A 57,671-nucleotide genomic window follows, 5' to 3' on the forward strand; every position below is an offset into this window, starting at 1 on the left:
ATGGAAGAGAAGCCGGCAGCCTGCCAGACTCCCGATGCTACAAAGATCGTTCGGAAATATTCCGGCTCGGACATAAAAGAAATCGGCCGGTCGAGAAAGAACGTTAATAAAGCATTTAGTGGTCCAGCTGGAGATAAGAACATAAAGATCATCCCGCCGATAACCACCACAGAGATAAAATGAGGAGCATAGATGATCAATTGTATATTCTTTTTCACCCGTGCTCTTCTCACCTGATTTAACATCAGAGCTAAAATAATCGGTACCGGAAACCCAATCAAAAGCTCATACGCACTTAATTTAACCGTGTTGGAAAATATCTGAAGAAAGTTCGGCGACTGCATAAATCTCGTAAAATGGGTAAATCCCACCCACTCGCTGCCCATAATGCCTTTAATAGGGCTGAAATCTTTAAAAGCGATAATGACGCCGTACATGGGCAGATAATTAAAGATAAATACCGTGAGAATGGCAGGCAGTAAAAATAAATACAAAACCCAATTTTTCTTAATATTGCGAAATTTTCTTTTACTCAATTTCGTCTTCGTTTTGCTCTCCTTCCTCGCTAATGACCCAACCGTGTTGTCCACGCTACCCCCTCCTTGCTTGTGTGATTTTCCTGCTTGTTTCATTCCTCCATTGCATCCACCCTAGTTATTGTAAAGTGTTAGCGCTTTCCTTTCTCTACATCAAAGTATATGTCAACCGGTTTCACATGTCAACCGGATGACATAAATTTTTATAAAAAATCACAACCACAAAAGGAATACCTGCACCTCCTTTTTTTACTGGGTTGTTTCGCTTTCCAGCAGCTTTACAGGAAGAATGGTTTCAGCTTCTATATCATCCGCTTCTTCATGAATCTGCTTCATTAGTACATCAATCACAGATGCTGCCATCTCTTTTATTGGCTGCTGTACCGTAGTAAGCTCCGGACATAAAATACGAGTCGTATCTGTCCCGTCATATCCAACAACCTTTACCTCTTGCGGAATACGAATTCCTCGATTCTTAGCTTCCTCCATCACCCTGGCCGCGATAAAATCGTCACTAGCAAATATGCCGTCCATATCTTCATTTTCATCAAAAATCCGAGGAATAATATCATCTTTTATTTCATACGTAACTGGCATTAATCGATTCTTTTTCATGACATCCTCATAGGCAAACCGTCGTAAATTTGCCGGTGTATCAAGCAGAATTGGACCGTTAATATGAATGACTCTTTTACAGCCTTTTTGAATCAAAAGCTCCGTTGCCTGCCTGCCGCCGTCGTAATTATCACTCGAGACGACAGGAATTTTTTTTGACAAGTTACGGTCCAGACCGACAAGCGGCAGCCCCGCGTGGTCATATTCCTTCACGCCTGTGTTATGCGCACCCGCGATAATACCATCCACCTGATGCCGTTTAAGCATTTCGAGGTAATCTCTTTCTTTATCTGCCCGTCCCTGACTATTACAAAGCAGCACTTTATATCCGAGCGATTCACACATATTTTCCAGATGAAAAATCAGCTGACCATAGAACGGATTGCTTGTCGTGGGGAAGATTAATCCTATCAAAAAAGTCTTGTTAATATATAGGGACCTTGCAATTTCATTTGGATAATAATTCAGTTGTTCCATCGCCTTTTTTACCTTCTGCCGGGTTTTCTTCCCAATATATCCGCGGTTGTTTAATACTCTGGATACGGTCGTAGGAGAAACGCCGGCTGCTTTTGCCACATCTCCCAGCTTCACTTTCATAATAGGGCTCCTTTACTTTTATTTTCATACTAACCGGATGACATAGTTCACTCATGTTTTTTAGGAAAGGAGCGCGACGCTACTTTTGTGACCATATAAGCCGCTGGACTCAAACCAAAAAGCATCATCAAGACGGGTAAATTGATATACAAAAAAATGAAAACAGCCAACCCAGCACCAATAAAAATGGTTTGAAAAGGTCGAGCCACTGCTAATACAACAGAATACTTTATGTACATCCAGAAGGACAGGCGGAAATGAGAAAAAATCGGAAAAATATACAGGAGTACGAGCACATAAATTACTCCAACGACAAAGGTAATGCTTGCAAGAGTAACCTGCAGAAAATTATTTTCAAGCAGTTGCAGGACGCGAAAGTCCAGGTATAATATAATACCTGCAGCCACTAAAACATATCCCATTACATTGGCCATGACAAATTCCGATTTAAATTTCTTTAAAAATAGCTTATAATTCGGTTCATCTTCATCTTCCATTATCATTTCCCGCATCACGGCAAATAACGCAGCCGTTGCCGGGAAAAATCCCAGTACGAACAAGCCGGCTAGTGTTAAGAAAAACCACAATAAGTGAAACACGATAAGTTGGAATCCAATATTTCCCCACCTTATGTACCAGCGTGTGGAATCAAACACGTCTCAGCCTCCCTTTCTGTGAAATAGATGACGTAACCAAGAATACACTAGTTCTCGCACATAGTAAATTAGCGAATTACGCGGAAAGGATAGCATTATGAACAAGAGCTGCATTAAAGACCTGTTCTATTATTATAAATATCACGCCCTTTTTATAGCATTCAGTGTATTTGTGTTTGGCTCGATTTTCTATTCTTTTATTAACCATCAAATCGAACAAACCAACTCTGCCAATGAACCAGCTCCTGACCTGGAGATATTATTTTTTGGAGAATATCACACAGAAGAAACTTCCAGCCTCGAAAAACAAATCGAACAACAGTTTCCGAACGTGGACACTGTCGAAATAAACGTGGAGTATTCCCCGGCAGAAACAGATTCGGAGATGGATATCGCCTCAGCTCAATTGCGCCCCGTGGTGCTGATGAAAAATGAGCCCGATATCTATATTACAGACAAGACACATTTTGACATCATGACTGAAATGGATGTATTTTACACAATAGATTCTGAAGAAGCATTTGTACAAGAATTAAGCAACGATTCTTTGATGTGGAACCCGGACGATGAGGAAGAAATATACGGAATCGATGTATCGGACAGCAGCTTATTTCATGACTCACCGGTAGGTGGCGCAGAAAAAATCGCATCCATACGTGGGGATTCTAATAATGTTGAGGATGCCTTAGCGTGGATAGAACATGCCGCGAAATGAATAAAGGGAACCATGGACGAAGACAATGATCCTCTTGCTAACGATAATCACCTTTTATTTCCCTACCTTCTCCCTCTCCTATACGATTTTGTAACCGCGTTAGAGTTACATCAAGAGCTCTCTTAAGTTATGTCAATTTTCTCTAGTTTGTATATGATACAATCAAATAATATCAATAATAATGAATTTCTGCCCCAAACTTTTAAAAAACACACACGAATAGAATTAATTGAAGACACTTTCCTTTCTCTATGGTTCTTAAGCTTATCTGGGTTAAACCGTTGACCAAATACCAATGAATAATAATAAATATGAAAACAAATAAAAAAGGAGTATAAAATGACCGATCCTCTTACTACAATAAAAGAAAATTTATCTAAATTAACGAACGCTCAAAGAATTATTGCTGACTATATATTGAAGAACTCTTCGGAAGTAGCTTTTCTTACTATTAACCAATTAGCTCAACGCGTTAACACAAGTACCACTACCATTATGCGTTTGACTTCAAACATAGGATATACAGGATACAGTGAATTTCAAAAAGGATTACAACAATTATTACGTGCTCAGACGGCTCCTCAAAATCGTTTAGAGGTGAATTTAGAGAACGTGAATAAAGATGATTTATGGGGAAATACAATTAATCATCATCTTTCCCACATACAAAAATTAATGGAACAATTGACTAAACCACAGTTGGATGAAGTTGTTCATAAAATAATTTCTTCAAGACAGGTTTTTTGTATAAGCGTTCGTAGTGGACTTCCAGTCGGCCAGTATTTGACACATAGTTTAAATCGGACGTTAGGAAACTGTAACCTGGTGATGGCGGATACAAGTGATTGGGTAGACGATATCATTAATATGGATTCTGAGGACTTAATAATAGCAACCAGTTTCCCCCGGTATGCTAAGCGGATCATCGACTTTGTAAAAGCTGCTAAGGAGCAAGGAGTACAGATCGTTGCTATTACTGACAGTTATTCCTCTCCCATTATTGAATATGCTGATACAGTTTTAATTTGTGATTCAATTAGTCTCGCTTTTCACAATTCTCCTATTGGAGCAATGGTGGTTGCGGACTATATTATTAACGCCACAGCCATAGGCCAATCAGAGAAAACGAAAAAACGTTTAGATAAGGTAAATAATGTGTTAACAAATATGAATTATCATTTTAAAGAAATAGAGACAGAATAATTTTTGATAAACTATTTTTGAAGATATTGTTCATAAAGCTTTTCAAAGGACTTATTAAAGTTCTTTGAAAAGCTTTTTTTATGGCAAAGAGTAAGGGTTTACATTTTAGGAATAAGTTGTTATAGTAAAAAATATTACTAAATAAAAATAATAAGTAATAAAAATTACCCTGAGGTGATTATATTGACAGACCCTCAATTTTCTATTGATTCACATTTATTAACTCGCATGAAAAAGATTGGATCTTCTGTATTTGCTGACGTGATGGAAATGAAAAATGTTATGGATTACCGTGTGAAACCCGTGAATTTTTCAGAGACTTTAGTAGGGCGCGTAAGAACAGTTTCATTATCTCAAGGTGATAATTTGTTTTTGCATCATGCAATTTATCAAGTAGAGCGTAACGATATTATTTTAGTAGATGGCCAAGGTTATAAAGAGGCTGCATATTTAGGGGAACTCATGGCAGGGGCTGCGGAGGCATTAGGAATCAAAGGGATCATAATTGATGGACTCGTTCGCGATAAACAAGATCTTCGTCAGTTAGATATCCAAATTTATGCTAAAGGCTTTATACCATACGGGCCAAGTAAAGAAGGGCCAGGTTCATTTGATAAAACCATAACATGTGCCGGAGCTATTGTTTCTCCTTATGATTACGTAGTTGCAGATACAGATGGAATAGTTGTGGTTCCTCGAGAGAGTGCTGAAGACATTGTAGGAAAAGCTGAAAAAAAATTAAAGTACGAACTAAATCGCTTAGAAAAAATTAATTCGTATAAAAAGCAAATAAGCAATAGTAACAAATCATCGATTGAGCCTGATTGGCTGGAAGATAAGTTGAAAAAGTATAACTTGTAGCAATAAGAAAAGGGGAACAAAGAATGAATATCGGTTTCATAGGATTTGGTGAAGTAGGGCAAGAAATGTCAAAAGGATTCTATGCTAATGACAGCAGTCATAAAGTATTTGTTTACGATACTTTATATGAAAAAACGGAGACAAAGAAACGAGCAAAGGAAGCACATGCAGTTCTGTTTGCCAACCCTCTAAAAGTGGTTCAAGAAGAGTTAGATATACTATTTGTGGCAGTTCCAGCTCAGTATTCGAAGGATGCTTGGAAATCTGTTTGGTCAGATTTGAATGACACCACCATATATGTAGATCTTTCAACAGCGTCTTCAGAAACTAAGCAACAAATTAGTAAAGAAATGAAGTGTGAAAATAGACTATTTGTTGACGGAGCTATTATGGGTCCATTAAAGGTTAATCAACAAAAGGTACCCATGATGGTTAGCGGTATTGGATCAAAAGAATTCATAGAATGGGGAAAAGCATTCGATATGAATCTCGTATACGTTAGCGAGCTTGCAGGAGATGCGACGAATATTAAATTTATTCGAAGTATTTTTACAAAGGGGCTTTCCACCCTTCTTCATGAAGTAATGGAAATAGCAGAAAAATTAGAATTAGATGAGACCATATTAAACTCAATTACTGATACTATCGATAAAGAGCCTTTTGAAAATGTGATCAATCGATTAATCACAGGTAATGTGTTCCATTCAGAGAGACGTGTGAAAGAAATGGAAAATGTTATTTCTTTTATGCTAGAAAATGATATAGAGCCTCAAATGACAAGAGCTACTCGCGATAAATTAATAACTATTACTAACACAAATATAAAAGAAAAATTTCACGGAAAAGCACCACTGCACTGGAAACATGTGATGCAAACAATCAATCAAACATAAAAAGTTTAAGTTAGGAGGGATTTAAATGGGGGTAATTGGACTCGTTGTTTTTGTAAGCGTTTTAATTATTTGGAGTATCAAGTTAAAAAGAAACCTTGGAGAAGCTGCATTAATAGGTTTCTTAGCGATTATACCTTTAGGTGGTGTAGAAGCTTACTCACTGTTTTTACAAGGAATTAGCTTCGCTTCCACATTTTCTGTACTTTATGCTGCCATTGCTTTTGTTTTTATGGCTTATGTTATTGATAGGTTTGGAATAGTAGAACGACTGCTGGCTATTTTGAACTCATTAGTAGGAAGACTGCCTGGAGCACCAGCAATCATGGACGCTGTTGGCTCTTCCGTTATGGGAACCTTGTCAGGAGGAGATTCAGGAAACACAGCTGCAACGGGGTCTATCACTGGTCCATGGATGCTTCGAAATAATTGGAATAAGGAAATAGCGGCTTCTGTTATGGTCGGCAACGGAGGTATGGCCTCTGCTCTGCCACCTACAACCTCTATGTTTATCATTCTTGGTTTTGCCCCAGTAGCAGCAGCTATTACCACTGGAGAATTTTTTATTGCTTTATTATTTGCCGGAGCTTATCAGTTTTTACACAGACTGATAATGATTGGATATTTTGTTAAGAAGCAGAATATAAAAGCCTTCCCAGCCGAATCAATAAACCCATTAAGTGTTTCTTTAAAAAATGGCTGGAGTTCTATTTTTATTTATATGGGAGCCATCATTCCCTTAACTTTAACAATCGGACCCTTGGCAGATTTTATAGGAGCAATACCCTCTTTAGGGGAAGAAGCACTAGACAGCATCGACATAGTAATTTGGATACCTACCTTGATGATAGCCATCGCCTTTCTCCTCGGTAGAAAATCAGTGCCTGACTCAGTAATTGGTTTATTTGAATTCATAAGACAATCTATACCTCGCTTCACTGTAATCGGAGCGTTAATATTTTTTGCGGTTGCTTCAAGTGAAGTATTAACTGCCTTAGGTTTATCTCAAAACATTGCCCAACTTATAAGTGCAGCGAATACTCCTGGATGGCTAACGGTCGTATTACTTGGACTCGGAATTACAGCTATTGCAGGACCTTTAACATCAACTGGGACACTTACAGCAGTAGGTTTAGTCTCCTTTGAAATATTAGTATCTTCTGGCTTTTCTCCATTAATTTCGGCAGTAGTGGTCATGACCTTTGCTTCTACATCTGCACAAATGCCTCCAGCTTCTGGTTCTATTTATATTGCTTCTGGAATCGTTGGCGCAAGACCGGAAAAGACGTTTGCCATTTTGATACTTTATTATGCATGTCCAGTAATTCTTATAGGTTGGTTAATAGCTATGGGAATTTTACCAATTTAAGGAGGTTTTAAACAATGCAGCTTCTATTAGAACGACTTTTTACGATATGCTTGTTATTATCATTGTTATTAGCATTATCTATGGTATTAAGCCAATTGACTGGAATAATCATTGGAAATGGTGAGGTGGTAGTTCAAAGTAGCGAAATATTAACACAGCCAACAATTATTTTAGCAGCTATTTTTTCAGGACTTGCATTTATATTAGGTTTTTTTCCAAAATACCAAGAAAAAAATAATTCTTAAGTGAGTCCATCTCATCTATCGTCTATTATAATGATCACCCGAATTCATAAAGCAAAATAGGCGTGGATAAACCTAATCATCCATGCCTTTTTTATTTATGACCTGCAAAGTGAGGAACAACTGGCAATGTTTAGAATCGAGTAGGATTGGATGATTAACATAGTGGGGAATAACAATCTAGTATTCTACTAGATAAGAGTTCTGATCACCACTCTATCCTGTCAAACGTACAAGCTTTCGTGTTTTGGGACTCAATGAACGAATTTCCCCAACGGCTTCTACTTTTGTTCATACAGTCACGAATCTCTATCAAACTTTCTAATTGAAGATAGTTGGTGCATTTTTCTCATTTTTCCATCAAAAATATGTAAAATTCATAAAATTTACTGCATTTTTCTTTCTATTTTTGTGCTAATTTATTATAATTATAAAGTAAGAATGAATATTCCCTCCAGTTTCTGGATTCGTACGATGGATGGCATGTTCATTTGCTGCTTACTCAAAATAGAAAGGGGACACGTTAGGATATGAAAGATAACGAGAATGTTGGAAAGTGCCCGGTAACACACCAGGGTATGCCCGGCCAATCTCTTAAAGGTACCACGAACAGAGAATGGTGGCCGAATCTATTAGACTTAAATGTTCTTCATCAGCATGATACAAAAACGAACCCGCTCGGGGAAGATTTTGATTATGCAGAAGAATTTGAAAAGTTGGATTATGATGCCATGAAGAAGGATCTTCATGACCTCATGACAGACAGTCAGGATTGGTGGCCTGCAGACTTTGGACATTATGGTCCATTTTTCATCCGGATGTCCTGGCACGCAGCAGGAACATATCGTATAGGAGACGGCCGCGGCGGCGGAGGAAGCGGATCTCAGCGTTTTGCTCCGTTAAACAGCTGGCCGGACAACGGGAACCTGGACAAGGCCCGCCGTCTGCTATGGCCGATTAAACAGAAGTACGGCAATAAGCTCTCATGGGCTGATCTGCTCGTGCTGGCAGGGAATGTGGCAATTGAATCCATGGGCGGAAAGACCATCGGTTTCGGCGCGGGACGCGAAGATATCTGGCATCCGGAAGAAGACGTGAACTGGGGTCCGGAAACCGAATGGCTCGGGGACAAGCGTTACTCCGGTGACCGTGAACTTGAAAACCCGCTTGCGGCTGTTCAGATGGGATTAATCTATGTTAATCCGGAAGGACCGAACGGCGAGCCGGATCCCGTCGGAAGCGGCCGCGATATCCGTGAAACCTTTAAACGAATGGGAATGAACGATGAAGAAACCGTGGCTCTTACTGCCGGCGGTCATACATTTGGGAAGGCCCACGGTGCCGGAGACCCATCACACGTCAGCGCGGAACCAGAAGGAGCTCCTGTTGAATCTCAAGGCTTAGGCTGGAAGAGCACCAACGAATCCGGCCACGGGTCTTACACGATTACGAGTGGAATTGAAGGCGCCTGGACGCCTACTCCGACAACGTGGGATATGAGCTACTTTGACCTCTTGTTCGGCTATGAGTGGGAACTGACAAAGAGTCCTGCCGGTGCCTATCAGTGGACTCCTGTCAATCCGGAGGAAAAAGACCTTGCCCCGGATGCAGAAGATTCCTCCAAACGCGTGAAGACAATGATGACAACGGCAGACATGGCGATGCGTATGGATCCTGAATACGAAAAGATCGCCCGCCGCTTTCACAAGAATCCGGACGAGTTCGCCGATGTGTTTGCTCATGCGTGGTTTAAGCTGCTTCACCGGGACATGGGGCCGCGCGACCGTTATCTCGGACCGGAAGTACCAAAAGAAGAGTTCATCTGGCAGGATCCGATTCCAGCCGTTGATTATGAGCTGACAGATTCGGAAATAGAAGATCTTAAATCAAAGATCCTCGACTCTGAACTTACGGTGAGTGAGCTCGTCAAAACAGCCTGGGCTTCTGCGAGCACCTTCCGCGGCTCGGACATGCGCGGCGGAGCAAATGGTGCGCGTATCCGGCTTTCTCCACAGAAAAACTGGGAAGCGAACGAGCCGGAGCAGCTCGAGAAAGTATTGTCTGTACTGGAAGGCATTCAAAAGAAGCTCGATAAGAACGTCAGCCTCGCTGATTTGATTGTGCTTGGCGGAAGTGCGGCTGTCGAAAAAGCAGCCAGAGATGCCGGCTACAATGTGACGGTTCCGTTTGAGCCCGGACGTGGCGATGCTACACAGGAGCAGACAGACGAAGAAAGCTTTGAAGTGCTCGAGCCGGTGGCGGATGGATTTAGAAACTATCAAAAGCAGGAGTTTGCGGTTAGTTCAGAAGAGCTTCTCGTAGACAAGGCACAGCTCTTAGGCCTGTCTGCTCATGAAATGACCGTGCTTGTCGGCGGAATGCGCGTTCTCGGCGCTAACTACGGCGGGACCCTGCACGGTGTCTTCACGGATCGTGTCGGCACTCTCACGAATGACTTCTTTGTGAACCTGCTTGATATGGGCATCGAGTGGAAGCCTGTAGACGGCGGTGTCTATGAAGGTCATGACCGCAGCACCGGGAAAGTCGTTCGTACGGCCACGAGAGTGGACCTCGTATTCGGGTCCCATTCCGTTCTCCGCGCCCTTACGGAAGTATATGCGCAGGAAGACAATAAAGAAAAATTCGTTCAAGACTTTGTCGCAGCATGGGTTAAAATCATGAATGCCGACCGTTTCGACATTAAAAAGCCGAAAAAATTGGCAAAAGCATAAAAAACCGGGCACTGCGCAGATCACCATGCACAGTACCCAGGAAGTAAAGCATCTTACCAGGCTGCTGCCGGACCTCAGCCCGCTTTCACGCGCGCTGTGGATCCGGAGCACCTGCAGGGTGCTTTTTTCTATCTATTATTCTTTTTTAACTACCATGTAATCCCTTGCCAATGAGAATGTGCTGCACATATTTTTCCACCCGGGACTCTCGCGTTTTGGATTGCTTGGCTTTCGAAAAATAAAGAATGTATGCCCTCTGCCGCCCCGGGGTCAATGCTTCAAATGCTGTTTTCACGGCAGGGTTTTCTTCGAATTTATGTTGAAGCTCTTCAGGTATAGTGTATTCTGTCTTCATTTCCACTTCCAGACCGGCTCTTTCCACTTCAATGGCCTCATATATATAGTTTTTCAAGATGGACTCCAATTCAACGATATCTCGAACATTGGTGAACCGAACCTGGCGGGCAGCCTGTACATTTTCTGTCTGCTGAATGAGAATTCCATGGGCATCCTTTAATAAGGCTCCTTTGTGAAACAGCAGCGCGCAATACTTCTTAAATCCATGTATTAATACGATGTTTTTGTTATCAAACGTGTAGCAGTGATGCATCCACTTAAAGTCTTCGGTCAGTTCACAGTCAAGCACGATTTCTCTCAGTTTTTCAAATTCTTCCTTCCACTGGGTGGCTTCTCTTAAAAACCCATCCCTCGCAATAGACATTCGTTTTACGAAGTGTTTACACTTTAAGCGTCTCCTTTTTATAGTCGAGCGGGGTCATCTTCATTTTCTTGCGAAACTTACTTGGCTGGGCACGTTTTGTATCATGAGGATGACTCTGTTAGTAGCACTTAATAATAAAGATTCTTACAAGAACAATGAGAAAAAAATGAAATCCATCAGAGCCGGCTGAACAATCCGGCGCTCTGATGGACCTATTGTTTTACCTAAAATCCTACCTCTGGCAAAGAGAATTGGTGAACGACTTCGAACCCGTTTCCTGGACCGCCGGGTTTTACAATCACTGTCCCCATATTAGGTATTGGGCCCAGTCCCATTCCTTCCGGGAAGCTGTGAGCTACAATAACCTTATTTCTTCCCTCCTCTGGTATTGTTTCTAACACGGACTGTAGATGATTCAAAATTCGTCTTCTATCTTCATCAGGCAGACTTCCACTCAACCGATATATCTCCACCCAAAAGGGATCAATGTAAACATTGCTGCCTCCGAATGCCAGCTGAGCTGTTTCTATAGTCCTGCAAAAAGGACTTGCCACAACAGGATATTCAATAGGAATTTGTAAAGAACGAAGCATGTCTCCATAGTAAATGGCCTGCTTTCTTCCCGTAACCGAAAGATTTCTTTGAGTAAGGCAGTCTTGAAGGTTTACATGAGGCAAATCACTTCCAACAGCTGCTTCCCCATGCCTTGCATACAATATAAAGCCACCTTTTCGCAAGGCATCAAGCAATGATCTGTACAAGTGACCTCCCCCTCCCATGCACCATTATTTGTACTGGTAATGTATGCTGCTCACCTTTAATTTAGTAACAATCGAGCAGAAGGGGCTCGCTCCTGACACAGGTCTTCAAAACCAAACTCAAAAATGATTCAATTTTTCCTTTTTTACCTTTGGCCATCTGAATCTTGGAACATGCTGTACCATCGCTTCATAAATAACTCCCCATTGAATCTCGGACAGTGCTGCCACAGGAACGTCCTGCTGAAGGCCAAGAGTTCTTTTTACATGTTTGATTTGAGGCGGTGTAAACACCCCTCTCAGCGCTGTATCAAGAGATAAGCTGGGTTCTTTCAGCACGAACTCAGCAAGGCCATAAAATGCTATATAATCTTTTAATGGTACAATCGGCACTGCTTTCCTGTTAATCGTCATGATTGCAGAGTCTACTCTTGGCGGGGGAGAGAAATTTTTTCTTGAAATCCCTCTCACACAGCTTATGTCAAAGTACATTCTCCAGGCTGCTATATAACTGTCTTTCACTAAATCCGATGTGAATCTTTTCGCTGCTCCTTTTTCCAGCACAAGGACTCCACGTTGAAATCCACTAGAAGGTTTGTTCAAAAGCATTTTCATAATCGGTGTGGTAATGGAGTATGGAATACTCGCTACCACAATAAATTTCTCCTTTGGGAAACGCAGATTTAATATATCCTGCTGGATAATTGTAGTGTTAGGCAGTGGTTTTTGTTTTAAAGCTTCTACGTACCTGACATCATACTCAACTGCCACTACCTTTGCAGCTCTTTGATTCAGAAGCGTGGTTAATGCCCCTTTACCGGCACCCAATTCCAACACCGTATCGGAATTTGCTATATTTACCTGGCTGATAATTTCATTTAATAGCTTTTTATTATGCAGTAAATGCTGTCCGGAAAAGTTTGTAGGATTGCCGCGGTTGACTTTTTTCCCGGCGTACCTTTGCTTTTTTCTTGTCATGATTTTTCTTCCTTTCACAATAAAAATCCACAGACCGGCTGCCTGCGAATCAGAGCAAAGGAAGAAATGTATCCTTGTGAAATTGGACATCATGCAATAAGGACTGGAATACCAAATAAGCCTTATTATATAAAGCAATTCAAGATAATAGCATGAAAAAAAAGACAGACTTCTCTGCCTTTTCTCTCGCAACAAATTATCTATACTACGAAGATTATTAAAAAAGGACAGACTACTCCCGTTTACTCTGTATTCCCAAACAGAGCCTTTGAACGTATTTAATTACTGGTTCAAAGCTGGGAAACGAAGTCTGACAGAATGCATTTTTAATAATCCTCCTCACAATCGTATTAGGTACAGAAATAATTATAGATACACTTACATATTTAGTCAATGCTTCTTTAAAGTGTTTTACAGTCTATTTTTCAGTAAATTCAGCGAGATTTTCAAGTGTGGATGTTAATCCTGTGTCATGGTCCTCCTTGCGAATTCCTACAGGTACATTTTCACAAACGATAGTCACCTTTGTGCCTTCTGAAACAGCTTCAAGGTACCACGTCTGGATCATCTCACCTGTGAAAGCCGGATCATCCGAATCGAATATTACAGATAGGACGATTTTTGTGTCTGGAATCAGCATAAGAAACTTTCCCTGAGATACGTCAGTATTTTTCGAAGTCTTTCCTGGGCTGGTGTGATCTATTTCATAGTTGAGTGTCATTCGATAAGCTCCGCCTTCGCGAGGGTCAAATATGTCAATATGACCTGACATCCCTTGTGGAGGAAGCCATGAAACCAATGCTTCCGGATTCAAATATGCACGGTAGATGATGTGGGGGGATGCCATAATTACTCTTGAAGCAGAATCTATTCTATGACTTGACTGATTTGTCATCTTAAACACTCCTTATTGGCGTTCTGTCCTAATTTTATCACTTATGGATGGTAAAAGTTTCTTCTCGGGGATTGCTATACATTCTGGGTCCTACTTTCCTCATTTCGACCTTTTTGTTCCAAAAATTGGCAAAATAATCTATGTAAAATTATGGATTTTGAACCTTTCATATTAAAAAAAGTTCCACTATATTTAAATGGCATGCAAATTTATGAATTGGGAGTGTTTGAAGTGAAATTGCTTAACAGTTTTATGCTTACTGTTGCTTTTACCTTCTTAGCGGTTTTCTCCTTTTCTAATGTATCTTTTGCGGCCGAAAACAACCAGGAGAACGATAATACGATTGAATCGTTCCACTATGTAACGGTGGATGAAAAAGATGTCGATTCCCAAGTCGCCGTGAATAACCACTCCAACCAAGACATACAAGTAACCATGGTTCTGCCTGAACAGAATAAAAATGGCGATTGGCTGGCATATGGATTTACGAGCAGGGAAACGCTGCAGGAATTTATTGAAAAAGATAAAGAGAGACTCCAAAGCGAAGTCAATGTCATGGCGAGCGGTACTTGCTGCACCGATTTCTATGAAAACAAAAATAAAGGCGGGCAGTATATTTATTGGAGAGATGGATTTACAAACTTGTCTTCGAGCTGGAATGACAGAATTTCCTCCATAAGTACGGCGTCCCCTTCTTCAAGCTATTCGACGACACTGTGGGAGCACACTTCATCTCAAGGGTACGGCGACGGAGTCTTCTTTAGACATTTCGATTGGTATGGTAAAACTGCTAATTTAGCTGCGGATTGGAACAACAAGACGTCAGCGATCGAAATTAAATAACCGATTTGCTGTTGAAAATAGAAAAGAAGCGAGACCGTCCAGACCACAGGGACGGTCTCCTTTCTTGTAATTTTTCAATGATACCGGATCTGCGGATGATATATCGCTCTCTTCTTTCATATGTATATACAATCATACACTGGAATGAGGGAGAAAAACTTGTTTGGTTTTGAATTAATGACACAGCAGGCATTTACCGTTTCTAAAGGAGATGTATTTTCCACAGCCGTGTGGTGGGGGAAAAACAAAATAGGAAGAGGGGTGGATTTTTACCATGTGAGCGGGTACATATATTCAAATAAAAGAGTAGCTGCCACTGGACGTTTTCATTATGTTGACAAAGACTCCCAGCCCTATTTTTCCTCCATAGAAACAAAAAGCTGTGCATTCGTTCCCTTTCAAAATCAACTACCTCCATCCTTCAAGGTGGAAGTAAAGCTCCCAAATGATACGTATTATGATTGGCTGGAAAGACATGCCTTCCTTATTTTTAGAAAAAAGGGAGAAGACGATAATATATTGCTGTATTTTCTCCCTCATTCTATTGAGAAAGTCGGAAATGCCACCTATCTAATAGATATCTTCAATATTATTAAAAAGCATTTGAATTGAGCTTTTTTATAGAAAAACATTTCAATCTTCTGCCTTATTTTTCTTCGGTCCTATGAAAACAGCTGCGATTCCTATAAAGCCATAAAGAATAAAAGCAGGAGCATACCCCCACGCCCCGATAAATAATCCTGCCAGCGAGGAACCGATTACCTGCCCCACGGCCAACAGCAGGAAGGGAATCCCAATCCCCAGGGAGGCATTTTTTATAAATACACGGATGCCCCAAACGAGCAGTACACCGGTTAAAAATATATATGCCCCGCCAAACAGTCCTGCCGACGCGAATGACACAAGCCATTTTTCAGGTGCGATAGATATCAATATTGATGCTGATGCAATCGATAAACTGCCCAGCTTGTACGCAAAGGCCAGTCCGTATTTTTCAATGAGAGAACCAGAAAACCCGCCCAGCACACCAAAAATACCGATGACCACCCAGAAGCCGGAGAGCTCCCAGCTCCTGTAATCTCCCGCAATTTCTATAAAAGATCGGGAAAAGGTCCAAAAGGCAGCGGTGGAAATCCCGAGTATCAATGATGCAGTAATCAATGAATTGGCTCCTTTGATTCCTTTTAAGGATAGATTTCCTTTTTCAAAGGTTACCTTCCACCTTTTCTCCGCTCTTGGAATGACTCTGAAATTCCAAAGCAGTGCCAGCAGTGCCAGAACGGCATAAATTCCATAGGTTACTCTCCAATATGGCGATAATAAAATCGCCCCTGCCCCGGACAGGGCGATACCAAAGCTCGTTCCTGAATTAATCCATGTATTGCCCTTCCCCTGCTCCGCTCTGCTCATCCAAAGAGAGATCGCCGCGCCGTATGGAGGAGAGGCAAGCCCGGTGCTTGCTCCAGCTAAGAACACCCCAACCGCCAGTACCCATACATTGGGAGTGACAGCCATGACGAGTAATCCCAAAAAGGCTGAAGCCCCTGCTAAGAGAATCATCCGTCGAGGACCTTCTCTTGTAGTAATCACGGTCGAGAGGACAATCATTACGCAATACGCAAAATAAAACAAAGAAGAAATAATCCCTGACACGGCTTCTGACATTCCGAGGGATTCCTTTATGTCGGGGAGCAGCAGCCCAAAACTAAACCTGGCCAGGCCATACGTCACAGCAATCATCGTAAGACCCGGCAGAACCAATCTTAATAATTTCATCGTATTTCTCCTCCTGAGACTATAAATTATATAGAACGACCTTTCTATTTTATAAAAAAAAAAATTACGATGTGTGTTGGATAAGTGTCCTCGCCATCGTAATAGAATGTTTGGTTGCTTGTTCTGCCCCAATCAATGTCGTCATCGACGTTGTGCCTTCGAGCAGCAAAGTAAATTGTTCGGCAAAATCCCGCTCATTGTCCCTGCCCTTTCTTTTGGCCAATTCTTGAAAATAGCGCAGCAGTTTGGACTTGTGCCCCCTGGCAATATTCTCGATCTCGTTGTTCGTCCCCGCATAATCCTCTATCGCCCTTAAAAACATGCAGCCTTTGGTGGAATGTTCTTTTAACCAGCGGCCATGAGCTTCCACTACGAGAATAAATGGAGAATCCGAATCCATTTCTACGTTGGCATCCAAATAAGACCAGTACCGTTCCTCCCGCTGTTTCAGCACTTCTTCAACTAAATTTTCTTTAGAAGAAAAATGGTTATACAGCGTCATTGTTGCAACATTTGATTCATTGATGATCTGCTTCAGTCCTACCCCGTGAAATCCATATTCATAAAATAATCGTTCAGCCACTTCCAGCAGTGTGTCTCGTTTTATAGAACGGCTCATATCATCCACTTCTCCTTATATTAGATAGAACAATCATTCTAATTTTAGAATAACAATTTCTGATTGTATCGTCAATGGTTTCTATTTTTTGACGATATATTGACGACAAAGTTGTTAATTTTTAAATTACTATATTATGGTACAATATTATCAATATTGAAAATTACATTTACAAAATTTATAAATTTACTATCTTTTTCTATATAAGTAAAATTATATAGGGGTGATATTTATTTTTAAAAAAGGATTATTAATCGGAATTATTGGATTACTATTAGTCTCGCTAACTACGATGGATGCCTCTGCAGCTAATCGAATAATTCCTATAGAACCTTGGTCAGCAGAGGACATCGGATTAAATTTCACGACTAAAGAAACTGTTAGCAGGAGTGAATTAGTAGATTTTCTTGATGAAGTAAAACGTGCAGAAAAGGATGCAGATGTTTTGAATAATATACGTTATGGCATAGCTACATCAGCAGTTGCTCACCCCCTCACCCAATCACTTAAAATTAGTATGGGAGCAGGTGGCGCATCTGGGCTTATATCTTCTCTTATAATTAATAAAGATTTAGGCTCTAATGATATTCAAAGCGCTTTAAATAAATCTACTGCAAAAAATTTCGATATAGCTATTAAATATGAACAAAAAAGTCGTGGTCAAGATAAATGGTACGAAGCTACTGCAATAAGTGTTAATCCAGCGTAAATTTATTTAACAATGGTGTTTTGGAATTAACGAGTTTGCTTAACAAATCAAAGATCATATTGATCTTTGATTCAGAGGTGTGATAGGAGGACGGTTAGTCACCGTCTCCTTTCCGATTTCTTATTTGTACCGAATACCTCAAAAAGAAAAATATTAAAAACAGCAATTACTGCTATTATAATAAAACTACTCATTTTAGGTAGATCAAAAATTAAAATTATTAGTGAAAAAATAATAAGAATTATAATAAATCCTATATATTCTCGTTTCCTTTTGGACATAATCTAACTAACTCTCCTTTTCATTATAACTCACATATCCGATTTCCTAGGCGTTTATAAACTAACTTCATTTGCTTGTATTACCTCACAAGAAGGTTTTGTTATTTACTAGCCCTAACATAATGTTCACCTCAAAAAGAATTATGTTTTATTGTTTAGTTACATCCTTACAATCTTATCCCCCAATAATAGTTGCGAGCTTCGTAGTTATAGGAAGTATTATTTTGATAAGTAGTGTGATTTACTATTTTACTACAAAAAAAAATTAAAGAGCAATGTCTCCAGTTCCTGCTGTTGCTGAAGTAATTGTCAATACAAGACGCATGGTCTACACTAGGGACCTTTAACATTATACATAATTGATATGGTTCCTCCCACACTAAAACACTTAGCGCTTTTCTAATGCGCTTCCTTTAATTCGAGTTCTACTAATTTTATTTTCTGTTATAAACGTTTCGGAGGTAATAAGGCTTGGACGCCTCATCGCAACTCCTTGAATAATTGTAAAACTGTTCCACCCCTCCTTTAAAGGGGAGAATGCCTTATGTTCCGATAAATATGCGCCTAATGCAGACGCCGCTACACCCGTTGCCGGATCTTCGTTATATCCAGCTCTTTTCGGGAATTGACGTGCCTGCACACACTGATCGCTTTTCTTTTCCATGGCAAAAGGATAAAACCCGGTGGTATTAAGCTCATCACATACGTTCCATAGATACTCAAAGTCGGGTCTAAGATTATTAAGTGTTTCCACCGTTTTTAATGGAATAATTAATTTGTGGCGGGACGTAGAAACAGATTGTATAGGAAAATTATTAATATCCTGTTTTTCGATATGTAATGCGTTACAAATTTCTTCTGTATCGTTTACATGCACAAATTCAAGAAGGAACTGTTCGACAAGACAATCAACATTCGATCCGTTTATTTGCCACACTACATTGACCGGCCCCAGCATTGTCTCCACCATCGTTGGTGAATGCTTTATCAACCCTCGATTTACGAGAACGGTAATGCTTCCTATCGTCCCATGGATACACATTTCCATCTCATGCAAAGGAACAAAGAAACGAAGCTTTATTTCACAATCAGAACGAGTGGATTTTAAAACGAAGGCTGCTTCATGCGCAAAATCCTTTGTCATCTTTTGCATGATGTCTGTTGTTAAACTGTCTGCATGCAGAACAACCGGACACGGGTTGCCTCCATAATAATTGATGAACTACCCACGGCCACGGAAAGGCTGCTAATTATAGCTGCGTCTTCCCCGTGACTATTTTTGTTTAATCCCAGGCTCTTATTATTTATTTGATTGAAAACTCTTCACGTTCTAATAAATTTTCAGGAGTTGCCCCAATTTCATCCTGGTGAAAGTAGTCTCTGATGACACCATCATGCAGGTAGTTAGCAATGGAAACGATAGACATGCCTTGATCCAGGGCAAGATAAGCATTGGTTACTTCTCCTGTTTCCACATTCACTGAATCTAGAAATCCATATTCACCGTAAGTGTTGTAGCTTTTTAAGGTTTGAATGTTTTCAAACGCTCTCATTGGCGCGTACTCCAGGGCTAAGAAAGTGGCGTGCGGCGTAACCGTTCCATCTGCCTCATACCCTTCTATTCCAAGCGGTGCAGCACCAAATTCTTTATAATCTTCAGGTGTAGCTGCCGGCGACATTCCCCACGCGTCATACCCTTCTTCTTCTGCATATTCAATTTGAATATCAACATGACGCTGGTTATTTAACCCGAGGGCATCTGTACCAAGCTCTTTTTCTTTCATTACCAGCTGCGGCATGAGAGCTTCAAACATGCTTCCTCCCCAGCTTGGGACATATTTTTGCCCATTGTAGCTATAGTGTCCTTCAAATACATCAATGCCATCATATGTTTCGGTATAGCCTTCTGGAGTCTGGGACTGCCAATCCCAGTCCGCCGGCATCGTGCGATACATTCTCCACCAATGGTCTTGCGGCACATCCCCCTTACCGATAGACAAGTAACTTGCCACACGCGGCTCCGTATATAAAGCCCCATAATGGTGATCTGTTAAGCTTTCTATCTCTGCATCATAACCGCCATGCATTTGACCAACTTCTGGATCATAAAGAACAGAGTAGTCCATGTCATCCACAAGAGTACTCGTTTGATCTTTGAGTTCTGGATAAGCTTCTCCCACGACGATTAAACCGGCGGACAACCACCCATTATCCACGGTGGATATGAATTGCCCCCAATCAGTCATCAGTGAGCCATCATTCGTATAATACCAGTTATAGTAAAGGCCGTTCCATGTTTCCATTTCTTCTAAAGTGTTTATGGAAGTTTGAATTTTCGTGATGGCTTCCTTTTTAGAAAGGAGGCCTGATTCTTCCGCAGCGATCGTACTCATAAAGTACATGCCGATATTAGTAGGCGAGGTATGTTTTGCAGGTTCAATGTCTCCGTCCTCTGTTTTTCTTACGGCATCATATGTAAGCCCAGTATCATCGTCTGTAAAATCTTCAAAATAGCGATAGGTTTGTTTCGAAATAGCCTCAAGCTGCTTAGAAAGTGCGATTTCTTTGCCTTTTTCTGACGGGTGCGCGGATGATGAAGAGGAAAGCATAAAGCTAACAATAAAAGTCGAGACAGCTAACATGCACAAAATTTTTCTCAAACTAACACTCCTATTATGTTTTTAGTGAAACGTTTCAATTAACATTTCTATTAAGAGTATACATAAAGGAAATGTAAGCGTAAACATTTTTTCCTTAAAATTCTGACTTTTAAGACTTTTTTCGTATATATAAAAAAAGCCCCCGAGGATGGGGCTCAGCTGTTATTTACGCCATGTCGTATTCCAGCTGCAGGGCTTCCGCTACTTCTTTATTCGTTAACCGCCCTTTGAACGTATTTAATCCTTTTACGAGCTGAGGGTCCTCGAGAAATGCGTCGCTTTCCACTTTAGATGCAAGCCGCATGATGTATGGCAGGGTGACGTTGTTCAGCGCGATCGTGGAGGTGCGCGGAACAGAGCCCGGGATGTTGGCGACGGCATAATGGACAACGCCGTGCTTGATGAAAACGGGATCCTCGTGTGTCGTAATGCGGTCGACGGTTTCAAAGACACCGCCCTGGTCAATCGCCACATCGAGTACGACGGAGCCGTCTTCCATCGACTGAATCATTTCTTCGGTGACGAGCTTTGGTGTTTTCGCTCCCGGAATGAGGACAGCCCCAATGACGAGGGACGAATCTTTTACTTCTTCGGCGATATTTACCGGGTTCGACATGACTGTTGTCACTTTCGAGTCGAACTGGGCATCGAGCTCGCGGAGCCGGTTGGCGTTCAGGTCGATAATGGTGACGCCCGCTCCGAGACCGACAGCGATGCGGGCAGCGTTCGTTCCGGCCACACCGCCTCCGATGATCGTTACTTTGCTGCGTTTGACACCCGGTACGCCGCCGAGCAGCACCCCCTGTCCGCTATGATGCTTCTCTAATAAATGAGCGCCGATCTGTGTGGCCATTTTGCCGGCCACTTCACTCATTGGCGTTAACAGCGGCAGCGCGCCATTTTCTTCAATCGTTTCATAAGCGAGCGCCGTCACTTCGTGTTCGATCAGTGCTTTTGCAAGCTCCGGTTCTGCCGCGAGGTGCAGGTAGGTGAACAGCACGAGCCCGGGGCGGAAATAGTCATATTCGGAGGGCTGCGGCTCCTTAACTTTGACGACAACCTCCGCCTGCTCCCATACATCTGCCGCGTTTTTCAACAACACGGCACCGGCTGCCTCGTATTCGGTATCTTCAAATCCGCTCCCAATCCCTGCGCCGCTTTCAACCAAAACCTGCGCTTCTTTTCCACACAGCACCTGGACACTCGTCGGACTGAGTGCGACTCTGTTTTCTCCCTGCTTGACCTCTTTAGGTACTCCAATTCTCATCGTTATTCCCTCCTGCTTCTAGTTACAGTGCGTTTTCCTGCTTGGATGGCATGTCTTCTTCCAATGCAGCTTCGTCTGCATCGTCTTCGTACTCAATTGTAAATCCGGTATAGCCGTAAATGATCGCAATAATCGGACTCAGCAGCGCGAGAAACGCATATGGCGCATAGGCGAACGCGCTCACTCCGAGCGTAGCGAACATGAAGGCACCGCATGTATTCCATGGCACGAGCGGAGATGTCATCGTCCCGGCATCCTCCACTGTCCTGGAGAGGTTTTTCATTTTCAAGCGTCGTTTCTTATATTCGCCCGCGTACATCCGCGCCGGAATAATGATCGACAAATACTGCTCGCAGCCGACGACATTGGCTGTCATCGACGTCGCAACCGTAGTGGAAATCAAGCTTCCCGTGGATTTCGCGAGCTTCATCAGATTTTCTACAATGACCGCGAAGAATCCAGCTGTTTCGAGAATACCGCCGAAGCTGAGCGCGATTATAAGAAGAGAAACGGTATACATCATTGCTTCAATACCGCCGTTATTCAGAAGATTGCTTAATATCTCATTATTCGTATCCGATGTATAGCCGTAAAACAGGGCTGATATGCTATCGGATACCGGCACGCCCTGAACGACAATCGAACAGAAAATTCCCATTAACGAACCGATGGTAAGAGCGGGTATGGCCGGCATTTTCATGACCATCATTACAATAATCATACCCGGCACAATCAACAGCCACGGTGTGACCAGAAAACGATCTCCTATCGCTGCCTGCAGCTCCGCTACCTGAGAAATGCTGTTTCCGGCGCCAGATGCCCAAAAGCCCATCACAAAGTAGATAATTAACGAAATAACAAGCGCCGGGATGGTGGTAAACATCATGTGTTTAATGTGTTCGAACAATTCAGCTCCTGCTACACCCGGCGCCAGGTTGGTCGTTTCAGAAAGCGGAGACACTTTATCCCCAAAATAAATCCCTGAAATAACAGCACCGGCGACCATTCCGACATTCAAGCCGAGGCCTTCACCGACACCCATTAGTGCGATTCCTATCGTGCCTGCAGCGGTCCAGGCATTGCCGGAAGCGACCGCCACAATACATGATATAGCGCAGGCGGCCACCAGAAAGTAGGTCGGGGATAAAATATCAAGCCCGTAGAAAATCATCGTCGGCACAATCCCGCCGGCTAACCAGGAACCGATAATCGTCCCGATAATAACGAGAATAATAACGGCCTGCAGCGCCAGCGAAATACCACGGATCATCCCTTCTTCAAGCCGCTTCCATCTGTAACCGAGAGAAAAAGCCACGATCGTTGCAACGACTCCGCTTAGAAATAACGGAATATGCGGATCTGCCTCATAGCGGGCGATGCCTACAAACAAGGCAGCTACCATGAAGATGATCGGAATCAGCGCATGAATCAGTGTCGGCTTTTTTGGTTCCCTGTTTTGTTCTTTCATTATCCTGCTCCCTTCGCATAGTGGTAGGGGACCTATTCGTCTTCATTACAGTTTTTTTATGGGCTGTACTCGTCATTGATCCATTCCATTAGTGAAGCATTTGTACAGGATTCGTTATCCTCCGGGATGTAGTTGTTTAAAATACGGCGGAACGAAAATCCGCTTTTCAGCTGAAAGGTCATGACGGGATCATAAAGCTCTCCCTCGATCACTTTTTCTGCATATTGTTCCGGCGTTAATTCATTCTGATATTTGTGATAATTCGGAATACGCCCGCCGATCAAAATACTTTTTACCTGCAGGTCGCGGGCCAGCTGTTTTCTTTCTTCATACAGCTTCTGTCCGACTTTCAGATGCCGGTAATCCGGGTGCACGACGACCTCTATGCCGTACAGGTGCGGGGCGCTGTCGTCGTGGTTTCGAATATAGCCATTGTCACATATGTCACTGAGTTTGTGAGGCACCTGGAACTGGTCTTCGGATACCCGCAGGCTGCCGGACGCGCCGATAATCCGGCCGTCGTATTCAACGCAGCGCTGCCCGTCCGGAAATTTCTCAATCTGACTCTCATAATGCTTTGGTTCGAAAGCGATATCCTTTCCAAACCCGATGACAGCGACCTCGTAAATCGCCGGAATATCTTCTTTCGTCACCGGGCGAATCGTCACGTCCTGTCCAATCGTCTCATAAGGCGTGGTCATTGTATCTCTCCCTTTCTTTCATAATAACGCGGAAACAGCGCGTATGGAGATGTACTTTTCTTCCAAATACTCGTAAAGCCCGGACGTGCCGCCTTCGCGGCCGAGCCCGCTTTCCTTCACACCGCCGAAGGGCGCCTGCGGAACGACAATGGCCGGGTCATTCATGCCGATCATGCCGTAGTCAAGCTGATGCATCATCCGCAGCACACGGTCCATGTCTTTGGTGAAGCAGTAGCCCGCCAGTCCGTAGGACGTATTGTTCGCCCGCTGCACGACCTCTTCTTCTGTTTCGAAAATAAAGATGGGAGCGACGGGGCCGAACGTTTCCTCGGTGGCGATCGTCATCTCTTCTGTTACCCCGCTCAGTACGGTCGGCTCATAGAAATATCCCGGCTCCCCTGTTTTTGCTCCACCGGATGTGATGGAAGCTCCTTCCTGCACCGCATTTTTTACCTGCCGCTCCACTTTGTCCAGTGCTTCGGTGCTGATGAGCGGTCCCATGTCAATGTCTTGATTCATCCCATCTCCGACCAGGATGTTCTGTACGGCAGCAGCGAGCTTTTCAGAAAATACTTCCGCCACCGACTGCTGGACGTATATGCGGTTCGTGCTGATGCATGTCTGACCGGCGTTTTTAAACTTCGTGCCGATCACGGCTGCGACCGCATTATCAAGGTCGGCATCGTCAAAGATAATAAACGGCGCGTGGCCTCCGAGCTCCATCGATACTTTCTGCACATGCTCGGCAGACTGTTCGATTAACTTTTTGCCGACGGCCGTAGAGCCGGTAAACGTCAGCTTTTTCACGAGCGGGTTGGAGGTCATTTCTTTTCCGATCGCCACCGCGTCTCCATGAACGAGGTTCAGCACCCCTTTCGGAAAGCCGGCGCGTTCGATGCATTCGAACAGCTTCACGGCCGTTAACGGTGTCGACGGGGCCGGCTTAATGAGCATCGTACAGCCGGCCGCGACCGCAGGCGCAAGCTTTCGAATAATCATCGAAATCGGGAAATTCCACGGAGTGATCGCTGCTGTGACACCAATCGGCTGTCTGATGACGAGCAGCTGCTTGGCCGGGTCCGACGGCGGCAGCACTTCCCCGTAAATGCGTTTCGCTTCTTCGGCGTACCATTCGAGATAATCAATTGCCACCAACACTTCCCGCTCGGCATCCGCAAGCGGCTTCCCCATTTCTTTTGTGGCCGTCTCGGCAATAGCGCGTTTGTGTGTATCGAGTTCACTCACGAGCGCCCGGAGAAATGCCGCTCTTTCTTTTCCTGTCGTTTTTCTCCATTCGAGAAAGGCATCGTGCGCGGCTGTCACTGCCTGTTCGGTTTCATTTGTTCCTCCAAGAAAAACCTCCCCGACGGCCTCGCCATTGGCCGGATTGTAAATCGTTTCTTTCTCGTCTGTTTTCTTCCACGATCCGTTAATAAAAAGCATTTAAAGAGCCTCCTCTCTCTTGACAGAATATTTTCTGTAAGGCTGATGAGCCGGCATTCCTTCACAGACATGCATGCGCAGCTCCGTCAGGTTCATGACGATCGAAAAGACCGTTTCCATCTGCCGGTGCTCCGGCGCTTTCGGGTTTACATAATGATTGATCGCATTCGGCGCGTTAAACGTATCGCGGAGCCAGCTTTTCATCGTATCTTCAGTAAAAGGAGTCTGTTTCTGCTGATCAATCCGGATGAGCTGTTCCGCGCGCCGTTTTCTGATTTCAGAATCGCTGTAGCGGAAATTGTTTTTATCGTTTACGTGCTGCAATACTTCCGGTGAACAGATATGGTTCGTGTGAACGCCGAGCGAAGCGTTGTCATTCGTAATCGAGACTCCGTAAGGCGATACCTCTGCCTGGAGGACCATCCCCCGTTCTTTGCCTTCGCTTGCGCCAATGAGAAAGTTGGCAGTCGAAGCAAGCTGGCCATCCTGGACGCCAGCGAGTGCTTCGTGAAGCGAAGAGGCATTCAGGACGGCACGGAGGCCTAGATGAATCGGCACGCCGTCTGTTTTACGGTCGGTAATCAGCGCGTTCAAACCAACACCGACCGAATGGCTGTTCATCCCGATCTTCCCGATGATCCCGCCTTCGGTCACCATCGCAATGTCGGGCCGGTTGTCCTGGCGGATACGGAGCAGGAGAAGACTTTTGGTCTGTTCTCCTTTCCAGTCCCAGTTCTGGCCGATAATCGTATCCGCCGCATACGGGGCGGTCATGCCGATGCTCGTGCATCCGTCCGTGAAGCTGTTATGAGCCTGTCCGGTCAGCGCGATTTCACTGCGCGCGTTCAGGGCGAGAATATCTTCAAAATCGACTCCTGCCCCCGCGGCCACCCCTTCCATTTCTTCGAGCATCGAGACGTCGTATTTTTCAATCACCGGCAGGTGAATTTTGCCGCGTTCGCGAACGGTGGTCCAGTTAATCTGCTGGTAGCCGTAGAACAACCGTTCATAGGTGTCGAGGCTTTTCAGCACCTCTTCTTTTCCTTCGAGGCCGTGCTTCCTGCCGATTTCTTCCGGCGTTCCTGATAGGTCTATATTCTTCATGTTTTGATTCCTGCCTTTGCGTTAGAAGTTAGCAGTATTTCTTATCAAATACGTGCAATGCCTCATCGAGCCGTTCGATCAACTCCTGAATCTGTTCAGAAGAAATAATCAGCGGCGGCGCGAGTGCAACGATGCTTTTGCCGTCTGCGCTGCCAGGGGCGCGGAGAATGAGATTTTTCTCAAAGCACATTTCGACAAAATCGAGTCCTGTTTTCCATTCGCCCGGGAAGCGTTCATCCTTGTCCCGGTCTTTAAAAAGCTCAAATGCGCCGATCAGCCCAATATTCCTCGGAAGGTGGACCGTCTGATGACGCTCGCGCAAGTACTCGAATCCATCCAGCATCACTTTCTCCATTTCCTGGACATGCGGGATGATGCCGTCGCGCTCGATGATCTCCAGGTTTTTCAAGGCTACCGCGCATGCCGTCGGATGGCCGCTGTACGTAAACCCGTGCGCCATCACCTGGTCGAACTGCTCGAGCACCGCTTTGATTTCATCGTGAAACATGACGCTTCCGAGCTGCGCGTACCCGCTGCTGATGCCTTTCGCGAGACACATCATGTCCGGCACAACACCCCAGTGGTCGACTGCAAATTTCTCCCCTGTGCGGCCGAACCCGCTGATGACTTCATCGGCGATCATCAATATGTTGTGCTCACTGCAGAGCTCCCGGACAGCCTGCAGATACCCAACAGGCGGCATATACACGCCGCCGGAGCCCTGAATCGGCTCGATAATCAGGCCGGCAATGGTATCCGCCCCTTCTTTTTCGATCAGTGCCCGGATCGACTGTTCAAACTGCGGATGACTGCGGTCGCCTCGTTCGCATTCCGTTAAATGCGGCGTTGCGTGGTAGACGTCCGTCATGTGCGTGCCTGCGAATCGATGGAAGCCGTGCAGCGCCGTGGCCGTGCCCGCTCCAATTGTCACGCCGTGATACCCCTGGCGGAGAGCCAGGAATTTCGTTTTTTCAGGCTGCTTTTTCAGCTGCCAGTAAAAGCGCGCCAACTTAAATGCCGTATCGTTGGATTCGGATCCCCCGGATGTGAAAAACGACGTGTTCAATCCTTCCGGTGCCCACTCCGCCAGCTTCGCCGCGAGCCGGATCGCCGGTTCGCTCGAGTAGCCGGCAAACGATGAGCTGAAAGCAAGCGTCGACATCTGCTGCTGCGCAGCCTCTGCCAGCTCTTTCTGCCCGTGGCCGAGATTGACGTTCCACAGCATCGAAAGGCCGTCAATATATTGGCCGCCCTCTGTATTGGTGACATAAATGCCGTTTCCTTCGGAGAAGACCATTTTCGGGGTCTGGCCCGGCACGCTCGACGGGTGCAGGAAATGCTTCCGGTCGAGCTCCTCTAATATGTTCGTGTGATTGTTATCTGTCGTTGGTGCCTGCTGCATGTCTCATAACCTCCTTTTTTCGCTTGCTCATAGACATTGCAATAAGCGTGCCAACTTTGAAAATCAGCGGCACTTATTTTTTTAAACTTCTGCGAAAGCCCTTCCATTGGGCGAAATATTTAGAAAATATAAAAAATGAATGCCCGGAGAAACCAGGCATTCATCTATAGAAGATAATCTGACAATTTATGATTTTTTGCATAATCTATGATTATTTTCATACATACTGTTTTATAAGATCTTTCACCATTATTTTTCCTGTGAAATCTTCAGTTGTTATGATTTTTTGCATACTTTTTCACTTCGTTGTACTTCCGACTGACAGCCGACTGACTCATCCCGAGCTTTTCCGCCGCGGCCGTCGTCGTCTTATAGCGCTCCATCGCAAGCTCGACCATCTGCCGCTCCAGCAGCTTTTTCGCTTCCTTTAGCGGCATAATTTCGGTGACAGCGACGCTCGAGGAGGAGGATTCCGCCGGATGGAGAAACCTCCGGACGTACTCGCCCTCAATGAGTTCCGCGTCCGCCGTCACGACAAGTCGCTCAATGACGTTTTGGAGCTCTCGTATGTTACCCGGCCATCCATACGCCTCGAGCACCTGCAGCGCTTCGGGTGTTAAATGAAACGACTTGTCGTATTTGCGGTTCAGCTGATCCATAAACGTATACGACAACAGCGGAATATCCTCCGGCCTTTCCCGCAGTGCCGGCACGCGAATCGGAATGACATTAATGCGGTAATACAAATCCTCCCGGAATGTCCCCTCCTTGACAAGCTTCTCCAGAGACTGATTCGTGGCGGTGACGATCTGTACGTCAATCGGCTTGGACTGGACGCTTCCGATCGGGGAAACCTCCCGCTCCTGCAGGACACGGAGCAGCTTCACCTGCAGGTGGAGGGAGAGCTCGCCGATTTCATCAAGAAACAGTACCCCGTGGTTCGCCTGTTCAAAATAGCCGACCTTTCCCCTGCTGTCCGCACCCGTAAACGCGCCTTTCACATAGCCGAACAGCTCACTCTCAAGCAGGTCCTCCGGGATCGCGCCGCAGTTTACCGTCACAAACGGCTTGTCCGCGCGTGCTCCGTTATCGTGAATGGCTTTGGCAATCAGCTCTTTCCCGACACCGGATTCTCCTAAAATCAAAACGGTGGAATGAAAATCCGCGAGCTTTTCGACGGTTGCCATCACGCTCTCCATTTTTTTACTGCCATATACAATTTCCGGCGAAAGCGACTGGTGGTGCTGCTTTTTCAGGGATTGAAGCTCTTCTTTATACTGATCGGTCATCTGCCTCGTTTCTCTCAGCTCTGACTTCAGCCTGGTCGTTTCCGTAATATCCCTTGAGGCAATTACAATCCGGTCGACGATGCCGTCTTCGCCGAAAATCGGGTTTCCGACCGACAAAACTTTCTGGCCGGAGGCGAGCGTCTGCATCGACGTAATTTTCTTTTTCTCCTCGAGCACTAGATCAATCAGGGACGGATCGGCCTGTTCCATCGTCGAATAGTCGTGGATGCGCTGCCCGACAATGGCGTGAAGATCCTCGCTCCACGCATGCTCCAGGTAGTTTTCACTGTGACGAAGGAGCGTCCCGTGCTGATCGACAACAAGAATTTCATCATACATCGTCGCAAGAATCGCGTTCAGATCCCGGTTTAAGTCTTTCACGTAGCCGATTTCAAGCGCCATTTCCTCGACCTGCGGCAGATCCTGCACGATAATAATAACGCCGTTTATCTGGTTTTCTTCATCAAATATCGGAGAATAATCGAGCAGCAGGCCCGCTTCCTCCTGAACGAGGATCTGATTTAACACCGTTTCCCCCGTCTGAAGCACGTGTTCAATAATGTCGGCGTGAAAGAAGTCATCGACGGAGTGCTGCTTTACCTTTTCTTCCGTCGTCCTCATCATCGAGAGCGCCGTATCGTTAAAGTGAACGACCTTTTTCATATCATCAACGACAAAAATACCGCGAGGAATCGAAGACAGCATCATTTTCAGGAAATCCGACGTCGTATTGCTGTGCTGAAACAATTCAATCAGCAGCTCTTCTCTCGTGAGATAACCGGCATATTCCTCCGCCTCGCCCTTGATCAGCACCAGCTGCTTCCCGAGAATTTGAAACAAAAAAGGAATCGACAGCTTCCGCTCCGGCGTAATCGTAATCGTCTCCGAGAGCGGCACCGCATGGTTTTCCAAGAGAGGCACAATGTCCTCTTCCTGAAGTCGTTTATTCCGAACTTCCTCTATAGAAACATACGCATAAAAAGCGTTATCCTTTTTCAGAAACAAGTGGGTTACGTTACACGTTTGAATCGTCTTCTCCACCTGGTCATCCAGCGGCTGCAGAGACAATGAGTGTATTGGATGCGCTGCCTCTTTTAAGGCACGGTACAGCATAGGCCCATCCTCCTTTTTGTCTTTATCATAACATGAGAGGTTTTTAGTTGAGATATATTGGGCAGGGAAGGCATGATCCATTTGAACTTTCCCATCCCAAGTGAAAAACAACCGATTTGTATTTGCTAAACTAAACCTCAATACTCATGCATTGATGAGTGAAGTACAGGTTAACAGAAGCAAAAAGGAGACCGTACAGACAATAAGTACGCCCTCCTTTATTTTATGTAAATACTTCTTTTTGTTCTTTCCACTCTTTTCTATACTTCAATTTGTGATATGGTTCACATAAACTAATCCTAAACTAATTTATTAAATTTGATTTTTGCACTCCATAAAAAAACTGCCAGCTTGGAGAATCAATTACCTCTCTAAGCTGGCAGTTTTATTAGTTTATTTTTTTATTCCACCGTCACACTCTTCGCGAGATTCCGTGGCTTATCGACATCGCAGCCTCTGTGCAGGGCTGCGTAGTAGGCGATCAACTGCAGCGGGATGACGGAGAGCAGTGGTGTCATGAGCTCGTGAATGTCCGGAAGGACAATCTGGTCGCCGTCCTGCTTCGTCGTTTCGGTGCTGATGATGCAGGCGTTGGCGCCGCGGGCGACGACTTCCTGGACGTTTCCTCGGATGTTCAGGTTTACATGCTTCTGCGTTGTGACAGCCACAACCGGTGTGCCGTCCTCGATCAGGGCGATCGTGCCGTGCTTGAGCTCGCCGCCGGCGAAGCCTTCTGCCTGAATGTAGGAGATTTCCTTGAGTTTCAGGGAGCCTTCCATGACGACGTGATAGTCCATGCCACGGCCGATGAAGAAGCAGCTGCGTGTCTCAAACAGGTAGTCGCGGGCGATCTGCTCCATGACGTCCTTCTGGTCGCATAGTGTTTCCATCGCGTTTGCGATCAGGCTGAGCTCCTGGATGGCGTCGAAGTCGGTGTCGATGCCCTGGGCGCGGGCGCTGTCCATCGCTAAGATAGAGAACACCGCCATCTGCGCGGTATACGCTTTCGTTGACGCGACGGCAATTTCCGGTCCGGCGTACGTGTGCAGCGTGAAGTCTGCTTCACGCGAAAGCGTGGAGCCGGGAACATTGGTGATCGTCAGTGATTTATAGCCATTCTTTTTCACGTTGACGAGAACGCCTCGGCAGTCCGCGGTTTCTCCGCTTTGTGAAATAAAGATAAAGAGCGGTTTTTCTGAAAGCAGTGGCTGGTTATATAGGAATTCACTAGCAATATGGACTTCCACCGGCTTCTTCGCAACCTTTTCCATCATTTCTTTTCCGACCAGGCCGGCGTGGTAGCTCGTGCCTGCGGCAATGATGTAGAGGCGGTCCGCGTCGTTGATTGCGCTGCGGATATCGCCGTCGAGCTTGATGTCGCCGTCGTCGTTCTGATATTTCTGCACGATGTTTCTCATAACGAACGGCTGCTCATCGACTTCCTTCAGCATAAAGTGGTTGTATGTGCCTTTTTCCGTATCGCTTTCGTCGATATCGGTCGTGAAGGAATGACGGGTCACGCTCTTGCCGTCGAGTGTTTTCACCTGGACATTGTCCTTGGTGACAACGACGATTTCTTCGTCCATGATTTCAATAAATTCTTTCGTGATGTGAAGCATCGCCATCGCATCGGACGCCACAACATTGACGCCGTCGCCGAGACCGACGAGAAGCGGGCTCTTGTTCTTCCCGACATAGATCGTGTCATTGTCAGCATTGTCGATCAGTGCGATCGCATACGAGCCGTGCAGAAGCGAGAGTGTATGGCGGAACGCTTCCTCGGTGCTTTCACCTTTCTGCGAAAAAGCCTCGACGAGCTGAACGATTACTTCGGTGTCGGTTTCGCTCGCAAGGGTCACATCATGGAGATACTCCTTTTTCAGCTGCTGGTAATTCTCGATTACACCGTTGTGCACAAGGGTATAGCGCTCACTCACGCTCTGGTGCGGGTGGGCGTTTTCCTTACTCGGTGCGCCGTGGGTCGCCCAGCGCGTATGGCCGATGCCGGTCGTACCGGAGGCGTCTTTATTGATGGCGTCCTCGAGAGAGGCGATTCTTCCTTTTTCCTTGTACAGTTCAATGCCGCTGTTTCCGACAAGAGCGATGCCGGCGGAGTCATAGCCGCGGTATTCAAGCTTCTGCAGCCCTTTGATGAGTATATCCTTTGCTTGTTCGTTTCCTATATATCCTACAATTCCACACATAGTACGTGTCCTCCTGAGTCGGCGGGACACGGCATGCCACGGGGCATAACCGGGCCCCGCTCTTTATTTTTATTTGGCGTATGAAGGGTATCCAATTCTCCCCGTTCCGCCTTCTGTTCGTCACTGCACCGATGTTTGTTCACAGAGTCACCTCTGTGTTTTCCATCGATCCTTAGCGGTTGTGACGTGCAACCGGGAGGCATCCGCCGATCGTTCGATGAACCTCCTCCTCGTCAACTGCCTGTGATTCCGTCCGATCAGGCAGTCCGGGCGCTTTAATTATAAAAATAATTTCCTCTGTCCCCCTTTCATGTTATCTTGTTCCATTTTACTATAAGACTTTTGGGGTGGCAATCTGCATCTTTCGACAAACGCTTTACTTAAGAAAAGGGTGAGTCTTGAAGAGAGTTTCCCGATGGCGGGATCTTTTAAACATGCTCTCTGCATCATTAGTCGGTGAATAGCCTTATAACGTTACGTGTTTATCCTGCCACCGGAAAATTCTATACAATAAATTATGCGCCGCCCCCGTCTGCGGTGAGGGCTGGCGCATATGACAATTTTTCAGGCGCCCATGTGCGTCTCGACTGCATCGACGACTTCCTGGACGTATTTTTCACAAAGCTCGGTCGTTTCCGCCTCTGCCATGACCCGGACAAGCGGCTCGGTGCCGGACGGACGGACAAGGATGCGGCCGTTGCCGCCCATATCCGCTTCGACGCGGTCAATGACTGCTTTTACCTCGGGGTTGCTGTCAACCTCATGCTTGTTCGTGACCCTAACATTCACAAGCTTCTGCGGGAACGTCTCCATTTCCGCGGCCAGCTCGGAAAGCGACTTCCCGGACGACTTGACCATTTCCACAAGCTTTAATGCCGTCAGCATGCCGTCGCCGGTCGTGACGTGATCGAGAAAAATGATATGCCCGGACTGCTCGCCGCCGAGGCTGTAGCCGCCGTTTTTCATTTCCTCCATCACGTAGCGGTCGCCGACCTTCGTCTGCTTCGTCTGGACATTGATGCCTTCGAGCGCTTTGTAGAGGCCGAGGTTGCTCATGACAGTGGTGACGACCGTATTGTGGGCAAGCATCCCTTCCTCGCGCAGATGCTTCGCACAGATGTACATAATTTTGTCGCCGTCCACGAAATTCCCTTTTTCATCGACTGCAATCAGGCGGTCAGCATCTCCGTCAAATGCGAGTCCGACGTCCGCCCTTTTTTCCTTTACATAAGCGGCAAGTGCTTCCGGATGAGTGGAGCCGACACCGGCATTTATGTTGATACCGTCCGGGTTGTTTCCGATCGTCGAGATATCGGCGTCAAGATCCGCGAACAGGTGCGGCGCGAGCGACGAGGCTGAGCCGTGTGCACAGTCAAGCGCAATATGAAGGCCGGAAAAGTCTTCATTAATCGTCTGCTTAAGAAACTGCAGGTATTTCTGCCCGCCTTCAAAATAATCATTAATGATGCCAAGACCCGAGCCGGCTGGACGCGGCATCGTGTCCTCGCCTTCAATGAGGGATTCAATTTCGTCCTCCTGCTCATCGCTCAGCTTAAAGCCGTCGGAGCCGAAGAACTTAATCCCGTTATCTTCGACAGGGTTGTGGGACGCAGAAATCATCACTCCGGCATGCGCACTGACTGCTTTCGTTAAATACGCCACGCCCGGGGTAGAGATGATTCCGAGGCGCATGACTTCCACCCCGATGGAAAGAAGCCCTGACACAAGAGCGCCCTCGAGCATTTCACCGGAAATTCTCGTGTCACGGCCGATCAATACCTTCGGATGATCAACTTCTCTTGTCAGTATGTACCCCCCGGCACGGCCGAGCCGGAATGCCAGCTCTGGTGTTAATTCTTTGTTTGCTATTCCCCGCACTCCGTCGGTTCCAAAATACTTACCCATACATCCATCTCTCCTTAAGTACGTATCCGTGTCTTACTCCGATGTTTCTTCTTCTGGCGGTGGTTCTTGTTCTTGTTCATCTTGTCTATCTTCTTCCTCTTCTGCTGGTTCCTCCGGCGTTTCATCCGGTTCTTCGTTTTCGTCGTTTTCTTCGGCCGCATTTTGCTGATACTCTATTTCCACTTCATTGATATCCGGTTCTATTCTTACGTTGGAGGGGCCGGCTGCGCTGATCGGAAGCGTCGTTCTGCCACCGCCATCCTCGTCTTCCTGCCATTCCGCTGACAGGGCGATATCATCCTGGGTGAGCCCATCAAGCACATTGGCTGCGCCGAAGAGTGTGACATTTGCTTGTCCATCCTCCGGATTCGCGAAATCAAATTCATGATCCTCCGGCATGTTTTCTATCTCAATCGGGATGCTCTCAAACGCTGCTTCTTCGCGGTCTGCCACCTCGACCTCGACCTCAAGCGTCTCCGGACGGATCCGTTCCACGCCTTCGGGGAGCTCCGGATTTATTTCTATCGTGCCATTGCCTTCAATTTCAGAGAGGTCAAGTACCGCTTCAACGGTATCAATCTCTTCTAAAATTTCCATCGGCCCGAAAATAGTTACCTCTGTCGGCTCAATATCGAGTGATTCAATACTAAGGTTGTCCGGCAGGCTGCCTTCTCTCGAAAGATTGATCGGCACCTCTGCGGATGGGCTGTCCGCCGGCACGTGTACGTTGACAATCTCTGGATCGGCGGTTATGTTCATTTCTTCCCCGTACGCGTCATAGGCGACGACCTGGGACTCTCCTTCCACGTCTCCGTTCGCCCCGGAAACATCGACATACGCACGAAGATTTTCAATCCTGCGGTGCTGCGAAGGCGCTGCAATCACCGTTACCTGTTCCGGGTCGGTCGATGGGTCGCCGAAGGTGTAGCCGTCCTCCGCTTGATCTTCATTTGTCAGCTCCACATCGACCGGATAGTCTCTGCTTTCGAGCTCTTCAATCGTGACACTCACGGTGCGGGGACTGATAACAACGTTTAAGTCCGCCGGGAAGTTCTGGTGATCCACCCGGACGTTATGGGTGCCTTCCCCCATTTCCTGGAGGTCCACATACACCTCATAATTGGAGCGGGATAATTGAAACAGCATGATCGACGTCTGCGTGCCGGTCACCTCGACATCGACCGTTTCCGGCATATCGACGACTGCATACTGTTCGTCATTCACCTCCGCCCGCAGCTCCACATCCTCGAGCGTGTAGCTGCTTTCGTCATTGTTTGGAATGACGCCGGGCTGATTACTGACGTTATTCATGTTTACCATGATATAGAGCATGACCGCGACACACAAGGAGACAAATTTCACAAACCAGTGATTGTTGAATAGTCTATCCATCCTTTTTGCCTCCCCATTGCCACAGGCTGGATGGATTCTTATCTTCCGTGAGCAGCAGCTCTTTTTCCAGCATAGCCCGTAAGGTTTCTTCATCTATGTCGCGGTGCAGGTCCCCATTCTTGGTGACGGAGATGCTTCCGGTTTCTTCGGAAACGATCAGCGTCATCGCGTCGGTGACTTCACTGATCCCTAGCGCTGCACGGTGCCTTGTCCCCAGCTCCTTGGAAATAAACGGGTTTTCCGAGAGCGGAAGGTAGCAGGCAGCCGCTGCGATTTCATTGTTTCTCATGATGACCGCTCCGTCGTGCAGCGGGGTATTCGGAATAAAAATATTTATCAAAAGCTCCGACGTAATCGTTGCATTCATCGGGATGCCCGTTTCCACATAATCGTTCATGCCCGTTTCGTTTTCAATGGAAATCAACGCCCCAATGCGGCGCTTTGCCATGTATTTCATCGATTTGAGGATGGCTTCGACGGTCTTTACCGCATTCTCCTCTTCCGGTGTAATGTTTCGGCCGAAAATCCTGCCGCGGCCGAGCTGCTCGAGTGCGCGCCGCAGCTCCGGCTGGAAAATAATAATGATGGCTAACAGCCCGTATGTAACTGCCTGCGACATAATCCACTGCAGCGTCCGCAGACCGAACAGACTGCTTAGCAGCCAGACGACGAGAATGACCGTTATACCCTTCAGCAGCTGAACTGCCCGGGTCCCCCGAATTACCGTAATCAGCTTATAAATGACATACGTCACCAGGGTGATGTCCACAACCATTCCTAATGTATTTAAAACATTTAAGTCTCCAGGAAACATCGTACTTCCTCCAATTATTATTTCGAAAAAAAACAAAATACCGATTACATTATAGCACAATTTTTTTCCCTGACGCTCGCCATGTACTATGTGCTTAATCTATCATGAAAAAAATTAAAAAAGGGAATGCTTCCCAGCGAGACTTATGAAACGATATAGATATATAGAAAAATACCTGAAGTACAGCAGCTTCAGGTATTTATTCGCTTTCGTCCCCGTGACTCTTATCTCCGAAGGAAAAGGCGTCTACGGCAATTCGTTTTGTATGATACCATACCCATTCCACAGCCTGGTCCACTTCTTCGACCTCTCCGGCTACATTTCCGGCAGAGGCCATGTAAGGTTTCCCATTAATGACCGTTAAATCTCCAGTAATTTCCCCGCGGACCTCGACTTCCCCGTTTCGGACGGTTAAATCGCCATCGACCACTTCTCCTTCCGGTACGATGACCCTTCCGCCTTCGCGGTCGATCTGAACATTTTCTCCGCCCACGACGGACACCTGGTCAGTGGACTGGTCACTCCAGACCGATATGAGGCTGGTGGCCATCATCAGGACGAACAGCGACGCCGCTACGAGAAACGGATGCTGGCGCGCCCAGCGCTTCCATGTCTTTCTTTTCTGCTTCTGCGGAAGGCTCGCCATCACCTCGGATGTAAATCCGGCCGGTGCTTCCATGTGGGAGGAGCTTTGCACAAGCATCATTGATTTATTCAGCTCATCAAAGTGAATACGACACTCCGGACAGGAGTCTAAATGAGTAAAAAAACGAACTCTTTCCTGTTCATTCATTTCCCCATCCAAGTATTTATGCAATTGCGCTTCGCATTGTTTATCACAAGCCATATTAATCCTCCCTCCTCACGCGCTGCCCAGTCTTTTGCGCAAGGCTTCCCGGCCTCTGTGAATATGTGTCTTCACTGTATTGTCCGGGAGGTCTAAAATGTCGCTGATTTGTTTTATGGGCAAATCTTCTATGTATCGTAATATAATAGCGGATCTGTACTTTGGAGGCAACTGGGAAATTTCCTCCTGGACCCTGCTCTGCATTTCCATCGTAACGACCTGCTCCTCTGGAAGCTTATCCGGTGTGGCTATCTGCGAATATCCGGTCAGCCCCTCTGTGCCTTTGACTTCCGCATCAAGCGAATAGTCAGGCTTTTTCTTCCGAAGCCGGTCGATACAAAGGTTCGTGGTGATCCGGAACAGCCAGGTCGAGAATTTCCGGCTTTCATCGTAGCTGTCCAGATTGGAATAGGCCCGAAGAAACGCTTCCTGAGCCATATCCTGAGCTTCATGGCTGCTGCCTGTCATCCGAAAGGCAATCTGATAGACTTTGTCCTTGTACAAATCTACCAGCTCGGCAAACGCATCCTGATCACCATCTTTTTTTATTTCTTTGATTAAGCGCTGTACAACCGCGTCCATACACTCGACCTCCACCCACCAAGCGGGTTTCTATTCTTACGTATCAGTTATCCATCCGTTTCAATTTTTACAAAAAAAAATCACGTACTATATATCTATTCTACGAAAATATCCGTATTACAGAAAATCATTCAAACGTTTGATTTACATTTTTTTGAACATGCTCTATTGTAACATGTATACCGTTTGTATTACTTATAAAATTTACAAAAATGTGAAAAATTCTAGGTAGGGGTTTTCATTACTTTCGGATTGGGTAATAATGTAAAGAATGTACAAACATGCATAGTTTTACGGAGGTGAACCCTTTGACTGAAACGAAGCTTTTAAAAGAAATAGAGTGGAAACGTCAATCTCTGAATAAAGCTGCATGGAATAAACCTCTCTTTTCTGAAGAAGTCGTCCGTCTGAGTAAAGAACTTGATTCTTTATTAAATAGATATGATGGCAAGAAAGCTGTCTCTTCCGACCATTGAATCGGGAGAGACTTTTTTTGTTTTTAAGGGCCGCTTGATTCTCATTTTAATATGGAGATGCGAATAGGCGTAATGGCGGGCTGCACAATAAAAAAACCCGGCGACTGAGCCGGGTGATCGTCTCTATATTTGGTGGAGCCTAGCGGGATCGAACCGCTGACCTCCTGCGTGCAAGGCAGGCGCTCTCCCAGCTGAGCTAAGGCCCCTTACTAGGTTATGTAATGGAGCGGGTGATGGGAATCGAACCCACGACATCAGCTTGGAAGGCTGAGGTTTTACCACTAAACTACACCCGCAGGAATTTCTGGAGCGGAAGACGGGATTCGAACCCGCGACCCCCACCTTGGCAAGGTGATGTTCTACCACTGAACTACTTCCGCGTTGTTTTAGGTAAAAATGGTGAGCCATGGAGGATTCGAACCTCCGACCCTCTGATTAAAAGTCAGATGCTCTACCAACTGAGCTAATGGCTCGCTTTAAGTAATTGCTTTTTTTGCGTGTGGCACACGTTATAAATAACCGTCAATTCTTGTGCTCGTCGCGTACTGCTATGCAGTACTTGCTCCTCGCAAACCTACTAAGAAGCTTATACAAGAGGTTTACGGTTCGCTAATGGCTCATTATATGAGTTATGCTTTTATGCAGTAACTACTTGTTATTAACATCCGTTAATGATTGTGCTCGTCGCGTACTGCTATGCAGTACTTGCTCCTCGCAAACCTACAACGATGTTTATTCAGGAGGTTTACGGTTCGCTAATGGCTCGTTGGTGCAAAGACAAATAGATTGCTTTTAACGTGCACCACTTGATTGTCCCATAGTTTGCTGCTGTTTGCCATAAACAGTGTTCCCTATCAAACAGGTTTTAAAACAATGGTGGAGGGGGACGGACTCGAACCGCCGAACCCAAAGGGAGCAGATTTACAGTCTGCCGCGTTTGGCCAACTTCGCTACCCCTCCTTAATGGAGATACTTTTCTATTTAAACAAACGAAAAAACGTTTGTCAACGTTTCTTGAATAGTAGATATAGAAAATGGTGACCCGTACGGGATTCGAACCCGTGTTACCGCCGTGAAAGGGCGGTGTCTTAACCACTTGACCAACGGGCCACAGAGGCAGCAAGAACGGTTATGCTCTTGCTGACATATGACATTATATAATAGAGTTCACAGGTTGGCAATAGATTTTAAGAATTTTAAGGAGCACTTTTGGAGTTATTTTTCTACCAGTGCCATTTGCAGATTTTAATGGACATATTCACTTGGATCTGTCCTGAGACGCCGTGCCATTCTGATCGGCGAATTTAAACAAACGTTTGATGGAGATGATCACTTCTACCACATAAGTATGCACCACATATGATTGATTTGAGCAGCAACTGGAGGCAAGTCTGACAATCTCGTCACTTTGCCGGATCTCCCGTCCACTCAGAAGCCAACCAAAAAGCCTGCCGTGATCAGTATCACAACAGGCTGAGCATGTAATTAATTATTCGTTTTCGTGCCTTTGGCGCCTTCTGCATTCTGCATATTAAAGAGGTTCGAATCAATGGAGAAGATCAGCTTCTCCCGCTCGCGCTTCCGCTTTAACGACAGCTGGATGAGCTGGTGCAGCAGCTGGGAATATTTTTTCCCGGCCGGCTCCCACAGGTAGAAGGAAAGAGAGCCTGGAATCGTGTTGATTTCATTGACGAAGACCTTGTCTGCCGTCTGGTCAATCAAGAAGTCAATGCGCGATACACCGCTGCAGCCGAGGATCTGAAACGTATCCTTGGCGAGTTCTTCGACTTCTGTCTTTCGTTCTTCGGTAACCGGCGCCGGAATGATGCGGTCGGTGCTTTCCATACCTTTGGAGCCTTCGCCGCCTTTGCCGCTGCCCCCCTGATATTTATCCTGATAGCTTAAAATATCTTCGGTTTTCAGCACTTCTTCAATGACGGAAGCTTCGACTTCTTCGTAATCACCGACGACGGAGCAGTTTACTTCTTTCATATCAGAAACCATCGGCTCCACCAGTATTTTCCCTGCAAATTCCATCGCTTCTTCCACCGCGCCTTCGAGCTCTTCCCGGTTGGCCGCTTTGTTAATGCCGACGCTTGAGCCCAGGTTCGCCGGTTTGACGATGACTGGATAGGTGAGCTTTTGTTCGATCATGCCTTCAATTTCACCGCTGTCCTCGGCCCAGTGACTGTTATAAAACCACACGTAATCAAGCACCGGCAGGCCGGAATCACGGAGCATCTGCTTCATGACGACTTTATCCATTCCGGCCGCAGAAGACATGACGTCACAGCCTACATAAGGAAGGTCAAGCAGCTCGAAAAAGCCCTGCAGTGCACCGTCTTCTCCAAAGGTCCCGTGGACGATCGGAAAAGCCACGTCGATTTCTGCCACCTCGCGTTTTCCAAATTTCGGCACGGGGTTTTTCTGAAGGATGACACTGCCGGATTCTGAACGTGTCACGGTTATTTTCTGGGCGGCAGCAAGGAGCTGCTTCAGGTCTTTGTAAGACTCAATATCAAGGAGCTCTTCTCCTGTATACCACTGACGGTCCTTGCTTATATAGACAGGGACGACTTCATATTGCTGGTCATCCATTGCTTTTATCGCCTGGAGTGCAGAAATAACCGACACTTCATGCTCGACGGAAATTCCTCCGAAAAATACACCTACTCTAGTTTTCATTAATGTCTTCCCCTCGCTTCCTTACTCGTTAAAAGTGTCCGGTAAATCGTTTTCTAACAGCACGACCGATTTCTGGACAGATACTTCATTCATCTTCGCAAGTGCATCCTGCAGATCAGCAGCTACATAAAACTGATTCTCCGGGTACCCTTTTGCGGCAAGTCCATCCTGCAGCGGCTTCGTCTGTTTTTTACCGACTAAAATAATGAAATCACAGACATCGGCGGCATATTCCGCAAATGATTTGTTCAGATCATATTCCTTCTCGCCAAGTTCAATCATGCCAGGGGTTACGAGCACTTTGTATTCCGGCATCTGCCCGAGCACTTCGAGCGCCATCCGCGAGCCGACCGGATTTGAATTAAAGCTGTCGTCGACGATCGTGATGTTGCCGCTTGTTTTTCTTAACTCCAGCCGGTGTTCCACAGGCTGAACCTGCTTAATCGCCCGTGCAATCTTCTCAAGAGAGATCCCTTTTTCGGATGCGATGGCGATCGCGGCAAGAATGTTGTAAATGTTATGGCGTCCAAGCAGCTTGGTCTGCACTTCCATGGAGGTGCCGTCATATTTATAGACCGTAAACTTCGAGCCTTTCGATGAATAGGAAATGTCCCCGGCCCGGTAATGAAGGTCGGTTTCGTCGATTCCATAATATATCGTGCGGCAGCGGTTGCGCTGCTCATAGGCCATAATATTTTTATCGTCTTTGTTTAAAAAGGCGGTGCCCTCATGCGGCAGCGTTTCCACGAGTTCGAATTTCGTCTTCTTAATGTTATCGAGGGATTTAAACGTTTCGAGGTGCTGCTCGCCAATTGCCGTGAGGATGCCGTATTTCTGATGGACAAGCTCACAAATTTCTTCGATGTCATGCTCCTGCTTCGCTCCCATTTCCGCAATAAACAGCTCATGGTACGGCTTCAGCATAGAGCGGATCGTACGGGTGACGCCCATTTTTGTATTGTAGCTTTCCGGCGTCATCAGTACGTTGTACTGGGAAGAGAGCACTCGTTCAAGAATGTGCTTCGTGCTCGTTTTTCCGTAGCTGCCTGTGACTCCGATCACTTCGAGGTTCGGCATCGATTTAATAATTTTTTCCGCATCGTTAAAATAATATTGATTGATCTGATTTTCAATCGGCCAGTTCAGCACATTGGCCGCTTTCACCATGAAAAACACGAGGAAATTTGTAATAATTGTGACAAGCAGCAGCCAGAATACTGTCCGTTCCTCACCCAGGCTTAAAAGAACGCCGAGCAGCGCGAACACACTGTACAGGACACCCGTCGTAATAAAAAGACGTTTCACGCGCGCTGTGATGACGAGCTTCTTTTTCTGCTGTTCTTCCTTTAAAAAGTAGCCGTTGACCGCATACAGCACAATTCCAATCAATAGCGCCAGCACTTCGTTCTCCATCAGTAATGCGAGAAATGCGACGGCGGGAACGATATTTTTTCCGGGAAACACCTGGCCTGGATGGTCTTTGATCCAGCGCCAGTAGCGTTCGTTCCGGTACGAATTTAATTGCAGCATATGCGCACTTTTTTTCACAAGCCTGGCGGTGTAAAAACCCCATGCTGCTAAAAATATTATAATGAGGAAACTAATCATGGCTCGACCTCTCTCCCTTCTCTTTTTTTAGGAAGTTGTCGACGATAATAAGGAATTCGTTCAGGTTATCAATGTAGGAATAATGCCCGGCCCTTTTCAATACTACCAGTCCTGAATCAGGTATCATTTCTTCCATTATTTTACCGTCTTCCACTGGGGTGGCTTCGTCGTTTTCTCCCCAGACCAGCAGGGTGGATGCTTTAATATGAGGCAGATGATGGCGCAGGTCCTCGTTGACGACCTTTACCATGGTCTGCTGCATCGTTCCTGATACATTCTTATAATCGGCAGATCCGAGCTTTCCTTTTACTTTTGTCAAAATGTCGTCCTCATAGCGGTTAATAATCGGCAGCTTTAACAGCTTCTTAAATGTTTTGTACGTATACACCTTCACGTAATATTTGAGCTTGCGCTTCGGTTTAATACCCGCGCTGTCCACGAGTATTATTTTACGGACAGGATGGGCAGACGCATATTTAATCGAGACGCGGCCGCCGAAGGAATGGCCGATGAGAATCGGATTGTCAATTCCCAGTTTGGCGAGAAATTTCCCGAGCATATCGGTGTAATCAGCGACGGTCCACGGCTCAGGAGGCTCTTCGCTTTCGCCGAATCCCGGAAAGTCAATCGACCACACCTTGAAATTCTTCTCTAATGATTGGTGAACCGGCGCAAACGTCTGAATGTTGGCGCCCCAGCCATGCAGCAGTAAAACGTCCGCTCCCTCGCCGGAGACCTTATAGTTTATTTTCACACCGTCAATATCGATGTTCACAAAAAAACGCTCCTATTCTATGAAAATCTTCCTGCTCGATCCGAGGCAGGCATTCTTATTTTATGTATGCGAAAGGATGAAAAGCACGCCTATTTCACATGTAAACACAATAACACCATTATATCTTATCACATCTGAAAGGAAACGAGAATTGTCACTTTTGACCTGATTATGAAGGAGTTCTGTTTCATTGACTTTTTATTTAGGGTTACGTAATATTTTTATAGATTAAGAAAGAAGGGATAGCATGGCATCGGAGGAAGTGCTTGACCCCCGCAAAAAGAAATTATTAATCCGCCTTATTTCTATTATACTTATTTTCGCCGTGATGAACGGCACGATGTTTAACGTGGCCGTTCCGGATATTCAGGATTATTTCGGCCTCGCTGCCTCTGAGGTGAGCTGGGTGCTGACCGGCTACATTATGGTCTATGCGGTCGGATCGCTCATGTACGGCAAGCTCGCTGATTACTATCCGATTAAAACACTTTTGACATTTGGGATAACGCTGTTTGCTGCTGGAGCCCTGCTCGGCTTTTTTTCGCCGAATTTCGGCGTGCTTATTCTCGCGAGAGTTCTGCAGGCGGCCGGCGGCGCCACCATTCCGGCGCTTGCCTTTATCATTCCGGCCCGTTTTTTTCCGAATGACCGCGGTAAGGTGTTTGGTGTCATCTCCTCGACGGTTGCTTTCGCCTCCGGGATCGGACCGATTATCGGTGGAATCGTCGGCGGTGCCCTGGACTGGCGCTACCTGTTTTTATTTTCCGTCGCCTCGATGATTGCCCTGCCGTTTCTGCGGAGCTGGCTGCCGGAGGAGAAGAAAAGAGGAGGCTCAATCGATTTTCTCGGCGCGTTTCTGTTTGGTATCGCGATTGCCTCACTGCTGTTGTTTGTCACGACCGGCATCCTCTTTTTTGTCGGCTTGTTCGCAGCGTTCGCCGCTTTTTTTGTATGGCGGACGATCAAAGCGGCGGATCCGTTTATCCGGCCGGCCATGCTGAAAAATAAACACTACACCGTCACTATTTTCACAAGCTTTCTTGGCACGAGTACGCTCTTCGGCCTTATTTTTGTCATTCCTATAATGATGAGAGAGCTCTACGATATGAGCACGACCGGCATTGGCCTGGTGCTTTTTCCCGGGGCGATGCTTGCCGGCTTTCTCGGCAGGCTGGGAGGAGAGCTGGTGGACCGCAGAGGCGGGGAGTATGTAGTGGTGCTCGCCCTGATCCTGATAGGAACCGGCTGCTTTTTCATTTCCACCTTCGCCGGATATGCGCCCTGGGTCGTGTCTTTGTCTCTCATGATTGCGTACCTTGGCTTTCCGTTAATCCAGAGCTCGACTGCGAACATTTTATCGACCATATTACCGGCGGAGTCGACCGGTGTCGGCATCGGTTTATTTAACCTGATGAACTTTATGGCCGGCGCCTTCAGCAGCGCGATCTTTGGAGCGGTGCTGGAGCTGAACAACGTGACGCTGTCCTTGAACCCGTTCGCACAGCACGGCTCGAATGTGATTTTCTCCAACCTCTATGTCTGCCTTGTGTTTGTTGCGGCGGCAGCTCTTATCATGTTTAAGCTGACGTTTCGGCCGCTGGCGTCTGTGCAGGAGGCGGCGGTCGATAGGCAATAAAAAACCTGCCGCGACAAGAGTCACAGCAGGTTCGAAATAGGCGGAAGGCGGACATTTGAGGGAGGGGAAAGTTCTGGGCAGATGAAACACTTCATCTCTGCCTCTTTGTAATCACGCTCAGTCCGAACACCCGCCCTGCCGCTCTGCCCGCTTGAGACGTAAAGGTTACCGTCACCTTCGTTCTTCCATTCGTCAAAGCCGCCGGAACATCATAGGCTTTTTGAAATAACTCCTCCGGCTGTTCTCCCTGAAGAATCTCACGTGCCACCACCTTGTCGCCGACCGCTATATCAAACTCTCGTTCATACCTTGTGCCGTCCGCTTCCAATGGTCCGTCACTGCCGTAATACGTAACGAGCAGGATATTTTCTGTGGCCGGGTCCACCGCCATGTCATAGCTGAAACTCCCATCCCCGCGGCATTCACGCCAGCCGCTGTGCACCTGATGCAGATACCCTGAGATTGAATTGCACGCTTTCAAGTGATGATCTATCTCGGGCTGCTGCTCGTTCGGATATACGGTATCGACGGTTTTCACTTCCGATTTTTCGGCGCGGGACCGGTATTCTCGGTAATCCGCTTCATTCATGCATTCCCAGTACAATGTATAGCGCTGGTGATGGAGTTTATAAAAAGGAATTAGTTTGATTTTTTGGCTGCCGGGCATTGCGATCGCTTTTGTTTCAAACAGGAGCGGATTACTGCTGACCTGCTGAATTTCCTGTTCCACCTCCTCTTTATTTGTCACGAGCACCGGCGCCTCCACCCGTTCGTGATAATTCAGCTGCTGATGATCCTCAAGAATATCGGTGGCTGGAAAATTTTCCGTACCAAGAGCACCCGCTAATACTATAGGCCCGTACATGAATGCTTTTTTACTTTCCTGATCCTTTGCCCTGTATGTATGCAGATTCATGGGCATGTTCACTTCCACACGGTCGCCACTTTTCCACCTGCGGCTTATTATCAGATAGCCGTTTTCATTTGGAGCATGGTGGTACGCTCCATTCACGAGGATCTGAACCGTCCCCACTGTCCAATACGGCTCTCGAATGCAGATATCAAGCATGCTGCCAGTTGCTTTTTTAACATACAATGTCGTCGTCTCCTCGTTTGGAAAAGAGGTTTCCTGCTCCAGTACCATTCCCCTGTCCTGCATAATCAGGCGGGAGGATATAAATAAATTTACATACAAGCGGGAGCCGCTGATGTAATAGATATTCTGATGGTACCTCGCCGGATTTTCTAAGCCGGTTCCTGTACAGCACCAAAACGAATTCTCCGGTGAGCAATACACCTTAAAATGTCCCGGCAGCGTCGACACGAAATACGTTTTCATCCCGGAATCCGGGTCCTGTGAAGCGAGAATGTGGTTATAGAGCGCTTTTTCATAAAAGTCCATATACACAGCCTTCGGAGACCAGCGGAACAAGTGGGAGGTAAGCTTTAACATATTGTAGGTGTTGCACGTTTCGGTGGTGGTAATACCTAAGGCTTCCTCCTCCGGCGGACCGAAATGCTCACGGATGCTGTTGCCGCCGATAACATACGTACGGGAGGCTGTGACCTGGTGCCAGAAAAACCTGGCAGCTCTTTGATAGTAAGGCTCTCCCGTGATCTCATAAAGCTTTGCAGCTCCTATGACCTTTGGAATCTGGGTATTCGCATGCTTTCCCTCCAGCTCATCCACCTCTGCTGCAAGCGGATCAAGCACGGCTTGATGACAAAAACGCTTTGCGAGCGTCCGAAATCTCTTCTCTCCAGTGAGAAGATATACCTCTGCCATCGACTCATTCATACCGCCATGTTCACACGTTAACATTCTTTGAAACTGGTGGTCTGAAAGCTTTGCTAATCCTTTTTCTGCCCACGCTGCCAGCTTCACTACCACCTCTCGTGCTGGTTCGTAGCCCGTGCAGTGATATGCATCAATCAGGCCGGCAAAGATTTTGTGGAGGCTGTACCACGGCACCCAGGACCCTGCCAGTCTGAAGCGTTCCACTTCGAAGTCCCCGGTGAATACTTGGTCAAAACAAGTTCTCGGAAATCCACTGACATACCCGTCCGGATCAAAGTGCTGAATATGCTTCAGCTCATCAACGGCATATATTACCTTGTGCTTCAGCTCGTAGTCACCTGTTGCTTCATACATGAGCGATGCAGCCGACAGCCAGTGTCCGATTGAATGTCCCGCGATCGCCGTAGCTTCCCAGCCACCGTATCTTGCTTTTTTCGGCGGCTGCAAGTTCGCTTCATAGCAGGGGGCAGCCAGCCGGTCTATATCGAGCGATAAAATGTAACCTTTCCCTGTTTCCTGGGATTCTTTAAAAAGTCCCTCTAAAAGCTTCACCCGGGACGCTTGCTGATGATGTATAGTTTCCAACGCCGTGATCTCCTTTACTTAATAGATTTACTGTTGCGCCATTTGAGAAAAACTACTTTTCTCCGGCAGTGAATACGATGTCATTTTCATCATAATAAATCCAAGTACACTGCCGCCAAACACAGGAATGAGTCCCGGCACCTTTACAAACACATATATGGACCCCGCAAGCAGTATGATCATGGACAGCGTCTGCAGCGGCTTTCCTATCGCCATCACAAATGCGTAAGTGACATACTGCCTCGTGCTCAGCTTGAAATGAACAAACAATGGAAATATATAGAGAAGGACGAGTACATAGACAAATATGAGCAAATACGTAATGATGGTAATCATTTGATTAATCAAGCTGGCATCTAACTGCTGAAGTACTCTTACATTCACATATAAAACAAAGCCTGCAGCCGTCAGCATCCAGCCAATCAGATTGGCTCTCAGAAATTCACGCTTGTAATGATGCCAGAATTGCTTGATTACAGGAATGCTTTTCTCATGCTTGACATCCACGATTCGCGTCCGCAGTACAGCAAAAAGTGCGGCAGTGGCCGGGAAAACCCCGAATACAAAGAGACCGAGCGCTGAAAACAGCACCCACAGCAGATTTGTGAGAAATAAATGCAGTGCCCACTCGCCGAAACGGATATAGTGACTTGTTATGCGATTCATAGGTAAGCTCCTTTCTCAGCCTTTAACGGAACCAATCATAACTCCTTTTTCGAAGTATTTTTGAATAAACGGATAAAGGAGGAGAATCGGCAGTGTGGCCACGATAATCACCCCGTATTTAATCTGATCGGCATACCTTTGTGCGTAGCCCCCGCCCGTATCTCCACTTCCTGTCCCCTGCATCGACACCTGATTGGATAACAGAATATCTCTCAACACAATCTGCAGCGGCTGCAGGCTGTAATCTCTGATATAAATTAAACCGGTAAAAAAATCGTTCCAGTGCCAGACGAGGTAGTAAAGGCCGATGACCGAGATGACAGCTTTAGAGAGCGGCAGAACAATCTTCCAGAAAAATGTGAAATGGTTACACCCATCCATCGTTGCAGCTTCATACATTTCCTTTGGTATGGTGTTTTCAAAAAAGGTACGGGCAATAATGAGATTGAATACATTCACCGTCAGCGGGTTGAAAATAAAGACCCACATCGTGTCAAGCAGCTGCAGATCCTTCATTAATAGATACGTAGGAATTAAGCCGCCGTTGAAAAACATCGTGAAAATAAAGAAAAACATCAGCGGCCGTCTTGCTCTGAATTCCTGTCTGGAAAGGACATATGCGGCAGGAAGAGTAAGCAGCAGGTTCACAAACGTTCCCCCGAAGGAGTAAATCATCGTATTGCGGTAGCCTGTCCAGATTCTCGGGTCCTGAAAAATCTCCTGGTATCCATATAAGCTGAAGCCTTTCGGCAGCAGGAGAACCTGGCCGGTCGAAACCATGGTGGAATCACTGACCGAAGCAATAATGACAAAATAGAGCGGATAAGCCACCACAAAAAATACAATGGCACATAGAAAATAAACACAAATATCAAATATCGTATCGGAATTGATTTTTCGTTTCCCTTGCAGCGTTTCCATTACTTCCCCTCCATTCCGTTGCTACCATAAGCTGATCCTTGAGTATCGCTTCGCAATATAGTTCACCGCTACTAATAAGGTGAAATTAATCATTGTGTTAAACAGGCCAATGGCCGCAGCATAGCTGAATTGATTGGAAACAATCCCGATTTTATACACGTACGTTTCAATAACTTCCGAGATGGGAAGGTTCAAGGAATTCTGCATCAGAAAAATCTTTTCAAAGCCTGTGCTGATGACAGTCCCCATGTTTAGAATCAAGAGGATGATAATGGTCGGCACGATCGCCGGCAGCTCGACATTACGGATGATCTGCCATCGGTTCGCTCCATCGATCTTGGCCGAATCATATAATTGGGTATCAACGCTCGAGAGAGCTGCTAAGTATATGATGCTGTTCCAGCCGACATGCTGCCAAATATCAGAAAGCACATACACCGGGACAAAGGCGGTGACAGAAGCGAGCAGATTGGAGTCGAATCCGAGCTTACTGACAATCAGTCCGACTATTCCTGTATTTGGGGAAAGCAGCACATTCAACAGCCCTACTAACACCACAATGGAAATAAAATGAGGAAAATAAACGGTCGTTTGAAATATTTTCTTCCCTTTTTTCCAGCGGATCTGATTAATTAACAACGCAAGGAAAATGGGAGCAGGAAACCCTACAATAATAGTAGTAAGACTGATCAGCACAGTATTTCTCATTAAATCTGCAAACATGTGACTGTTAATAAACTGCTCAAAATATTTAAGGCCGACCCACTCCCCGCCGGTCAGCCCTGCACTGAAATCATACTCACGAAAAGCCAGTTGAATGCCGTACATCGGGATGTAATTAAAGATGATTACCGTGATGATCGCGGGAATAATCATCAGCCATAGCTGATAATCTCGTTTAAACGTGTTTATGACCGTCTGTTTCTTTTTTTCAGTGACTGATTTTACATTTTTAATCTCTTCTGTCTGCGGATTGACATAGGCCAAAAACACCACCTCTTCCTTTATTTTGTAAAGGGAGGCTGCACCAAACCCGGTACAGCACCCTTCCCTTCCATTGAAATTATCAGGATAGTTATTCTACTTCCGCCTGATAGTCATCATAGTAGGACTGCATAATTTCAATGTTTTCCGGAAGCCCCATTTGGTTTAATTCATCGACATACGCGTCCCATTGGGAATCAATGCCGCCTTCTGTCACCCATTCTCCAAATTTGGACATCGTTAAATTTATAATATCTGTGTTGGTCAAGCTCATCTTGTTATTATCTTCATCACTGTATTTAATAAAGATTCCGGGATAGACATCATTTTCTGTGTCGATAGAATCCAATGTCTCCTGTATTGGTTTTGTCTGTTCTCCTACAGCCTGCATATCCTCACCAAGTGTTAAATCCAAAGAGTCGGATATATACATTGGACCATTATCCGCCCAGGTGGTTGTCCACTTCCACGTTCCAGGGTCCATAGATTCGTCTTCCGGGGGAAGCACAGTATACGAACCGTCTCCGTTGTCTTCAATGTTGGTCCCGAGCGAGCCGAATAAGACCTGCATACTGACCTCCGGATCATATAATTCATTGATAAATTTCATGGCCGCTTCTTTGTTCTGTGCCTGAGCAGACATTTGCACCATGTTCTCTCCGTAATTCAAAACGTCATAATCATAAGTCCAGGAGACTTCTTCAACCGCATCTTCAGAGACCTGCATCGGTTCAAATGCGGTGTACTGCGGTGCAAGTGTATTTCCGAACCTGTCGGCGAGCTCCCAGCCGAAGGTGTAGCCTACTTTGGCGGTTTCTCCATCGCCGCGCCCGAGCGATTGGTACTTCGTATAATCCTGAGTGAATACTTCGTTATTAATGAGCCCATCACTGTAAAGTCTGTGCATAAACTCAACGAACTCTTTATAGCGCTCATCCACGAAGAAATTCTTCACTTCCCCATCTTCAACGAAATAACCTTCCCCTCCGCCGCCGGTCAGGGTGATGCCAGTGCTTCCGAGCAGTACTGTCGGATGAAAAAAGCCAAAGCCGGTCGTTTCTACGGGGGCAAAGTCCATCGGAATTTCGTCATTCGGGTTGCCATTTCCGTTTGCATCCTCTTCTTTGAAAGCCGTCAGCACTTCATGCAGCTCGTCCCAATTTGTCGGTGCCTCCATCTCAACATTATCTAGCCATTCCTGATTGATAAATTGTCTCGTAGACGTTTCCGGCCAGAACTGTTGATATTTTGGAAGCCCGTAAATTTCGCCATCATTCTGGGTAGACAACACTTCTAATTCTGGTTTTTCTTCAAACATTGTCTGGACATTTGGTGCATTTTCATCTATTAACTCATTAAGATCCTGAAAAAGGCCGGTAAACTTAGAAAAATCAGCATCTGTGATGGCGTTTGGCCCGATAATCAAATCCGGTATTTCCCCGCCTGATAGCATAGCTCCCTTTTTTTGATCCCAGTCGGATGAAACCTCCTCCCATTTAATTTCTACTCCTGCCCGCTCTTCCGCTTCTGCCAGCCACTCCATGTCAGCAAGATCTCCCGTCTGTGGATGCTTTAGGAATACTGCCGAGAGCTTTGCCTTTCCATCCTCAGTTTCAGAACTCGCATCCTCGCTGTTACTGCAGCCTGTGAAAATTCCCGTCACTAAACAAACCGATACTAGTGTTATCAAGTGTTTTTTCATTGTTTCCCCCAATCCTCTTTCTGAAATTTTTTTCTTGCGCCTCAGTGCCTGCACATCTGCTAAGATAAATTTATCAGCTTCCGCGTTCACCATCCTTTCTTTTTCAAAAATTTGAAATTATAGATAAAAAAAGGAAATCAAAGATACAATGGTACGTACAACATGTTATAAATAGACTGGCAGCAAGCTTATGAATTAGAAAACTTTAGATCCAGGAAGTAAACTATTCATACTTACCTTAATTAAAGCGCTTTCATAAGTTATAATTTGAATAATATCATCTTGTACGTACATTGTCAGTGGCAGGAAAAATACAATTTGTGGACAAAATTGACTTGATGAATTTTTTTCCGCAGTACAAATTACGTATAAAGAAAGTGAATAAAAATGGCTCCCTATTTAAAAACAACCGCAAACTCCCCGGTCGAATTCGTTCTTGGAGGAAAGCTGCTCTCGACAGGGCCTTTTACTCATATGAAACGGACGATCAACAATTATGAAATTATTATTGGAATTGAAGAAGTGCTTTTTATTGAGTGCGATGGAGTAAAGTACGAGGTAAACCCTGGAGACATTTTGATGATTCAGCCGGATCAGCTTCACGCAGGCTATGCTGAATCCAGCCCCGGTCTTTCTTTCTACTGGTTTCATGTTCTGTTTCCAGATGCTGTGCAGCTGCTTAATGAGCAGAGAATGGATGAGGAAGCCAAAAACCTGCAATCCAGTCCAATTCTGCAAAAAGATAACTGTTCGATATTTCTGCCAGTCTTTCTGCCCTTGCAACGGACGGACCGCATTTATATTCTTTTTAATCAATTGCTTGATGTGGCAAGCGCTCATTACTATAACCGCCATGCCGCTAATTTCTTTGCCACCTCTTTGCTTATTGAAATTTCTGAGGATACCATCTCAAGCTTTCAATACAAATCAGAAAAAAACCATTCAGACAGTAACCTCTCTACCATCCTAGAATGGATCCGGCTGCACGCTCTCGAACCTAAGATTACTACGAGCACTATCGCAGAGACTTTTAGTTATAATCGTGACTATTTATCACGTATGTTTAAAAAGGAAGTCGGCATGAACGTGAAGGAGTATGTCCACCTCCTTAAATTATCTAAAGCAAAGGATCTTCTTGTCCAAACCAACAGCAGCATCGGCAATATATCGAGAATGGTCGGCATTTCAGATGAAAGGTATTTTATGAGGCTGTTTAAAAAATATGAAGGAATGACGCCGACCGAATATCGTATCGCGTATAACCATATTCCTTTGAATAAAGAGTAGCGGAGAGGAGGAGTGGAAAGGAGCTAAATGATAAGTAAGACTGCAAACGTGGGAGAAGAGTGCACGAGGGCACACGATATCCGTCCGCTCGTTTCGGACGGTCCCGGCCGGACATACAATCCGTTAAATCCTTAAATAACCGGCTTTCGGGGCAGATAATACAGCTGCTCCCGAGAAGCTCAGGGTTATTCATGGACACCGTAGTATTCCTCCAGAGTCAGATCTTCTTTATGAAGTTCTGCAGCCACATCTTTCCCGACATAGCGGAGGTGCCAGGGCTCATACTGATAGCCCGTGATATCTGTTTTGTCCTCGGGGTAGCGAATGATGAAGCCGTAGTCATGGGCATGCTTTTTCAGCCATTCGCCTTCCGGGGTATTTCCAAATGCATTCGTCAGGCCGAAGTCGGCAGCAGGCGAGCTGACATCCATCGCAAGACCTGACTGATGCTCGCTCTCTCCAGGCTTCGCACTATAGTTATTCGCTTTTTCTACACCAACTGCAGCAGAATTCGCATTAAATATTGCTTCCTGTCTTTCATAGGAGCGGTATCCTGACACGGCAAACAGCTTCAGTCCCTCTTTTTTTGAAGCGGCAAAGAGCTCTTCAAGCGCTTTCCCGACCGGCTCTCGGACCTGCTTTTTGGGATGATCTCCATCAAAGGAATAGGCAATGTCCGGGATCATTAAATCCTCCGGTTCGTAGTCGCCGGGAAGACGGAATTCACGGTTCACAAGCGCGAGCGTGTCGTCCGGTTTTTTCAGCTCGCCGGCGTCGTTGATTTCCGGAGCCTCTATCTCTTCTTCATAGGAATTCTCTTCCTCGGCATCGTTTTCCTGTTCGCCTTCGTCTGACTTCGAAGATGTTTTCCCGGTAACCTCCTCTGAGCCGCCCGCTGGTTCTTGATGTTCTGTGTCTTCTGTTTCATTTTCCTGTTGTTTTTTTTCTGTATTGTTTGATTCGTTATGTGTACTTTGAGACGGCGTGCAGCCGGAAATGGCTAAAGTCAGCACAAGCGCAGAAAGTATATATCGTTTTTTCATGCCTTCACGTCCTTCTTCTGCTATGTCCTGATGTTTCCCATTCCTAGTGTCATTTTAACATTAGATAAGACGTGGGAAAAAACAAAAAGGTAACACAAGTTATGTTTCCAGCGGCTCCAATATGCTCTTTGTATCATTTTTTGGAGAGTTGACTATTGTAGAAACTGTATAGGCCGTCATATTTTCGGAAGGGTACGGCTCAAGCAGGGAAGATAAGTAGTGCACATCCTTTTCCTGGCGGTCCAGCCAAATATGCTGGCCCTGCTCGTCTAATATTACCGGCATCCGGTCGTGAAGCTCTTTCATGAAAGCATTTGCCTGCGTCGTGATAATCGTGCAGGACGTAATTTCTTCTCCACTCTGTTCCCAGCGGTCCCACAGCCCGGCGAAAGCAATAACAGGCTGGTCTTCCACGGAAATTCGGTACGGCTGCTTTTTTTCTTTCTGCGGTTCCGCCTTCCATTCATAAAAGCTGTCGGCAAGCACAAGGCAGCGCCGCGAGGAGAGCAGACGTTTGAAAGCCGGCTTTTCTGCCGCCGTTTCCCCACGTGCATTGATCATTTTGTAGCCGATTTTCGGACTGTCCGCCCAGCTCGGGACCAGTCCCCACCGCAAAAATCCGGCCCGGTTATTTTCTCCGTCATTTACGACGCAGAGAATCTCCTGACCCGGAGCGGCATTGTAGCGGGGCTCATAGCTGGCGGGAATCTCTACATCAAATACATCCTCCAGGGTTTCTTTAGATAACGTAATCGTAAAACGGCCGCACATCACTACTTCCTCCTTTTTAATGTTTTCTCTGCCTCAGCAGAAACAGCGCCATCAATATCGCAGTCACACCGGCAGTCAGCTTGCCGATGATCATCGGCTGGATCATCTCCCGGTCCACCGCTGCAGTAAAGGCAAGATGTCCCCCCAGGACAAACGCCCCGCTTACTGCAAAGGCAAAATTAACGACTTTGCCTTTCTCATTCATATCTTTACTAAGTACAAACATCGGAATCGCGTGGGCAAGAGAAGATACTATTCCGGCAAGAGACTGCCCGTCCGTGTGTTTTTCTGTCCATACGCTTTTTCGCAGTACTATTTTTATAAAAGACACCATCGGAAACGCTCCGGCCAGTGTAAGTGCGATCGTTCCTACCGTTACGATTCCCTCTTCCGGCGGTGCCATACCAGGAATAATTGTAATATTGAGCACCGTTTCAAGTAAAACAACCGTCGTTGCTGCGGTAGTAAAGATCAAGACAAACCGGCCCAGCACCTGAAAGGCAGCGATCATTGCTGCAGAATTCAGCATCAGTCCTGCCAGCACAATCAGCGAAAACAGAAGCACTGGAATGGTATTGCTTACCATATTACCGAGGGAAAAGCCTGCAGCTGCTCCGCCGGCCAGCAGCCCTATAGGTATCGTAATTATTCCGGCAAGAATCCCTTTTGCCAGGTGTTCCCGGTCTTTTCTCTCAATGATGCCGAGCGCTACAGGAACCGTAAAGGTAAGCGTCGGTCCGAGCATCGTTCCAAGCAAAATGCCGGCAAACCGTGCGGCGTCCTCAGACTCCGCCAGTTCACCGGCAAGGGCATAGCCTCCCATATCCAGAGCGAGCAGGCTTGTTGCAAACATGGCAGGGTCAGCGCCGAAAAACTGATACACCGGCACGACGGCCGGCTTCAGCAGGGAAGCGAGCACCGGGGCAAGGGAAATCATCCCAATCATTACGATGGCAAGCGGTCCCATCGCCGCAAATCCTTTTTCAAATTCTTCCCCATAGCCGCGGGGATTGCCGCGCATCTTATCGACGGCACCAATCACCGCAAACCAGGCGATAATCAGTAATACAATTTCCTGCAGTCCCGGCATGCCAAACCCTGCTTTCTAGCGCTGATGTTCTGCCTGTTCTCGTTCAAGCTCCTTTTTAAGAACTTCTCTGTTTTCATTGTGTTTTTCAGAGAGAAAACGCGAGAATAAAAAGCTGTCCACAAACGCCTGTAAGACGTCATAATCTTCATTTGATACGGCTTCTTTCTTCAAAGCTTCTAAATACCAGCGCGAATCTTCAATCCGGTCACGCATTTCCTTCAGCTCCGTAGTTGCAGTACCGTGCCCTGGGATGACGAGCTCAATCTCTTTATCAAAGATGACGGTTTCAAGCTTTTTCAGCGTCCGTTCGTAGGCGCTGCACGTATGGGTAATAAACGGAAACTCCACGTCACTCAAATAATCTCCGCAGATCAGCACCTTCAAGTTATTGATGATTAAAAATGTCCCGTCCGGTGTATGCCCGGGGGCTAAATAAAATGTCAGCTTCGTATCTCCGATTTCCATGATTTGTTCATCGTAATCAATGATAATATCGATACGCGGATAATCCAACACATACGGTCTCTGAATGTAATAATGATCATCGAAATCCTGAAGCTCCTGCATGGTTTCTTTTTTTCCCGTCCGGGCCACAAATCCGCGTGAGGCGATCGTCACCGCTTCCGGGAAAGCATTGTAGCCGATAATATGGTCAAAATCAGAATGGGTAAACAGCAGGTATTTTCTCTGTCCTTCATCAACAGATTCGACGTACTCCTGAATGGCAGCGATCTCTTCTGGGAGCCAGGTCGGATCAACGATTAAAATAACGTCTTTCGTCACAGCGACTGTCGAAGTTGTCTGATGAAGCGCACTCTGAAAAACCGTTACATACTTATCTTCATATTGAACCGCCACAGAAATCACCCTTTCTCTTAGATCCTGGTCTGAAAGAAAAAGATTTTATACTATAAAGAATTCGACGACAAAGTCTCCATTCCTTCCTGTATGTGCTGGTATAATGTTATTGCCCGGCGGAAAATTTTATCGGTAAAGAAAAAACAGTTTATTTATAAGGGATGTTATATAAAAAGGTTGATCACCCGTTCGCAAACTCGCTTGCACTTTAGAAGGATTAACTTTATAGATTAAAGTATAAGAAAAGCTAGGGCTTTCGCCATTTCCTGGTGACAAGCCAATTTTTTCTTTACCGCGGGCAACGCTTCAACTTCCTCGGCAGCTAGTCGCTGCCTGCGGGATTTTCAGCCGTTGCTTTTCCGCGACGCACCGGACGTGCTAGTGTCGATGTTGGCCACAGGACGTGGCCGGTTTAAATCGACCTGGCGTCTCGCATGCTCCGGACTGATCAACAACTTCTTTATATACACACGGGGATAAAATTATGCACAAATCTGTCGGAAATTGATCTTTTTCGCCAAACTCTGCTTTAGCTCACTGTTTAATACCCGAGAAGTGATGGATGTGTCAATCACAAATAACATTAGAAAGGTGTAGAG

General features: G+C 45.9%; 49 protein-coding genes and 6 tRNA genes (1 of these 55 only partly in view). 13 read left to right on the forward strand and 42 right to left on the reverse strand.

The features are described 5' to 3' along the window. The 3 genes from ACE4RR_RS01055 to ACE4RR_RS01065 form a co-directional block, all read right to left on the reverse strand. Positions 1–590, reverse strand: the 5' portion of a protein-coding gene (locus tag ACE4RR_RS01055) for an ABC transporter permease (RefSeq protein ID WP_375533535.1). The gene continues 370 nt to the left of window position 1, outside the view; only the first 590 of its 960 coding nucleotides appear in the window; its start codon is at positions 588–590; its stop codon lies off the left edge, out of view. A 195-nt stretch (positions 591–785) separates the two neighbouring features. Next, positions 786–1,748, reverse strand: a complete 963-nt coding sequence (locus ACE4RR_RS01060) for a LacI family DNA-binding transcriptional regulator (RefSeq protein WP_375533536.1) — start codon at positions 1,746–1,748, stop codon at positions 786–788. Between the two features lie 47 nt (positions 1,749–1,795). Next, the gene (locus tag ACE4RR_RS01065) at positions 1,796–2,404 is read right to left on the reverse strand and encodes a YesL family protein (protein WP_375533537.1); all 609 of its coding nucleotides are present in this window, start codon (positions 2,402–2,404) and stop codon (positions 1,796–1,798) included. Positions 2,405–2,501: 97 nt separating this feature from the next. Between ACE4RR_RS01065 and ACE4RR_RS01070 the strand changes: the two genes are divergently transcribed. The 7 genes from ACE4RR_RS01070 (at position 2,502) to katG (ending at position 10,416) form a co-directional block, all read left to right on the forward strand. Beyond that, positions 2,502–3,119 (forward strand): hypothetical protein, encoded by a 618-nt coding sequence (locus tag ACE4RR_RS01070; RefSeq protein ID WP_375533538.1) that lies wholly within the window; start codon positions 2,502–2,504, stop codon positions 3,117–3,119. Positions 3,120–3,458: 339 nt separating this feature from the next. Beyond that, positions 3,459–4,322: a MurR/RpiR family transcriptional regulator gene (locus ACE4RR_RS01075; RefSeq protein ID WP_375533539.1), complete on the forward strand. Its 864-nt coding sequence runs from the start codon at positions 3,459–3,461 to the stop codon at positions 4,320–4,322. A gap of 183 nt (positions 4,323–4,505) precedes the next feature. Then, a complete protein-coding gene (locus ACE4RR_RS01080; protein WP_375533540.1) occupies positions 4,506–5,183 on the forward strand; it encodes an RraA family protein in 678 nt (225 codons plus the stop codon). Between the two features lie 23 nt (positions 5,184–5,206). After that, positions 5,207–6,076: an NAD(P)-binding domain-containing protein gene (locus tag ACE4RR_RS01085; RefSeq protein ID WP_375533541.1), complete on the forward strand. Its 870-nt coding sequence runs from the start codon at positions 5,207–5,209 to the stop codon at positions 6,074–6,076. Positions 6,077–6,101: 25 nt separating this feature from the next. Further along, complete coding sequence (locus tag ACE4RR_RS01090) at positions 6,102–7,442, forward strand: TRAP transporter large permease subunit (protein WP_375533542.1); 1,341 nt, start codon at positions 6,102–6,104, stop codon at positions 7,440–7,442. Positions 7,443–7,456: 14 nt separating this feature from the next. Further along, positions 7,457–7,687, forward strand: coding sequence for a hypothetical protein (locus ACE4RR_RS01095; RefSeq protein WP_375533543.1), 231 nt, complete (start codon positions 7,457–7,459; stop codon positions 7,685–7,687). A gap of 527 nt (positions 7,688–8,214) precedes the next feature. Further along, entirely contained in the window at positions 8,215–10,416 is a 2,202-nt protein-coding gene (gene katG, locus ACE4RR_RS01100; protein ID WP_375533544.1) for a catalase/peroxidase HPI, read from the forward strand. Positions 10,417–10,561: 145 nt separating this feature from the next. Here the strand turns inward: katG and ACE4RR_RS01105 are convergent, their stop codons facing one another. From ACE4RR_RS01105 to ACE4RR_RS01120, 4 genes are all read right to left on the reverse strand, one after another. Then, positions 10,562–11,137, reverse strand: coding sequence for a YdeI/OmpD-associated family protein (locus tag ACE4RR_RS01105; RefSeq protein ID WP_375533545.1), 576 nt, complete (start codon positions 11,135–11,137; stop codon positions 10,562–10,564). 224 nt (positions 11,138–11,361) lie between these two features. Then, positions 11,362–11,898, reverse strand: coding sequence for a histidine phosphatase family protein (locus ACE4RR_RS01110; protein WP_375533546.1), 537 nt, complete (start codon positions 11,896–11,898; stop codon positions 11,362–11,364). A gap of 117 nt (positions 11,899–12,015) precedes the next feature. Continuing rightward, complete coding sequence (gene erm / locus ACE4RR_RS01115; RefSeq protein WP_375533547.1) at positions 12,016–12,873, reverse strand: 23S ribosomal RNA methyltransferase Erm; 858 nt, start codon at positions 12,871–12,873, stop codon at positions 12,016–12,018. Positions 12,874–13,291: 418 nt separating this feature from the next. Further along, positions 13,292–13,768: an SRPBCC domain-containing protein gene (locus tag ACE4RR_RS01120; protein WP_375533548.1), complete on the reverse strand. Its 477-nt coding sequence runs from the start codon at positions 13,766–13,768 to the stop codon at positions 13,292–13,294. A gap of 252 nt (positions 13,769–14,020) precedes the next feature. On the opposite strand from ACE4RR_RS01120, the gene ACE4RR_RS01125 reads away from it, so the two are divergent. Further along, the gene (locus ACE4RR_RS01125) at positions 14,021–14,611 is read left to right on the forward strand and encodes a hypothetical protein (RefSeq protein ID WP_375533615.1); all 591 of its coding nucleotides are present in this window, start codon (positions 14,021–14,023) and stop codon (positions 14,609–14,611) included. 159 nt (positions 14,612–14,770) lie between these two features. Continuing rightward, positions 14,771–15,223: a hypothetical protein gene (locus tag ACE4RR_RS01130; protein ID WP_375533549.1), complete on the forward strand. Its 453-nt coding sequence runs from the start codon at positions 14,771–14,773 to the stop codon at positions 15,221–15,223. Positions 15,224–15,244: 21 nt separating this feature from the next. On the opposite strand, the gene ACE4RR_RS01135 is transcribed toward ACE4RR_RS01130, so the two are convergent. Together ACE4RR_RS01135 and ACE4RR_RS01140 are read right to left on the reverse strand one after the other, a co-directional pair. Continuing rightward, complete coding sequence (locus ACE4RR_RS01135) at positions 15,245–16,387, reverse strand: MFS transporter (protein ID WP_375533550.1); 1,143 nt, start codon at positions 16,385–16,387, stop codon at positions 15,245–15,247. 64 nt (positions 16,388–16,451) lie between these two features. Then, positions 16,452–17,006 (reverse strand): TetR/AcrR family transcriptional regulator, encoded by a 555-nt coding sequence (locus ACE4RR_RS01140; protein ID WP_375533551.1) that lies wholly within the window; start codon positions 17,004–17,006, stop codon positions 16,452–16,454. Between the two features lie 223 nt (positions 17,007–17,229). Between ACE4RR_RS01140 and ACE4RR_RS01145 the strand changes: the two genes are divergently transcribed. Further along, positions 17,230–17,715 (forward strand): hypothetical protein, encoded by a 486-nt coding sequence (locus tag ACE4RR_RS01145; protein WP_375533552.1) that lies wholly within the window; start codon positions 17,230–17,232, stop codon positions 17,713–17,715. 669 nt (positions 17,716–18,384) lie between these two features. Here ACE4RR_RS01145 and ACE4RR_RS01150 read toward each other — a convergent pair. The 15 genes from ACE4RR_RS01150 to sigW all read right to left on the reverse strand — a co-directional run bounded on the left by ACE4RR_RS01150 (position 18,385) and on the right by sigW (position 38,187). After that, positions 18,385–19,215 (reverse strand): PhzF family phenazine biosynthesis protein, encoded by an 831-nt coding sequence (locus tag ACE4RR_RS01150; protein WP_375533616.1) that lies wholly within the window; start codon positions 19,213–19,215, stop codon positions 18,385–18,387. Between the two features lie 85 nt (positions 19,216–19,300). Beyond that, the gene (locus ACE4RR_RS01155) at positions 19,301–20,656 is read right to left on the reverse strand and encodes a glucoamylase family protein (protein WP_375533553.1); all 1,356 of its coding nucleotides are present in this window, start codon (positions 20,654–20,656) and stop codon (positions 19,301–19,303) included. A gap of 166 nt (positions 20,657–20,822) precedes the next feature. After that, positions 20,823–21,923, reverse strand: coding sequence for an alanine dehydrogenase (ald, locus tag ACE4RR_RS01160; RefSeq protein WP_375533554.1), 1,101 nt, complete (start codon positions 21,921–21,923; stop codon positions 20,823–20,825). Positions 21,924–21,945: 22 nt separating this feature from the next. Further along, a complete protein-coding gene (gene nhaC, locus ACE4RR_RS01165; protein ID WP_375533555.1) occupies positions 21,946–23,391 on the reverse strand; it encodes a Na+/H+ antiporter NhaC in 1,446 nt (481 codons plus the stop codon). Positions 23,392–23,447: 56 nt separating this feature from the next. Continuing rightward, positions 23,448–24,092 (reverse strand): GNAT family N-acetyltransferase, encoded by a 645-nt coding sequence (locus tag ACE4RR_RS01170; protein WP_375533556.1) that lies wholly within the window; start codon positions 24,090–24,092, stop codon positions 23,448–23,450. 18 nt (positions 24,093–24,110) lie between these two features. Beyond that, the gene (locus ACE4RR_RS01175; RefSeq protein ID WP_375533557.1) at positions 24,111–25,535 is read right to left on the reverse strand and encodes an NAD-dependent succinate-semialdehyde dehydrogenase; all 1,425 of its coding nucleotides are present in this window, start codon (positions 25,533–25,535) and stop codon (positions 24,111–24,113) included. Beyond that, a complete protein-coding gene (locus ACE4RR_RS01180; protein ID WP_375533558.1) occupies positions 25,536–26,639 on the reverse strand; it encodes a C45 family autoproteolytic acyltransferase/hydrolase in 1,104 nt (367 codons plus the stop codon). Between the two features lie 28 nt (positions 26,640–26,667). After that, a complete protein-coding gene (locus tag ACE4RR_RS01185; protein ID WP_375533559.1) occupies positions 26,668–28,041 on the reverse strand; it encodes an aminotransferase family protein in 1,374 nt (457 codons plus the stop codon). 269 nt (positions 28,042–28,310) lie between these two features. Next, positions 28,311–30,440 carry a sigma 54-interacting transcriptional regulator gene (locus ACE4RR_RS01190; RefSeq protein WP_375533617.1) on the reverse strand — a complete coding sequence of 710 codons (2,130 nt, stop codon included), beginning with the start codon at positions 30,438–30,440 and terminating at the stop codon, positions 28,311–28,313. A 404-nt stretch (positions 30,441–30,844) separates the two neighbouring features. Next, positions 30,845–32,647 carry a glutamine--fructose-6-phosphate transaminase (isomerizing) gene (gene glmS / locus ACE4RR_RS01195; protein ID WP_375533560.1) on the reverse strand — a complete coding sequence of 601 codons (1,803 nt, stop codon included), beginning with the start codon at positions 32,645–32,647 and terminating at the stop codon, positions 30,845–30,847. A 564-nt stretch (positions 32,648–33,211) separates the two neighbouring features. After that, positions 33,212–34,552, reverse strand: coding sequence for a phosphoglucosamine mutase (gene glmM, locus ACE4RR_RS01200; RefSeq protein WP_375533561.1), 1,341 nt, complete (start codon positions 34,550–34,552; stop codon positions 33,212–33,214). 33 nt (positions 34,553–34,585) lie between these two features. Next, positions 34,586–35,944 carry a CdaR family protein gene (locus ACE4RR_RS01205; protein WP_375533562.1) on the reverse strand — a complete coding sequence of 453 codons (1,359 nt, stop codon included), beginning with the start codon at positions 35,942–35,944 and terminating at the stop codon, positions 34,586–34,588. Then, complete coding sequence (gene cdaA, locus ACE4RR_RS01210; RefSeq protein ID WP_375533563.1) at positions 35,937–36,758, reverse strand: diadenylate cyclase CdaA; 822 nt, start codon at positions 36,756–36,758, stop codon at positions 35,937–35,939. Before cdaA ends, ACE4RR_RS01205 begins: the two co-directional genes overlap by 8 nt. Before the next feature lie 199 nt (positions 36,759–36,957). Continuing rightward, a complete protein-coding gene (locus ACE4RR_RS01215) occupies positions 36,958–37,605 on the reverse strand; it encodes a zf-HC2 domain-containing protein (RefSeq protein WP_375533564.1) in 648 nt (215 codons plus the stop codon). 15 nt (positions 37,606–37,620) lie between these two features. Continuing rightward, the gene (gene sigW / locus ACE4RR_RS01220) at positions 37,621–38,187 is read right to left on the reverse strand and encodes an RNA polymerase sigma factor SigW (RefSeq protein WP_375533565.1); all 567 of its coding nucleotides are present in this window, start codon (positions 38,185–38,187) and stop codon (positions 37,621–37,623) included. A gap of 308 nt (positions 38,188–38,495) precedes the next feature. Here sigW and ACE4RR_RS01225 point away from each other — a divergent pair, with 308 nt between their 5' ends. After that, positions 38,496–38,663, forward strand: a complete 168-nt coding sequence (locus ACE4RR_RS01225) for an aspartyl-phosphate phosphatase Spo0E family protein (RefSeq protein ID WP_375533566.1) — start codon at positions 38,496–38,498, stop codon at positions 38,661–38,663. A gap of 130 nt (positions 38,664–38,793) precedes the next feature. On the opposite strand, the gene ACE4RR_RS01230 is transcribed toward ACE4RR_RS01225, so the two are convergent. The 9 genes from ACE4RR_RS01230 to ACE4RR_RS01270 form a co-directional block, all read right to left on the reverse strand. Beyond that, a tRNA-Ala gene (locus ACE4RR_RS01230) sits at positions 38,794–38,869 on the reverse strand. Between the two features lie 16 nt (positions 38,870–38,885). Further along, positions 38,886–38,959 (reverse strand) — tRNA-Gly (locus ACE4RR_RS01235). 9 nt (positions 38,960–38,968) lie between these two features. Further along, positions 38,969–39,043: transfer RNA gene (locus tag ACE4RR_RS01240), tRNA-Gly, on the reverse strand. Between the two features lie 17 nt (positions 39,044–39,060). After that, a tRNA-Lys gene (locus tag ACE4RR_RS01245) sits at positions 39,061–39,136 on the reverse strand. A gap of 401 nt (positions 39,137–39,537) precedes the next feature. Then, positions 39,538–39,623 (reverse strand) — tRNA-Tyr (locus ACE4RR_RS01250). Between the two features lie 75 nt (positions 39,624–39,698). Next, positions 39,699–39,773, reverse strand: a tRNA-Glu gene (locus tag ACE4RR_RS01255). Between the two features lie 375 nt (positions 39,774–40,148). Beyond that, complete coding sequence (locus ACE4RR_RS01260) at positions 40,149–41,348, reverse strand: D-alanine--D-alanine ligase family protein (RefSeq protein WP_375533567.1); 1,200 nt, start codon at positions 41,346–41,348, stop codon at positions 40,149–40,151. Positions 41,349–41,369: 21 nt separating this feature from the next. Beyond that, positions 41,370–42,956 (reverse strand): UDP-N-acetylmuramoyl-tripeptide--D-alanyl-D-alanine ligase, encoded by a 1,587-nt coding sequence (locus ACE4RR_RS01265; RefSeq protein ID WP_375533568.1) that lies wholly within the window; start codon positions 42,954–42,956, stop codon positions 41,370–41,372. Next, complete coding sequence (locus ACE4RR_RS01270; RefSeq protein WP_375533569.1) at positions 42,949–43,731, reverse strand: alpha/beta fold hydrolase; 783 nt, start codon at positions 43,729–43,731, stop codon at positions 42,949–42,951. Before ACE4RR_RS01270 ends, ACE4RR_RS01265 begins: the two co-directional genes overlap by 8 nt. A 247-nt stretch (positions 43,732–43,978) precedes the next feature. Here ACE4RR_RS01270 and ACE4RR_RS01275 point away from each other — a divergent pair, with 247 nt between their 5' ends. After that, positions 43,979–45,367, forward strand: a complete 1,389-nt coding sequence (locus ACE4RR_RS01275; protein WP_375533570.1) for an MFS transporter — start codon at positions 43,979–43,981, stop codon at positions 45,365–45,367. Positions 45,368–45,458: 91 nt separating this feature from the next. Here ACE4RR_RS01275 and ACE4RR_RS01280 read toward each other — a convergent pair whose 3' ends face one another. The 5 genes from ACE4RR_RS01280 to ACE4RR_RS01300 form a co-directional block, all read right to left on the reverse strand. Then, a complete protein-coding gene (locus ACE4RR_RS01280) occupies positions 45,459–47,750 on the reverse strand; it encodes a beta-L-arabinofuranosidase domain-containing protein (protein ID WP_375533571.1) in 2,292 nt (763 codons plus the stop codon). A 27-nt stretch (positions 47,751–47,777) separates the two neighbouring features. Continuing rightward, positions 47,778–48,416 (reverse strand): YesL family protein, encoded by a 639-nt coding sequence (locus ACE4RR_RS01285; protein WP_375533572.1) that lies wholly within the window; start codon positions 48,414–48,416, stop codon positions 47,778–47,780. 15 nt (positions 48,417–48,431) lie between these two features. Further along, positions 48,432–49,337, reverse strand: coding sequence for a carbohydrate ABC transporter permease (locus tag ACE4RR_RS01290; RefSeq protein ID WP_375533573.1), 906 nt, complete (start codon positions 49,335–49,337; stop codon positions 48,432–48,434). Positions 49,338–49,358: 21 nt separating this feature from the next. Further along, positions 49,359–50,213 (reverse strand): ABC transporter permease, encoded by an 855-nt coding sequence (locus ACE4RR_RS01295; RefSeq protein ID WP_375533618.1) that lies wholly within the window; start codon positions 50,211–50,213, stop codon positions 49,359–49,361. Between the two features lie 199 nt (positions 50,214–50,412). Continuing rightward, positions 50,413–52,023, reverse strand: a complete 1,611-nt coding sequence (locus tag ACE4RR_RS01300; protein ID WP_375533574.1) for an extracellular solute-binding protein — start codon at positions 52,021–52,023, stop codon at positions 50,413–50,415. A 387-nt stretch (positions 52,024–52,410) separates the two neighbouring features. Between ACE4RR_RS01300 and ACE4RR_RS01305 the strand changes: the two genes are divergently transcribed. Beyond that, entirely contained in the window at positions 52,411–53,310 is a 900-nt protein-coding gene (locus ACE4RR_RS01305; RefSeq protein WP_375533575.1) for an AraC family transcriptional regulator, read from the forward strand. Between the two features lie 185 nt (positions 53,311–53,495). On the opposite strand, the gene ACE4RR_RS01310 is transcribed toward ACE4RR_RS01305, so the two are convergent. The 4 genes from ACE4RR_RS01310 to ACE4RR_RS01325 all read right to left on the reverse strand — a co-directional run bounded on the left by ACE4RR_RS01310 (position 53,496) and on the right by ACE4RR_RS01325 (position 57,072). Next, a complete protein-coding gene (locus tag ACE4RR_RS01310; RefSeq protein ID WP_375533576.1) occupies positions 53,496–54,353 on the reverse strand; it encodes a M15 family metallopeptidase in 858 nt (285 codons plus the stop codon). 99 nt (positions 54,354–54,452) lie between these two features. Beyond that, positions 54,453–55,124 carry an SOS response-associated peptidase gene (locus ACE4RR_RS01315; protein WP_375533577.1) on the reverse strand — a complete coding sequence of 224 codons (672 nt, stop codon included), beginning with the start codon at positions 55,122–55,124 and terminating at the stop codon, positions 54,453–54,455. Between the two features lie 16 nt (positions 55,125–55,140). Beyond that, the gene (locus tag ACE4RR_RS01320; protein ID WP_375533578.1) at positions 55,141–56,214 is read right to left on the reverse strand and encodes an ethanolamine utilization protein EutH; all 1,074 of its coding nucleotides are present in this window, start codon (positions 56,212–56,214) and stop codon (positions 55,141–55,143) included. Positions 56,215–56,229: 15 nt separating this feature from the next. Further along, the gene (locus ACE4RR_RS01325) at positions 56,230–57,072 is read right to left on the reverse strand and encodes an MBL fold metallo-hydrolase (RefSeq protein WP_375533579.1); all 843 of its coding nucleotides are present in this window, start codon (positions 57,070–57,072) and stop codon (positions 56,230–56,232) included. Between the last annotated feature and the right edge of the window lie 599 nt (positions 57,073–57,671).

This window comes from Alteribacillus sp. HJP-4, from assembly GCF_042139015.1.
Lineage (GTDB): Bacteria > Bacillota > Bacilli > Bacillales > Marinococcaceae > JBHIKY01.

What these genes read in the sequence shown, in the direction of transcription:
- ACE4RR_RS01060 (WP_375533536.1), bottom strand. Translation starts at nt 1,748, where the DNA reads ATGAAAGTGAAGCTGGGAGATGTGGCAAAAGCAGCCGGCGTTTCTCCT.
- ACE4RR_RS01070 (WP_375533538.1), top strand. Translation starts at nt 2,502, where the DNA reads ATGAACAAGAGCTGCATTAAAGACCTGTTCTATTATTATAAATATCAC.
- ACE4RR_RS01075 (WP_375533539.1), top strand. Translation starts at nt 3,459, where the DNA reads ATGACCGATCCTCTTACTACAATAAAAGAAAATTTATCTAAATTAACG.
- ACE4RR_RS01085 (WP_375533541.1), top strand. Translation starts at nt 5,207, where the DNA reads ATGAATATCGGTTTCATAGGATTTGGTGAAGTAGGGCAAGAAATGTCA.
- ACE4RR_RS01090 (WP_375533542.1), top strand. Translation starts at nt 6,102, where the DNA reads ATGGGGGTAATTGGACTCGTTGTTTTTGTAAGCGTTTTAATTATTTGG.
- ACE4RR_RS01095 (WP_375533543.1), top strand. Translation starts at nt 7,457, where the DNA reads ATGCAGCTTCTATTAGAACGACTTTTTACGATATGCTTGTTATTATCA.
- katG (WP_375533544.1), top strand. Translation starts at nt 8,215, where the DNA reads ATGAAAGATAACGAGAATGTTGGAAAGTGCCCGGTAACACACCAGGGT.
- ACE4RR_RS01105 (WP_375533545.1), bottom strand. Translation starts at nt 11,137, where the DNA reads ATGTCTATTGCGAGGGATGGGTTTTTAAGAGAAGCCACCCAGTGGAAG.
- erm (WP_375533547.1), bottom strand. Translation starts at nt 12,873, where the DNA reads ATGACAAGAAAAAAGCAAAGGTACGCCGGGAAAAAAGTCAACCGCGGC.
- ACE4RR_RS01120 (WP_375533548.1), bottom strand. Translation starts at nt 13,768, where the DNA reads ATGACAAATCAGTCAAGTCATAGAATAGATTCTGCTTCAAGAGTAATT.
- ACE4RR_RS01125 (WP_375533615.1), top strand. Translation starts at nt 14,021, where the DNA reads ATGCTTACTGTTGCTTTTACCTTCTTAGCGGTTTTCTCCTTTTCTAAT.
- ACE4RR_RS01135 (WP_375533550.1), bottom strand. Translation starts at nt 16,387, where the DNA reads ATGAAATTATTAAGATTGGTTCTGCCGGGTCTTACGATGATTGCTGTG.
- ACE4RR_RS01140 (WP_375533551.1), bottom strand. Translation starts at nt 17,006, where the DNA reads ATGAGCCGTTCTATAAAACGAGACACACTGCTGGAAGTGGCTGAACGA.
- ald (WP_375533554.1), bottom strand. Translation starts at nt 21,923, where the DNA reads ATGAGAATTGGAGTACCTAAAGAGGTCAAGCAGGGAGAAAACAGAGTC.
- nhaC (WP_375533555.1), bottom strand. Translation starts at nt 23,391, where the DNA reads ATGAAAGAACAAAACAGGGAACCAAAAAAGCCGACACTGATTCATGCG.
- ACE4RR_RS01170 (WP_375533556.1), bottom strand. Translation starts at nt 24,092, where the DNA reads ATGACCACGCCTTATGAGACGATTGGACAGGACGTGACGATTCGCCCG.
- ACE4RR_RS01175 (WP_375533557.1), bottom strand. Translation starts at nt 25,535, where the DNA reads ATGCTTTTTATTAACGGATCGTGGAAGAAAACAGACGAGAAAGAAACG.
- ACE4RR_RS01180 (WP_375533558.1), bottom strand. Translation starts at nt 26,639, where the DNA reads ATGAAGAATATAGACCTATCAGGAACGCCGGAAGAAATCGGCAGGAAG.
- ACE4RR_RS01185 (WP_375533559.1), bottom strand. Translation starts at nt 28,041, where the DNA reads ATGCAGCAGGCACCAACGACAGATAACAATCACACGAACATATTAGAG.
- glmS (WP_375533560.1), bottom strand. Translation starts at nt 32,647, where the DNA reads ATGTGTGGAATTGTAGGATATATAGGAAACGAACAAGCAAAGGATATA.
- glmM (WP_375533561.1), bottom strand. Translation starts at nt 34,552, where the DNA reads ATGGGTAAGTATTTTGGAACCGACGGAGTGCGGGGAATAGCAAACAAA.
- ACE4RR_RS01205 (WP_375533562.1), bottom strand. Translation starts at nt 35,944, where the DNA reads ATGGATAGACTATTCAACAATCACTGGTTTGTGAAATTTGTCTCCTTG.
- cdaA (WP_375533563.1), bottom strand. Translation starts at nt 36,758, where the DNA reads ATGTTTCCTGGAGACTTAAATGTTTTAAATACATTAGGAATGGTTGTG.
- ACE4RR_RS01215 (WP_375533564.1), bottom strand. Translation starts at nt 37,605, where the DNA reads ATGGCTTGTGATAAACAATGCGAAGCGCAATTGCATAAATACTTGGAT.
- sigW (WP_375533565.1), bottom strand. Translation starts at nt 38,187, where the DNA reads ATGGACGCGGTTGTACAGCGCTTAATCAAAGAAATAAAAAAAGATGGT.
- ACE4RR_RS01260 (WP_375533567.1), bottom strand. Translation starts at nt 41,348, where the DNA reads ATGAAAACTAGAGTAGGTGTATTTTTCGGAGGAATTTCCGTCGAGCAT.
- ACE4RR_RS01265 (WP_375533568.1), bottom strand. Translation starts at nt 42,956, where the DNA reads ATGATTAGTTTCCTCATTATAATATTTTTAGCAGCATGGGGTTTTTAC.
- ACE4RR_RS01275 (WP_375533570.1), top strand. Translation starts at nt 43,979, where the DNA reads ATGGCATCGGAGGAAGTGCTTGACCCCCGCAAAAAGAAATTATTAATC.
- ACE4RR_RS01285 (WP_375533572.1), bottom strand. Translation starts at nt 48,416, where the DNA reads ATGAATCGCATAACAAGTCACTATATCCGTTTCGGCGAGTGGGCACTG.
- ACE4RR_RS01290 (WP_375533573.1), bottom strand. Translation starts at nt 49,337, where the DNA reads ATGGAAACGCTGCAAGGGAAACGAAAAATCAATTCCGATACGATATTT.
- ACE4RR_RS01295 (WP_375533618.1), bottom strand. Translation starts at nt 50,213, where the DNA reads ATGATTATTCCCGCGATCATCACGGTAATCATCTTTAATTACATCCCG.
- ACE4RR_RS01300 (WP_375533574.1), bottom strand. Translation starts at nt 52,023, where the DNA reads ATGAAAAAACACTTGATAACACTAGTATCGGTTTGTTTAGTGACGGGA.
- ACE4RR_RS01305 (WP_375533575.1), top strand. Translation starts at nt 52,411, where the DNA reads ATGGCTCCCTATTTAAAAACAACCGCAAACTCCCCGGTCGAATTCGTT.
- ACE4RR_RS01310 (WP_375533576.1), bottom strand. Translation starts at nt 54,353, where the DNA reads ATGAAAAAACGATATATACTTTCTGCGCTTGTGCTGACTTTAGCCATT.
- ACE4RR_RS01315 (WP_375533577.1), bottom strand. Translation starts at nt 55,124, where the DNA reads ATGTGCGGCCGTTTTACGATTACGTTATCTAAAGAAACCCTGGAGGAT.
- ACE4RR_RS01320 (WP_375533578.1), bottom strand. Translation starts at nt 56,214, where the DNA reads ATGCCGGGACTGCAGGAAATTGTATTACTGATTATCGCCTGGTTTGCG.